Annotated in this window: 50 protein-coding genes and 1 other RNA gene (2 of these 51 cut by a window edge); 41 read left to right on the top strand and 10 right to left on the bottom strand. The window is 67.0% G+C overall.

What is annotated here, in order from left to right; all coding sequences use genetic code 11:
* The 3 genes from AC3WXD_RS14980 to AC3WXD_RS14970 form a co-directional block, all read left to right on the top strand.
* A protein-coding gene (locus AC3WXD_RS14980; RefSeq protein WP_020200958.1) for a glutamate/aspartate ABC transporter substrate-binding protein crosses the window boundary here: on the top strand, positions 1-753 show its 3' portion. The gene continues 177 nt to the left of window position 1, outside the view; 753 of the gene's 930 nt are visible here — the last part of the coding sequence; its start codon lies beyond the left edge, outside the window; its stop codon occupies positions 751-753.
* 121 nt (positions 754-874) lie between these two features.
* On the top strand, positions 875-1,690 hold the full coding sequence (locus tag AC3WXD_RS14975; protein ID WP_492324064.1) for a transporter substrate-binding domain-containing protein: 816 nt from the start codon (positions 875-877) through the stop codon (positions 1,688-1,690).
* A 22-nt stretch (positions 1,691-1,712) separates the two neighbouring features.
* Positions 1,713-2,372 (top strand): amino acid ABC transporter permease, encoded by a 660-nt coding sequence (locus AC3WXD_RS14970; RefSeq protein ID WP_020200960.1) that lies wholly within the window; start codon positions 1,713-1,715, stop codon positions 2,370-2,372.
* A gap of 152 nt (positions 2,373-2,524) precedes the next feature.
* Here AC3WXD_RS14970 and cphA (AC3WXD_RS14965) read toward each other — a convergent pair whose 3' ends face one another.
* A complete protein-coding gene (gene cphA / locus AC3WXD_RS14965; RefSeq protein ID WP_454731115.1) occupies positions 2,525-5,098 on the bottom strand; it encodes a cyanophycin synthetase in 2,574 nt (857 codons plus the stop codon).
* Positions 5,099-5,139: 41 nt separating this feature from the next.
* Complete coding sequence (gene cphA, locus AC3WXD_RS14960) at positions 5,140-7,776, bottom strand: cyanophycin synthetase (RefSeq protein WP_020200962.1); 2,637 nt, start codon at positions 7,774-7,776, stop codon at positions 5,140-5,142.
* A 242-nt stretch (positions 7,777-8,018) separates the two neighbouring features.
* Here cphA (AC3WXD_RS14960) and AC3WXD_RS14955 point away from each other — a divergent pair, with 242 nt between their 5' ends.
* Positions 8,019-10,304 (top strand): cyanophycin metabolism-associated ABC transporter, encoded by a 2,286-nt coding sequence (locus AC3WXD_RS14955; protein WP_029043177.1) that lies wholly within the window; start codon positions 8,019-8,021, stop codon positions 10,302-10,304.
* 13 nt (positions 10,305-10,317) lie between these two features.
* Positions 10,318-10,809: a cyanophycin metabolism-associated DUF1854 family protein gene (locus AC3WXD_RS14950; protein ID WP_020200964.1), complete on the top strand. Its 492-nt coding sequence runs from the start codon at positions 10,318-10,320 to the stop codon at positions 10,807-10,809.
* Between the two features lie 30 nt (positions 10,810-10,839).
* Here AC3WXD_RS14950 and AC3WXD_RS14945 read toward each other — a convergent pair whose 3' ends face one another.
* Positions 10,840-11,715 carry a hypothetical protein gene (locus AC3WXD_RS14945; protein WP_059410780.1) on the bottom strand — a complete coding sequence of 292 codons (876 nt, stop codon included), beginning with the start codon at positions 11,713-11,715 and terminating at the stop codon, positions 10,840-10,842.
* Positions 11,716-11,840: 125 nt separating this feature from the next.
* Entirely contained in the window at positions 11,841-12,821 is a 981-nt protein-coding gene (locus AC3WXD_RS14940) for a LysR family transcriptional regulator (RefSeq protein WP_492324063.1), read from the bottom strand.
* 161 nt (positions 12,822-12,982) lie between these two features.
* Between AC3WXD_RS14940 and AC3WXD_RS14935 the strand changes: the two genes are divergently transcribed.
* The 12 genes from AC3WXD_RS14935 (at position 12,983) to AC3WXD_RS14880 (ending at position 24,426) form a co-directional block, all read left to right on the top strand.
* Positions 12,983-14,287 (top strand): 3-isopropylmalate dehydratase large subunit, encoded by a 1,305-nt coding sequence (locus AC3WXD_RS14935; RefSeq protein WP_020200967.1) that lies wholly within the window; start codon positions 12,983-12,985, stop codon positions 14,285-14,287.
* Positions 14,284-14,871 carry a LeuD/DmdB family oxidoreductase small subunit gene (locus AC3WXD_RS14930; RefSeq protein WP_492324062.1) on the top strand — a complete coding sequence of 196 codons (588 nt, stop codon included), beginning with the start codon at positions 14,284-14,286 and terminating at the stop codon, positions 14,869-14,871. Before AC3WXD_RS14935 ends, AC3WXD_RS14930 begins: the two co-directional genes overlap by 4 nt.
* Positions 14,872-15,013: 142 nt before the next feature.
* Positions 15,014-17,107, top strand: coding sequence for a hydantoinase/oxoprolinase family protein (locus AC3WXD_RS14925; RefSeq protein ID WP_492324061.1), 2,094 nt, complete (start codon positions 15,014-15,016; stop codon positions 17,105-17,107).
* Between the two features lie 21 nt (positions 17,108-17,128).
* Positions 17,129-18,745: a hydantoinase B/oxoprolinase family protein gene (locus AC3WXD_RS14920; protein ID WP_059410785.1), complete on the top strand. Its 1,617-nt coding sequence runs from the start codon at positions 17,129-17,131 to the stop codon at positions 18,743-18,745.
* A 26-nt stretch (positions 18,746-18,771) separates the two neighbouring features.
* The gene (locus tag AC3WXD_RS14915) at positions 18,772-19,773 is read left to right on the top strand and encodes a tripartite tricarboxylate transporter substrate binding protein (protein ID WP_492324060.1); all 1,002 of its coding nucleotides are present in this window, start codon (positions 18,772-18,774) and stop codon (positions 19,771-19,773) included.
* Positions 19,774-20,774: 1,001 nt separating this feature from the next.
* Positions 20,775-22,103 carry a hypothetical protein gene (locus AC3WXD_RS14910; RefSeq protein ID WP_492324059.1) on the top strand — a complete coding sequence of 443 codons (1,329 nt, stop codon included), beginning with the start codon at positions 20,775-20,777 and terminating at the stop codon, positions 22,101-22,103.
* Positions 22,104-22,196: 93 nt separating this feature from the next.
* Positions 22,197-22,475 carry a helix-turn-helix transcriptional regulator gene (locus tag AC3WXD_RS14905; RefSeq protein ID WP_492324058.1) on the top strand — a complete coding sequence of 93 codons (279 nt, stop codon included), beginning with the start codon at positions 22,197-22,199 and terminating at the stop codon, positions 22,473-22,475.
* A 5-nt stretch (positions 22,476-22,480) separates the two neighbouring features.
* Positions 22,481-23,185 carry a KilA-N domain-containing protein gene (locus tag AC3WXD_RS14900; RefSeq protein ID WP_492324057.1) on the top strand — a complete coding sequence of 235 codons (705 nt, stop codon included), beginning with the start codon at positions 22,481-22,483 and terminating at the stop codon, positions 23,183-23,185.
* Positions 23,175-23,420: a helix-turn-helix domain-containing protein gene (locus tag AC3WXD_RS14895; RefSeq protein WP_492324056.1), complete on the top strand. Its 246-nt coding sequence runs from the start codon at positions 23,175-23,177 to the stop codon at positions 23,418-23,420. The genes AC3WXD_RS14900 and AC3WXD_RS14895 overlap by 11 nt, the downstream gene beginning before the upstream one ends.
* A complete protein-coding gene (locus AC3WXD_RS14890; protein ID WP_492324055.1) occupies positions 23,417-23,677 on the top strand; it encodes a helix-turn-helix domain-containing protein in 261 nt (86 codons plus the stop codon). The genes AC3WXD_RS14895 and AC3WXD_RS14890 overlap by 4 nt, the downstream gene beginning before the upstream one ends.
* Before the next feature lie 385 nt (positions 23,678-24,062).
* The gene (locus AC3WXD_RS14885) at positions 24,063-24,251 is read left to right on the top strand and encodes a hypothetical protein (protein ID WP_492324054.1); all 189 of its coding nucleotides are present in this window, start codon (positions 24,063-24,065) and stop codon (positions 24,249-24,251) included.
* Positions 24,244-24,426 (top strand): hypothetical protein, encoded by a 183-nt coding sequence (locus tag AC3WXD_RS14880; protein WP_492324053.1) that lies wholly within the window; start codon positions 24,244-24,246, stop codon positions 24,424-24,426. The genes AC3WXD_RS14885 and AC3WXD_RS14880 overlap by 8 nt, the downstream gene beginning before the upstream one ends.
* Positions 24,427-24,556: 130 nt before the next feature.
* Here the strand turns inward: AC3WXD_RS14880 and AC3WXD_RS14875 are convergent, their stop codons facing one another.
* Complete coding sequence (locus AC3WXD_RS14875) at positions 24,557-24,820, bottom strand: hypothetical protein (RefSeq protein ID WP_492324052.1); 264 nt, start codon at positions 24,818-24,820, stop codon at positions 24,557-24,559.
* Here AC3WXD_RS14875 and AC3WXD_RS14870 point away from each other — a divergent pair.
* From AC3WXD_RS14870 to AC3WXD_RS14840, 7 genes are all read left to right on the top strand, one after another.
* Entirely contained in the window at positions 24,819-25,115 is a 297-nt protein-coding gene (locus AC3WXD_RS14870) for a hypothetical protein (RefSeq protein ID WP_492324051.1), read from the top strand. The genes AC3WXD_RS14875 and AC3WXD_RS14870 overlap by 2 nt on opposite strands.
* Positions 25,116-25,121: 6 nt before the next feature.
* Positions 25,122-25,379 (top strand): hypothetical protein, encoded by a 258-nt coding sequence (locus tag AC3WXD_RS14865; RefSeq protein WP_492324050.1) that lies wholly within the window; start codon positions 25,122-25,124, stop codon positions 25,377-25,379.
* On the top strand, positions 25,376-25,672 hold the full coding sequence (locus tag AC3WXD_RS14860) for a hypothetical protein (RefSeq protein ID WP_492324049.1): 297 nt from the start codon (positions 25,376-25,378) through the stop codon (positions 25,670-25,672). Before AC3WXD_RS14865 ends, AC3WXD_RS14860 begins: the two co-directional genes overlap by 4 nt.
* A complete protein-coding gene (locus tag AC3WXD_RS14855) occupies positions 25,669-25,989 on the top strand; it encodes a hypothetical protein (RefSeq protein WP_492324048.1) in 321 nt (106 codons plus the stop codon). Before AC3WXD_RS14860 ends, AC3WXD_RS14855 begins: the two co-directional genes overlap by 4 nt.
* Entirely contained in the window at positions 25,986-26,351 is a 366-nt protein-coding gene (locus AC3WXD_RS14850; protein ID WP_492324047.1) for a hypothetical protein, read from the top strand. The genes AC3WXD_RS14855 and AC3WXD_RS14850 overlap by 4 nt, the downstream gene beginning before the upstream one ends.
* Before the next feature lie 89 nt (positions 26,352-26,440).
* Positions 26,441-29,377, top strand: coding sequence for a DUF927 domain-containing protein (locus AC3WXD_RS14845; protein WP_492324046.1), 2,937 nt, complete (start codon positions 26,441-26,443; stop codon positions 29,375-29,377).
* Positions 29,374-29,628 carry a hypothetical protein gene (locus AC3WXD_RS14840; protein WP_492324045.1) on the top strand — a complete coding sequence of 85 codons (255 nt, stop codon included), beginning with the start codon at positions 29,374-29,376 and terminating at the stop codon, positions 29,626-29,628. Before AC3WXD_RS14845 ends, AC3WXD_RS14840 begins: the two co-directional genes overlap by 4 nt.
* Positions 29,629-32,279: 2,651 nt before the next feature.
* Here the strand turns inward: AC3WXD_RS14840 and AC3WXD_RS14835 are convergent.
* The 5 genes from AC3WXD_RS14835 to ompA form a co-directional block, all read right to left on the bottom strand.
* On the bottom strand, positions 32,280-33,524 hold the full coding sequence (locus AC3WXD_RS14835; RefSeq protein ID WP_492324044.1) for a tyrosine-type recombinase/integrase: 1,245 nt from the start codon (positions 33,522-33,524) through the stop codon (positions 32,280-32,282).
* A gap of 184 nt (positions 33,525-33,708) precedes the next feature.
* Positions 33,709-34,067: a transfer-messenger RNA gene (ssrA, locus tag AC3WXD_RS14830) on the bottom strand.
* Between the two features lie 88 nt (positions 34,068-34,155).
* Positions 34,156-34,827, bottom strand: coding sequence for a phosphoglycolate phosphatase (gene gph / locus AC3WXD_RS14825; RefSeq protein ID WP_020200972.1), 672 nt, complete (start codon positions 34,825-34,827; stop codon positions 34,156-34,158).
* Positions 34,828-34,829: 2 nt separating this feature from the next.
* Positions 34,830-35,579: a bifunctional 2-polyprenyl-6-hydroxyphenol methylase/3-demethylubiquinol 3-O-methyltransferase UbiG gene (gene ubiG, locus AC3WXD_RS14820; protein WP_492324043.1), complete on the bottom strand. Its 750-nt coding sequence runs from the start codon at positions 35,577-35,579 to the stop codon at positions 34,830-34,832.
* 111 nt (positions 35,580-35,690) lie between these two features.
* Complete coding sequence (ompA, locus tag AC3WXD_RS14815; protein ID WP_029043179.1) at positions 35,691-36,350, bottom strand: outer membrane protein OmpA; 660 nt, start codon at positions 36,348-36,350, stop codon at positions 35,691-35,693.
* Positions 36,351-36,808: 458 nt separating this feature from the next.
* Between ompA and gyrA the strand changes: the two genes are divergently transcribed.
* The 17 genes from gyrA to AC3WXD_RS14730 form a co-directional block, all read left to right on the top strand.
* Positions 36,809-39,517 carry a DNA gyrase subunit A gene (gene gyrA, locus AC3WXD_RS14810; protein ID WP_492324042.1) on the top strand — a complete coding sequence of 903 codons (2,709 nt, stop codon included), beginning with the start codon at positions 36,809-36,811 and terminating at the stop codon, positions 39,515-39,517.
* 80 nt (positions 39,518-39,597) lie between these two features.
* Positions 39,598-40,167: a DUF2059 domain-containing protein gene (locus AC3WXD_RS14805; protein ID WP_029043181.1), complete on the top strand. Its 570-nt coding sequence runs from the start codon at positions 39,598-39,600 to the stop codon at positions 40,165-40,167.
* Positions 40,168-40,284: 117 nt separating this feature from the next.
* Positions 40,285-41,445 (top strand): 3-phosphoserine/phosphohydroxythreonine transaminase, encoded by a 1,161-nt coding sequence (gene serC / locus AC3WXD_RS14800; RefSeq protein ID WP_492324041.1) that lies wholly within the window; start codon positions 40,285-40,287, stop codon positions 41,443-41,445.
* 153 nt (positions 41,446-41,598) lie between these two features.
* Positions 41,599-42,738: a prephenate dehydratase gene (gene pheA / locus AC3WXD_RS14795; protein WP_020200978.1), complete on the top strand. Its 1,140-nt coding sequence runs from the start codon at positions 41,599-41,601 to the stop codon at positions 42,736-42,738.
* Positions 42,739-42,813: 75 nt separating this feature from the next.
* On the top strand, positions 42,814-43,929 hold the full coding sequence (gene hisC / locus AC3WXD_RS14790; RefSeq protein ID WP_492324040.1) for a histidinol-phosphate transaminase: 1,116 nt from the start codon (positions 42,814-42,816) through the stop codon (positions 43,927-43,929).
* Between the two features lie 122 nt (positions 43,930-44,051).
* Positions 44,052-44,960, top strand: a complete 909-nt coding sequence (locus tag AC3WXD_RS14785; RefSeq protein ID WP_454731139.1) for a prephenate dehydrogenase — start codon at positions 44,052-44,054, stop codon at positions 44,958-44,960.
* A 61-nt stretch (positions 44,961-45,021) separates the two neighbouring features.
* Positions 45,022-46,326 carry a 3-phosphoshikimate 1-carboxyvinyltransferase gene (aroA, locus tag AC3WXD_RS14780; RefSeq protein ID WP_059410790.1) on the top strand — a complete coding sequence of 435 codons (1,305 nt, stop codon included), beginning with the start codon at positions 45,022-45,024 and terminating at the stop codon, positions 46,324-46,326.
* Positions 46,327-46,469: 143 nt separating this feature from the next.
* Positions 46,470-47,132, top strand: coding sequence for a (d)CMP kinase (cmk, locus tag AC3WXD_RS14775; RefSeq protein WP_020200983.1), 663 nt, complete (start codon positions 46,470-46,472; stop codon positions 47,130-47,132).
* A gap of 148 nt (positions 47,133-47,280) precedes the next feature.
* A complete protein-coding gene (gene rpsA, locus AC3WXD_RS14770) occupies positions 47,281-48,975 on the top strand; it encodes a 30S ribosomal protein S1 (RefSeq protein WP_020200984.1) in 1,695 nt (564 codons plus the stop codon).
* A gap of 30 nt (positions 48,976-49,005) precedes the next feature.
* Complete coding sequence (locus AC3WXD_RS14765; RefSeq protein ID WP_043365284.1) at positions 49,006-49,494, top strand: integration host factor subunit beta; 489 nt, start codon at positions 49,006-49,008, stop codon at positions 49,492-49,494.
* Positions 49,495-49,735: 241 nt separating this feature from the next.
* On the top strand, positions 49,736-50,062 hold the full coding sequence (locus AC3WXD_RS14760; RefSeq protein ID WP_059410792.1) for a lipopolysaccharide assembly protein LapA domain-containing protein: 327 nt from the start codon (positions 49,736-49,738) through the stop codon (positions 50,060-50,062).
* Between the two features lie 3 nt (positions 50,063-50,065).
* Entirely contained in the window at positions 50,066-51,316 is a 1,251-nt protein-coding gene (gene lapB / locus AC3WXD_RS14755) for a lipopolysaccharide assembly protein LapB (RefSeq protein ID WP_059410793.1), read from the top strand.
* Positions 51,317-51,358: 42 nt separating this feature from the next.
* Positions 51,359-52,732: a UDP-glucose dehydrogenase family protein gene (locus tag AC3WXD_RS14750; RefSeq protein WP_020200988.1), complete on the top strand. Its 1,374-nt coding sequence runs from the start codon at positions 51,359-51,361 to the stop codon at positions 52,730-52,732.
* A gap of 69 nt (positions 52,733-52,801) precedes the next feature.
* Entirely contained in the window at positions 52,802-53,794 is a 993-nt protein-coding gene (gene rfaE1, locus AC3WXD_RS14745) for a D-glycero-beta-D-manno-heptose-7-phosphate kinase (RefSeq protein WP_020200989.1), read from the top strand.
* A complete protein-coding gene (rfaD, locus tag AC3WXD_RS14740; RefSeq protein ID WP_020200990.1) occupies positions 53,791-54,786 on the top strand; it encodes an ADP-glyceromanno-heptose 6-epimerase in 996 nt (331 codons plus the stop codon). The genes rfaE1 and rfaD overlap by 4 nt, the downstream gene beginning before the upstream one ends.
* 361 nt (positions 54,787-55,147) lie before the next feature.
* Positions 55,148-55,561, top strand: coding sequence for a ComEA family DNA-binding protein (locus AC3WXD_RS14735; RefSeq protein ID WP_231586373.1), 414 nt, complete (start codon positions 55,148-55,150; stop codon positions 55,559-55,561).
* A gap of 325 nt (positions 55,562-55,886) precedes the next feature.
* Positions 55,887-56,778, top strand: partial view of a solute carrier family 23 protein gene (locus tag AC3WXD_RS14730; RefSeq protein WP_454731144.1) — the 5' portion only. It continues 416 nt past the right edge of the window; the window shows 892 of its 1,308 coding nt (coding positions 1-892); its start codon is at positions 55,887-55,889; its stop codon lies off the right edge, out of view.

Here is a 56,778-nt window from a genome sequence, read left to right as displayed (position 1 = left end):
CCGTTCTCGTACACCAATGGCAAAGACGTGATGGGCTACTCGCACGAGATCCTGCTGCAGATCGTCGACAAGGTGAAGGCGCAGTTGCAGATGCCCAACCTGCAGGTCCGGCTGACCCCGATCACCTCGCAGAACCGCATCCCGCTGATGCAGAACGGCACCATCGACATCGAGTGCGGCACCACCACCAACAACCTCGAGCGGCAGAAGCAGGTGGCGTTCTCCAACAGCCTGTTCGTCTACGGCCTGCGCATGCTGACCAAGAAGGACTCGGGCGTGAAGGACTTCCCCGACCTGAAGGACCGCAACGTGGTGACGACCGCCGGCACCACCGACGAGCGCCTGCTGGTCAAGATGAACGGCGAGAAGGCCATGAACATGAACCTGATCAGCACCAAGGACCACGGCCAGTCCTTCCTGATCCTGGAAAGCGGCCGCGCGGTGGCCTTCGTCATGGACGAGCCGCTGCTGTACGGCGAGCTGACCAAGGCCAAGAACGCCGCCGACTGGGTGGTGGTGGGCACGCCGCTGCAGACCGAGAACTACGCCTGCATGTTCCGCAAGGACGATCCCTCGTTCAAGAAGCTGGCCGACGACGTGATCGCCGGGCTGATGACCAGCGGGCGCGCCGAGCAGCTCTACAAGAAGTGGTTCCAGTCGCCGATTCCGCCGCGCGGGCTCAACCTCAACTACCCGCTGTCGGCCGACATGAAGGACCTGTACGCGCATCCGAACGACAAGGCGTTCCAGTAGGGCGGGCGGGTTCCGGGCGGGCCGGGCGGCCCGGCGGGCGGGGCCGCGGAGTTGCGCAAGGCGGGAAGGCGGACTACGCTCCTAATGCGGATATTCGCCGCCCGTCCTGTCTGGAGACCCCATGCAATCACTTCGACTTCGCACCGGCTGCCGCAAGGCCGTGTCCGCCGTGCTGTTTGCCGCTGCGCTGCTGGCCGCCGGCGCCGCCGCCCACGCTGCCGACCTGCTCGACACCGTCAAGCAGGCCGGCGTGCTCAGGATCGGCGTGGAGGGCACGTATCCCCCGTTCAACTACCGCGGCGCCAACAACCAGCTCGACGGCTTCGACGTCGACGTGGCCAGGGGCGTGGCGTCCCGGCTGGGCGTCAAGCCCGAGTTCGTCACCACCGAGTGGAGCGGCATCATTGCCGGGCTGCAGGCCGGCAAGTTCGACGTCATCGTCAACCAGGTCGCGGTCACGCCGGCGCGCAGGCAGGTGCTGGACTTCTCCACGCCCTACGTCTACTCGGCCGCGCAACTGATTCAGCGCAAGGACGACAAGCGCCAGTTCAAGTCGCTGGAGGACCTCAAGGGCAAGAAGCTCGGCGTGAGCCTGGGCAGCAACTACAACGAGCTGGCCAAGTCGGTGGACGGCATCGACGTCAGGACCTATCCCGGCGCGCCCGAGTACCTGCGCGACCTCGCCGCGCAGCGCGTGGACGCGGCGCTCAACGACCGCCTGATGGTCGGCTACCTGATCAAGACCGCCAACCTGCCGCTGCGGCCCGGCGCGATCGTCGAGGGCGGCGGCTCCGAGGTGGCGATTCCGTTCCGCAAGGACAACCCGAAGTTCGCGCAGGCCATCGACCGCGCGCTGGAAGACATGCGCAAGGACGGCTCGCTCGCCAGGCTGTCGGCGAAGTGGTTCGGCGGCGACGTGACCAGGCCCGCCAGGTAGGCCGGCAGGCTCGCGCGCGCTCATGTCCGCCCTGCAACTGGTCGTCGCTTCCCTGCCCGTGCTGATGCAGGGCGTGCTGCTGACCATCAAGTTCGCGCTGCTGTCGATGGCGTTCGGGCTGGTGGCCGGCGTGGTGGTGGCGCTGATGGGCATCGGCCACCAGCCGGTGCTGCGCGCGCTCGCGCGCGCCTACGTCAGCATCATGCGCGGCACGCCGCTGCTGGTGCAGATCTTCGTGGTGTACTACGGGCTGCCCGGCATCGGCATCGCGCTGGAGCCGACCCCGGCCGGCGTGCTGACGCTGAGCCTCAACGTGGGCGCCTATCTCTCCGAGAGCATGCGCGGCGCCATCCTCGGCATTCCGCGCGGGCAGTGGCTGGCCGCCTACAGCCTGGGCCTGACGCCGGGCCAGACGCTGCGCTACGTGGTTGGGCCGCAGGCGCTGCGCCTGGCGGTGCCGAGCCTGTCCAACAGCCTCATCAGCCTGATCAAGGACACTTCGCTGGTGTCGGTGATCACCGTGACCGAGCTGCTGCGCACGGCGCAGGAGGTGATCGCGGCCACCTACCAGCCGCTGCCGCTCTACCTGGCGGTGGCGGCGATCTACTGGGTGCTGAGCACGGTCCTTTCGCAGGCGCAGCGGCTGCTGGAGCGGCGGCTGTCGCTGCCGGGCAGGCATTAGGCGCGGGGACGCGCTGCGGTAAAAAAAAGCCAGCCTGAAAGGCCGGCTTTTGTTTTTTCGATGAGGCTTCGCTCGACCCCGGGGTTTGCTCCGCTCGCCCATCGCATGGGAGCGCGGAGCAAACCGCCGCGTTGTGGCGGTGCCTTGCGCGCTTACGCCGCTTCCCTGATCCGCTGCGCGATGTGCGCGAGCGCTTCTTCCACCTGGTCCACCAGGATCAGGCACAGGTCGCCGGCCTGCAGGTGCGCCAGCGCGGTATCGATGGCGAGGAACTCGCCGCGGATCTCCTCCACCGTGCTGGCGCGCTGCGCGCCTTGCAGGCCTTCGCGCAGCAGCGCCAGCACCTCGCCGTCCTCGCGGCCGCGCTGGCACTGGTCCTGGTACAGCACCACTTCGTCGAACACGCCGCCGAGGATCTCGGTCTGGCGGCGGATGTCGACGTCGCGGCGGTCGCCGGCGCCGCTGATCACCACCGAGCGGCGCTTCGCGGGCATGCTTTCGATGGCGTCGCACAGCGCCTGGATCGCGTCCGGGTTGTGGCCGTAGTCGGCGATCAGCGTGGCGCCCTTGTAGTCGAACACGTTGAAGCGGCCCGGGGCGGTGGCGGCGTCGTTGACGAAGGTGGCCAGGCCGCGGCGGATCGCGTCCCAGTCGATGCCGAGCGCCCACGCCGCGGCGACGGAGGACATCGCGTTCTCGACCTGGAAGCCGATGGTGCCGCCGCGCGTGAGCGGGATGTCCGCCAGCGCGATGCGCACCTGGCTGTCGCCTTCGGTGGCCACGATGTGGCCATCCTCGACGAACACCACGCGCTTGCCCTGCGCGCGGTGCGTGGCCATCACCGGGTTGTTGGTGTCGGCGGCGAAGAAGGTCACGGCGCCGGGGCAGGCGTCGGCCATGCGCACCACCATCGGGTCGGCGGCGTTGAGCACGGCCATGCCGTGCGGCGCCACGTTCTGCACGATCACGCTCTTGAGCACGGCCAGGTCTTCCACCGTGCTGATGTAGGACAGGCCGAGGTGGTCGCCTTCGCCCACGTTGGTGACGACGGCCACGTCGCAGCGGTCGAAGGCCAGGCCTTCGCGCAGCAGGCCGCCGCGCGCGGTCTCGAACACCGCGGCGTCGACGTCGGGGTGCATCAGCACGTTGCGCGCGCTGCGCGGGCCGCTGCAGTCGCCGGTGTCGATGCGCTCGCCCTGGATGTAGACGCCGTCGGTGCCGGTCATGCCCATGCGCAGGCCGCTGCCGGCGAGCAGATGGGCGATCAGGCGCACCGTGGTGGTCTTGCCGTTGGTGCCGGACACCGCCACCACCGGGATGCGGCCGTCGTCGCCGTCGGCGAACATGGTGGAGACGATGGCCTCGCCGACCGCGCGGCCCTTGCCGTAGGACGGCTGCAGGTGCATGCGCAGGCCCGGCGCGGCGTTGACCTCGACGATGCCGCCGGCCTGTTCCTCGAACGGCTTGAGCACGGTCTCGCAGACCGCGTCCACGCCGCAGATGTCGAGCCCGACCATCTGCGCCGCGGCCACGGCGCGCGCGGCCATGTCGGGGTGCACGTCGTCGGTGACGTCGGTGGCGCTGCCGCCGGTGGAGAGGTTGGCGTTGTTGCGCAGGACCACGCGCGTGCCCTTGGGCGGCACCGTGTCGGCGGTCAGGTTCTGCTTGGCCAGCACGGCCAGCGCGATGTCGTCGAAGCGGATCTTGGTCAGCGAGGTGGCGTGGCCTTCGCCGCGGCGCGGGTCGCGGTTGACCTCGTCGACCAGCTCGCGCACGGTGTGCCTGCCGTCGCCGGTGACCTGGGGCGGGTCGCGGCGCGCCGCGGCCACCAGGTGCTTGCCCACCACCAGCAGGCGGAAATCGTGCCCCGGGATGTAGCGCTCGACGATCACGTCCGAGCTGATGTCGGAGGCGACCTCGAAGGCGGCGTCGATTTCCTCGCGGGTGCGGATGCGCACGGCCACGCCCTTGCCCTGGTTGCCGTCGCGCGGCTTGACCACCACCGGCGCGTTGATCTCCTGGGCGGCGGCCCAGGCCTGGTCGGCGTCGGTCACGGTGCGGCCCAGCGGCACCGGCACGCCGGCGGCGTGCAGCAGGGTCTTGGTGAGGTCCTTGTCCTGCGCGATCGATTCCGAGACCGCGCTGGTCATGTCGGTTTCGGCGGCCTGGATGCGGCGCTGCTTGCTGCCCCAGCCGAACTGCACCATGCTGCCCTGGGTCAGGCGGCGGTAGGGAATGCCGCGCGCCACGGCGGCGTAGACGATGGAGCCGGTGCTCGGCCCCAGGCGCACGTCCTCGTCGAGTTCGCGCAGGCGGTGCAGCGCGTCGGCGAGGTCGAACGGCATGTCGTCGCGCGCGGCGCGGCACAGCGTGGCGGCCAGTTCCAGCGCGAGCCGGCCGACTTCCTCCTCGCTGTACTGCACCACCACCTGGTAGGTGCCGGGCTCGACCGTGGGCGCGGTGCGGCTGAAGCTGACCGGGCAGCCGGCCTCGGCCTGCAGGCGCAGCGCGGCGCATTCGAGCGCGTGCGCGAGCGAGACCACGCCTTCGTTGTCGTCGGGCCGCAGCGGGCCGACTTCGGGGAAGCGCGCGCGCAGGCGCTCTTCGAAGCCGGGCAACTGGGCCAGCGTGTGGGCCTCGTCGGAGCACGAGACGATGGCCTCGATGGCGGTGTGGCGGCACCACAGGTTGGGGCCGCGCAGGGCCCGGATACGTGAGACTTCCATGAAATCAGTTTCCTCTGGGATCCGTTCTTCTGCGTTCCGGATCAGGCGCGGCGGCCCGGCTGGCCCATCCACTGGTGGACCTGGTCGATGGTGGGCAGGGTCGAGCCCTCGTCGCATTGCAGCACCAGCAGGTCGCCGGCCACCACTTGCGCGAGCGCTGCCTCGACCGCCTGGCGGCGCGAGCCTTCGTCGATGATCTTGGTCACGCGGCGGCCTTCGTACAGGCCCTGCTTGAGCAGCGCGCGGGCTTCGGCGTCGGGCAGCGCGCTCTCCACGGAGCGGTCCTCGCACAGGAACACGCGGTCGAAGGCGGCGCCCAGGATCTTGCCCTGCCGGACCATGTCCTCGTCGCGGCGCGGCAGGCCGGCGCCGTACACCACCACGCGGCGCTCGGTCGGGAAGCGCTCCAGCGCCGCCACCAGCGCTTCCAGCGCGGGGGCGTTGTGGGCGTCGTCGATCACCACGATGGCGCCGTTGCGCTCGAACAGCGTGAAGCGGCCCGGCACGTCCACCTGGCCCACGTCGAACGTCACCACGCCGGCGCGGATCAGGTCGTGCGAGATGCCCAGCGCCCAGCCGGTGGCCACGGCCGCCAGCACGTTCTCGACCTGGAAGGCCACGCGGCCGGCGTAGGTGAGGGGAATCGCGGCGACGTCGGCCAGCGGCGTCTCGCGGCTGCCGGTGGCCAGCACCACCTTGCCGTCGCGCACGAAGACCGCGCGTTTGCCGGCCGCGCGGTGCGCGGCGATGGCGGGCAGGTCGGCCGACAGGCCGAAGAAGATCACGTCGCCGTCGCACAGCTCGGCCATCTCGACCACCAGCGGGTCGCGCGCGTTGAGCACGGCCACGCCGCCGTCGAGCACCACGTCGACCTGGGTGCGCAGCACGTTGTACATCTTGCCGATTTCCTCGACGTAGTACTGGCCGAGGTGGTCGGGCACGTCGATGTTCGTGACCACGCCGACCTGGCAGCGGTCATAGGCGAGGCCCTGGGAGAGGATGGCGCCGCTGTCGTTCTCGAGCACGGCGGCATCGACCGCGCGGTTCATCAGGATGCGGTGCGCGGCGTCCCAGTTGGCGCGGTCGCCGGCTTCGACCTGGCGGCGGTCCAGGTAGAGGCCGTCGCTGCAGGCCAGGCCGGTGTGCTTGCCGGACAGTTGCAGCAGGCGCGCCACCAGCTTGGCCACCACGGTCTTGCCGTTGGTGCCGGTGATGCCGACCACCGGGATGCGGCCGTTGTCGTCGCCTTCGCCGGCGGGGAACAGGTGGTCCACCACGGCGCGTCCGACCGGGCGCGCCTCGCCGTTGGAGGGCTTGAGGTGCATCAGCAGGCCGGGGCCGGCGTTGACCTCGACGATGGCGCCGCGCTGCTCGGCGAGCGGGCGCGAGATGTCCTGCGCCACCAGGTCCACGCCGGCGATGTCCAGGCCCACCACGCGGGCGGCCAGCGAGGCATGCGCGGCCACGCTCGGGTGCACGCGGTCGGTCACGTCGAAGGCGACGTTGCCGTTGCGCTGGATCAGCACGTGCTTGCCTTCGGGCGGCACCGAGCTGGCGTCATAGCCCTGGCGCCTGAGTTCCAGGCGCGCGGCGGAATCGAGGCGCACCTTGTTGAGCGGATGGTCCTCGGTGCTGCCGCGGCGCGGGTCGGAATTGATCTGCAGCTCGATCAGCTCGTCGATAGTCGAGCGGCCGTCGCCGGTCACGCTGGCGGTCTCGCCCATCGCGGCGGCCACCAGGCGGCCGCCCACCACCAGCAGGCGGTGTTCGTTGCCGGGCACGAAGCGCTCGACGATGACGCCGCTGCCTTCGTCGATGGCCACCGCGTAGGCGGTCTCGACTTCCTCGCGCGTGGTCAGGTTGGTGAACACGCCGCGGCCGTGGTTGCCGTCGTAGGGCTTGACCACCACCGGCACGCCGATGTCCTCGGCGGCGTCCCAGGCGTCGGCGGCGCTGTCCACCAGGCGGCCTTCGGGCACGGGCACGCCGCACGATTCGAGCAGGCTCTTGGTCAGGTCCTTGTCGCGCGAGATGCTCTCGGCGATGGCGCTGGTGCGGTCGGTCTCGGCGGTCCAGATGCGGCGCTGGCGGCTGCCGTAGCCGAGCTGCACGAGGTTGCCCTCGGACAGGCGGATGGCGGGGATGTCGCGGTCGTCGGCGGCGTCGACGATGCACGCGGTGCTGGGCCCCAGGCAATGCTTGTCGACCAGGCGGCGCAGGTGGTCCACGGCCGCCTGCACGTCGTAGGGGCGGTCCTCGATGGCGGCCATCACCAGGTCGCGCGCGGAGAACAGGGCGGCGCGCGTGACTTCCTCGTGCCAGGCGCGCACCACCACCTTGTAGACGCCGCGGATCGGGGTCTCGCGCGCCTTGCCGAAGCCGCCGGGCATGCCGGCCAGGTTCTGCAGCTCGAGCGTGACGTGTTCGAGGATGTGGCCGGGCCAGGTGCCTTCCTTGAGGCGCTGCAGGAAGCCGCCGCGCTCGCCGATGCTGCAGCGGTGCTCGATCAGCGAGGGCAGCCAGGCCGACAGGCGCTCGTAGAATCCCGGGATGGTGTTGGAGGGAAAGTCCTCCAGTTCCCCGATGTCGACCCACGCCTCCAGCACAGGCCGATATGTCCACATATTCGGGCCGCGCAGCGACATGACATCGAAAATCTCAATGTCCTTCTTTTTCATTGATTTAGCTTGAGGCAGTGGGCGAGTGCCCGAGAAATAGAAGCCTAACCTTTCAGTAACGTTACAACGGTCAGCCGGTTGACTTTCTTGATTAAAAAGCGATTGTGCAGTGCATCAGGAGCGCCCGTGCGTTTGGCCTTATGTATATACTGCGGGCAAATTGGCGGGCCGCCAGGGCGCGCCCGCGCTAAATTGTTTCAAGTTATGTCCATGTCCAGGGGACGCAGCATGCTGTGCCAACGATGACCCAACCTTCCTTGCCCGCGATTGATACCGACGCCCCGAACGAACCGTGGCGTAACGAACTCGGCACCCGTCTGGTGCCCGGCGAGGCCGTCCTGGCCTGGCTGGCGGTGGATCTCGACGCGAGGCTGCATTTTACCCAAGGCTGGGTGCTTGTGACGGATCGTCGACTGCTGGCCCGCACGTCGGGCCAGGGCGACTGGCAGGAATGGGCGGTCCAGCCCGGATTATCGCTGCATCACGCCGATCATGCCGGCGTCGGCACGCTCGAGCTGCAGCAGGCCGGCCGCCTGCTGGCAAGCTGGCGCTACACGCTGGGCCACAACCCGGCCGCGCTGCGCCTGATCGACCAGTTCCATGCCCGGCGCGACCTGCCGCAGGCAGGCGCCCAGGGGCTGCCCGGCGCCGAGGCGGTGTGCCCGACCTGCAAGGCGCCGCTGTCGCCGGACGACGAGCAGTGCCCGCAGTGCAGCCGCGACCTGGAGACGCCGCCCTCGACCTGGGCGCTGCTGCGCCTGTGGCGTTTTGCCCGGCCGTACCGCTTCGAGCTGCTGGCCGGTTTCCTGCTGACGCTGCTGTCGACGGCCGCCACGCTGGTGCCGCCGTACCTGACCATGCCGCTGATGGACAACGTGCTGATTCCGTTCCAGAACGGCGTGCCCATCGACTACGGCCGGGTCAAGCTCTACCTCGCCGGCCTGCTGGGCGCGGCGCTGGTGGCGTGGAGCCTGGGCTGGGCGCGCACCTACCTGCTGGCGCGGGTGTCGGAGCGCATCGGCGCCGACCTGCGCACCACCACCTACGAACACCTGCTGCGCCTGTCGCTGGAGTATTTCGGCGGCAAGCGCACCGGCGACCTGATGGCGCGCATCGGCTCGGAAAGCGACCGCATCTGCGTGTTCCTGTCGCTGCATCTGCTGGATTTCGCCACCGACGTGCTGATGATCGTCATGACGGCGGCCATCCTGATCTCCATCAACCCGTGGCTGGCGCTGGTGACGCTGGTGCCGCTGCCGTTCATCGCGTGGATGATCCACCTGGTGCGCGACCGCCTGCGCCACGGCTTCGAGAAGATCGACCGGATCTGGTCCGAGATCACCAACGTGCTGGCCGACACCATCCCGGGCATCCGCGTGGTCAAGGCCTTCGCCCAGGAAAAGCGCGAGGTCGAGCGCTTCCGCGAGGCCAACCGCCACAACCTGGCCATCAACGACCGCGTCAACGCGGTGTGGTCGCTGTTCACGCCGACCGTCACGCTGCTCACCGAGATCGGCCTGCTGGTGGTGTGGATCTTCGGCATCTGGCAGGTCTCGCACAACGCCATCACGGTGGGCGTGCTGGTGGCCTTCCTGACCTATATCAGCCGCTTCTACACGCGCCTGGACTCGATGAGCCGCATCGTCTCGGTCACGCAGAAGGCGGCCGCCGGCGCCAAGCGCATCTTCGACATCCTCGACCACGTCTCGAGCGTGCCGGAGCCGACCCGGCCCGTGCACCTGGAGCGCGTGGAAGGCGCCATCGAGCTGCGCGACCTGGGTTTCCGCTATGGCAACCGCGCGGTGATCCGCGGGCTCAACCTGTCGATCGCGCCGGGCGAGATGATCGGCCTGGTGGGGCACAGCGGCTCGGGCAAGAGCACGCTGGTCAACCTGATCTGCCGCTTCTACGACGTCTCGGAAGGCGCGATCCGCGTCGACGGGGTGGACATCCGCTCGCTGCCGGTGTCGGAGTTCCGCCGCCACATCGGGCTGGTGCTGCAGGAGCCGTTCCTGTTCTTCGGCACCATCGCCGAGAACATCGCCTACGGCAAGCCCGGCGCGACCCGCGAGGAGATCGTCGCGGCCGCGCGCGCGGCCCACGCGCACGAGTTCATCCTGCGCCTGCCGCACGGCTACGACTCGCTGGTCGGCGAGCGCGGCCAGGCGCTGTCCGGCGGCGAGCGCCAGCGCATCTCGATCGCGCGCGCGCTGCTGATCAACCCGCGCATCCTCATCATGGACGAGGCCACCTCGTCGGTGGACACCGCCACCGAGAAGGAAATCCAGAAGGCGCTCGACAACCTGGTGCAGGGCCGCACCACGATCGCCATCGCGCACCGCCTGTCGACGCTGCGCAAGGCCGACCGGCTGGTGGTGATGGACCGCGGCCAGATCGTGGAAGTGGGCGGACACGAGGAGCTGCTGGCCCGCGAAGGCGCCTACTACAAGCTCTACCAGGCGCAGGCCCGCAACGTCGACACCGACGCGGACCCGAGCCTCGATACCGCCGCAGCGGCCAACGTGTAAGCAGGCAGCCTCCATGCAACGACACGAGCAACAACAGCAGCAAGCCGACTTCAAGCTTGCGCGCAACGCGCTGGGCCGCCTGGTGATGACCACGGCGGACGGCACCGTGCACGAAGGCGTGGTGCCGGTGCGCGCGTTTCCGATCGCCGCGCCCGACGACGGCGTCGGCATCATCAGCGCCGACGGCCGCGAGCTGGCCTGGCTGCCGCGCCTGGATACCCTGCCCGCGCCGCTGCGCGAGATGATCGAGGCCGAGCTGGCCAGCCGCGAGTTCATGCCGGAGATCCGCCGCATCCGCTCGGTGTCGACCTTCGCCACGCCCAGCACCTGGGAAGTGGAAACCGACCGCGGCGTCACCTCGCTGGTGCTGCGCGGCGAGGAAGACATCCGCCGCCTGGCCGGCGCCACGCTGCTGATCTCCGACAGCCACGGCATCCACTACCTGCTGCGCAACCTGGCCGGACTGGACAAGGCCAGCCGCAAGCTGCTCGACCGTTTCCTGTAAGCGCGCGGCCCGGGCGGCCGCCTCCGGCCGTCAGTGCTTGCCGGTGAAGATCATGCCGGCCTGGCGGTCGGCGCGCATCACGAACAGGTAGAGCTGGCCGAGCGTGGGCAGGCTGTGCGTGGTGGTGGGGTCGTAGTAGGCAATGCCCGTCATCGTCGTGTTCGGGTAGCGGCACGGCGCCGCGCCGAACTGCAGGCTGACGTTGTAGACCTTGCCCTGGCGCCGCGGCGTCGCGGTGCCCGTGAACGCGCATCCCGCGCCGGCGTCCACGGTGATGTTGCCGGTGGCGTCGACGTGCATGGTGATGCCGTCCGAGCGCATGCCGCTGGTGTCCAGCGCCACCGCGCTGCCCGAGTAATCCCCCCGCAGCCCGTCCACCGTGGCGATGTAGTTGTAGTCCGTGCTGTAGTTCGCGGTGAACGCCGTATTGCGCGCGTTGCGGTAGGTCAGTTGCGTCTGCATCAGCGTGCTGGGCACGAAGCTGCCGTTGAAGTTCGCGGCCGTGAGGTTGTAGCCGGCCGCTTCCAGGTTGAAGTCGAGCCCGTTGTTGTTGGTGGTGAGCGTGTCGTTGTTGCTGCTGTAGTTGCCGGTGATCACGCCCATCGGCACATCGGGCACGCCCGGCGCCGAATAGAAGATGTAGAAGGCGTTCTCGTCGAGCACCAGCACGTTGACGCGCTGCCCGTCCGGCGTGCTGCCGTTGAAGATGCCCGTGCCGATGGCATTGGTGTCGGGCGCCGGCGGCACCACCGGGGTGACGGGGGTGACGGGCGTGGTGGGGTCGGTCGGCGTGCTGCCGGCCGCTGGCGGCGTGCGCACGAGCGCCAGCCCGCTGTCGTTGTCGCCCGAGCCGCCGCATCCCGCGAGGACGAGCGAGATGGCCGCCGCGCCGATGATTCTCTTCATGTTGCCTCTTGCCGGTTCCGTTTTTTGCCCGGACGAAGCGTACGCCGTCCGGTCGTCGAAAAAAATATCGACTGTAACAGACGATTACAATTTCGCGGCGGCCTCGCGCGGAAGCGGGTGGAGCTTCAGGCCCGGGCCGCCCGCCTGCCCGGCTTGCCCGGCTCCGCGGAGGCGGGCGGCGCGCGTTTCACGCCCGGCGGCATCGGCTGCGACTGCAGCGTGTCCTGCAGCAGGTCCAGCAGCAACTGGGCGCTCGGCGCGAGCGCGCGCAGCGGGCGCGACATCACGCAGATCTCGCGCGTGAGGGTCGGTTCCTGCAATTCCTTCCAACGCAGTGCCTTGTTGCTGTTGCGCTGGAACGAGAGCGCCGGCAGTACCGCGTAATAGTCGCCGCTGGCCAGGACATCGAACAGGTAACTGGTGCTCTCGACTTCGTCGTGATCCTCGTTGAAGGGCGCGAACGAAGGCATGTGCAGGCGCAGGAAATGGCCGATCGCCGTGTCCGCGTTGAAGCCCACATAACGTCCCCAGGTGAGGTCGGACCACCTGACCGGCCGCTTGAGCGCGGCGATCGGCGTGTCGCAATGGCAGACGACGCCGTAGGTATCGGTCATCAGCGGCGTGTACGTCAGCTCGTCGTTGTCCTGGTAACGGCTGTCGATGGCGAAGTCGACCTCGCCTTCCGCCACCAGGCGCTCGGTCTCCTGCGCCGCGGGATTCCGCAGCGAAATGGTGATGTGAGGGTACTGGCGGCGAAACTGCTGCAGCACCGGCACCAGGAACTGGCTAATGACCGAGGCCGCCGCGCCGATCCGTATATGGCCGCGTTCGCCCTGGGCCAGGGCCAGCATGTCCGAGACGGCGCTGTCCAGTCCATTGACCAGCCGTTCGGCCTCCGCCAGGAACCCCGCGGCGTGCGCGGTGAGCGTGACGCGGCGGGTCGTCCGGTCGAACAAGCGCACGCGCAGGCCCGCTTCCAGTTGCTGGATCGTCGCGGTCAGCGCCGAAGGGGTGACGCAGAGACGATGCGCCGCGGCCACGAACGAGCCGGTCTGCGCCACGGTCAGCAGCGCGCGAAGCTGTTTGATGTTGACGTTATGCGCCAAGGCCCGCTCCCATCCCGAATCCGGCCCGCGCCGGCCCGTGGGTCGCCGCATATGATTATTCAATTTATTTTTATAATGATTATAAAAAATTCGTTTGTCAATAATTATGGGCATTCATAGACTGCGGAGCTACGAACTACTCGCCGCATCCAGGCAGTCTTATGCCAACGAAGTCATCGAATTCGGTCCAGCACGCACGCGGGCAGACGATTGCCGAGAAGCTGCTGTCGCGCGCGGCGAATCACGCCGTCCATGCCGGCGACCTCGTGATCTGCCAGCCCGATGCCGCCATGGGGACCGACGGCTCCATTCCCATGGCGCTGCAATATTTCCGGACCATGCAGGACGACGGCGGCCTGCCCCCGCCGGCGTTTCCCGAGCGGTTGGTTTTTGCGCTGGACCACTATGGCGCGTCCTCCGGCGAGCGGGCGCTTGTGCTGCAGGAGACGGCGCGCGACTTCGCGCGCAAGGCCGGCATCTGCGTCTTCGAGACCGGCGAGGGGATCGGGCATCAGCTGATGCTGGAGCGCGGCCGGGTGCTGCCGGGCCAGCTGGTGGTCGGGGCCGATTCACATGCCGTCTCCTACGGCGCGCTCAACGCATTCGGCAGCGGGATCGGCTCGTCCGACCTCGCCGGGATTTTCCAGTGCGGCCAGATCTGGCTCAAGGTGCCGGCGTCGATCCGGATCGTCCTGCATGGGCGGCTTCCGCACTACGCAAGCGCCAAGGATGTCGCGCTGACGCTGGCCCGGCGGCTGGGCGCGGGAGGCGCGAACTATTGCGCGCTGGAGTTCGCCGGCCCGGGCGTCGCCACGCTCGACATCGACGACAGGATCGTGCTGGCGAACATGTCCGTGGAAATGGGCGCGAAGGCGGGCATCTTTCCGCACGACCAGGCGACGGATGCCTGGCTGGCTTCGCGCACGAGCACCGCCTATGTTCCCGCCGTCGCGGACGCGGATGCCGAGTACGAGCAGATCATCGAGGTGAACCTGGACGACATCGTGCCCCAGGTCGCCCTGCCACATCGCGTGGACAACGTGACCGACGTGGCGGACAGCGCCGGCACGCGGATAGACATCGTCTATCTGGGGACATGCACCGGCGGGCGTCTCAAGGACTATCGGGAAGCCCTTGACGTGCTTTGCGCGGGGCGCGGCATCGCCGACGGCGTTCGCCTCATCGTGACGCCGGCCTCCAGAGAGATACAGCGGGAACTCGAACGCAGCGGCATGGCGGAGTCGTTCCGCCGCCTCGGCGCCGAATTTCAGGAACCGGGCTGCGGCTCGTGCTGCGGGACCTGCGGCGCGATTCCCGGCGACGGGCAGAAGGTGCTCTCGACCGCGAACCGCAATTTCAAGGGCCGCATGGGCAACCGCGAGGCGGAAATCTTCCTGGCGTCGCCGCGCATCTGCGCCCAGGCCGCGCTGACCGGCAGGCTGGAAGACATGGAGCGCACGCAATGATGGCGCTCGGGGAATCCGCCGGCGAGACGCTGCAGGGACGCGCCCGCGTGCTCGGGGACGACGTCAACACCGACTACATCATCTCGTCGAGCCGCAAGAAGAACAGCGTCGATCCCGACGTCCTGCGCCATTACCTGTTCGAGGATCTCGATCCGTCGTTCGCGGCGAGCGTGCGGGACGGCGACATTCTCGTCGCGGGACAGAACTTCGGGTGCGGCTCCGCGATGGAGGTCGCTGTCACGACCGTTCTCGGCGCCGGCATCAAGGCGGTGGTCGCCAGGAGTTTCGCCAGGACGTACTGGCGCAATGCAATCAACAACGGGCTGCTGCTGGTCACGGGCGACGCGCGGGACCTGCGGGAGGGCGAGTCCCTGCGGATCCGCATGACCCGCGACAGGGCATGGCTGGAAGCCGGAGACGGCCAGCGGCGTATCGAATGCGAAGCCGTTCCCGAAATCGTCCATCTGCTGCGGCGCGAGGGCGGCCTGATTCCCTACCTGAAGCGCCATCGCCGGCTCCCCGGGTTCGACGGCGATGCGCGACGCGCCGATGCCGCCGCGCGTGCGGGGGGCGCGCCGACCTGAGCGTGCCGGTCCCGGCCAGGACCCCACGCGCGCCCCGTTCGCCGGGCTTCCCGCCGCACTCCCGCATCCTGATGACGACCCTGTTCTCGGCCTGAACCGTCCTCGTTGACGACCGCCTCACCCCGCAAGGAAACACCAAGACATGAAACACATATCGATCGGCGTAGATATCGGCGGCACCTTCACCGACATCGTCGCGCTCGACTATCAGAGCGGCAGGATCCACGCCAAGAAGGTCCTTACCGCCTACGCCGATCCGACACAGCCCGTCATGGACGGCATCGAGGCCCTGCTGCGGGAGAACGGCTTTCGCGCCGCGCAGGTCGGCCGCTTCGTGCACGCGACCACGCTGTTTACGAATGCGCTGATCGAAGGGAAGGGCGCCAGGACGGGGCTTCTTACCACCGCCGGCTTCGGCGATGCCATAGAGATCGGGCGCGAGCGCCGCTACGATCTCTACGATGTGCACATCGACGGGCCGCAGAGCCTGGTGCCTCGCCATCTGCGCGCGGAGATCGCCGCGCGCATCGATGCGGCGGGCATCGAAGTCACGCCGCCCGACCGCGGCGAGACGCTGGCGGCGGTCGGCAAGCTGGTTGCGCAGGGGGTCGATTCGCTGGCCATCTGCCTGCTGCACGCCTACGTGAACCCGCGGCACGAGGCGCAGGTCGCGGCGTGGATTGCCGAGGCATTCGGGGAGATCAGCGTCTGCATCTCCAGCGCGATCGCCCCCGAGATCCGCGAATACGACCGGGTCTGCACCACCGTCGCCAACGCCTGCGTTCAACCCATCGCGCGCAGCTATCTCGACCGGCTGGAGCACAGGGTGAAGGCGATCGGCATCGATTGCGGCGTCCTGATGATGCTTTCCAACGGCGGGCTCTCCGCCGTGGCCGAGGCCAGGCGAAAGCCCATCGACCTGCTTGAGTCCGGGCCGGCGGCCGGTGCGATCTCGGCGGCCTGGTCCGGAAGCCGCAACGACCGCACGAGCCTGCTCGCGTTCGACATGGGCGGCACCACCGCCAAGCTCTGCCTGGTCCAGGACGCCAGGCCGGCGGTGGCATACGGCTTCGAGGCGGCGCGGCGCAAGCGCTTTTCCGAGGGCAGCGGCATCCCGATCAAGATCACCACGGTGGACCTGATCGAGATCGGCGCGGGCGGCGGCAGCATCGCGCGTTCCGACAGCATGAAGTTGCTGAAGGTCGGACCGGAGAGCGCCGCATCCGAGCCCGGCCCCGCGTGCTTCGGCCGCGGCGGAACGCAGCCGACGGTGACCGACGCCAATGTCGTCCTCGGTTATCTCGACCCGAAATCGTTCGCCGGCGGCGCCATCCCGATCGACGTCGCCAGGGCCGACGCGGCCCTGCAGGCGCTGGGCAGGACGATCGGCATGGACGGGGCGGTCATCGCGCAGGGCATCCACGACATCGTTGCCGAGAACATGGCGGGCGCGGCGCGCGTGCATATTGCCGAACGGGGCCATGACCCGCGCCGGTTCGACATGGTGTGCACCGGCGGCGGCGGTCCGCTGCACGGGTATGCCGTGGCGCGCAAGGTAGGCATCGGCACGCTGATCGTTCCGCCGGCCGCCGGCGTGGCTTCCGCGATCGGCCTGCTGGTTGCCCCGGCACGCGCCGACCGCTCCCGGACCGCGATTTTCCAGCCCGCTGACGGCGACCTGGCCGATCTGGAAGCGAGCTTCGACAAACTCGCCGGCGAGGCGCGCGGCTGTCTCGAAGAACTGAAGGACGGCTTCGGCGCGATCGCGGTGAAGCGCTACGCCGACGGCCGTTTCATCGGCCAGGGCTTCACGCTCACCTTGCAGCTTCCCGATGGGCCATACGCCGGCCCGGGCGTCGACGCGCAGCCGGTGCGGGCGGCGCTGCTCGCGGCCTTCAACAGCGCGTACAGCGAGAAATTCGGGCGCACGCCGCCCAACGTGCCGGTCGAGCTGGTCAGCCTGCGCGTTTCCGCGCTTGCCTACCCGAACGAGACCTTTGCCCCGGCCGCGCTGGCGCAGCGCAGCCAGTCGACGGCGCAGGGTTTCCGGCGGGTTTTCTTCGAGGAGGCCGGCGGCTTCATCGACACGGCAATCTATGCCCGCGGCGAGCTCGCCGTGAATGCGGTTCTGCAGGGGCCACTGCTGGTTGTCGATGCTGACTCGACGCTGGTCGTGGGGCCGGGAGGAACGCTGGTCCAGTCCGAGACCGGCAACCTGATCGTGAACATTCACTGAACTGCGGAGCATCTATCCATCATGCACGGCCAAACCTCCCCGGGACGTGAACTCACGCCCATCTTTCTCGAAGTCTTCTGGACCCGCGTCCGTTCCATCGTCGATGAAGCCGCCAAGCTCATCGTGAGGACCTCGTTCTCCACGCTGTCTTCGGAAGCCAACGACTTCGCGGTGGTCCTGACCGATGCGCGGGGACGCTCGCTGATCGAGAACAGCGGCAGCATCCCGTCGTTCATCGGCACGCTCCCGGCAACGGTGCGGCACGCGATCGAGGTCATCGGTATCGACGCGATGCGCGAAGGGGATGTCTACATCACCAACAATCCCTGGCACGGAACGGGCCACCTGAACGATTTCTGTTTCGTCAGGCCGGTCTTCCACCGCGGGGCGCTCGTCGCATTCGCGGCCACGGCCGCCCACATGCCCGACATCGGCGGGCGCATCCGTTCGGTGGATGCCAGGGAAATCTTCGAGGAAGGTTTCCAGATCCCGCTGATGTACCTGCTGCGCGAGGGACGGGCGGATGCTTCCCTGATCAGCCTGCTTCGCGCCAACGTGCGGACGCCCGACCAGACCGTGGGCGACCTCTGGTCGCAGGTGGGCGCTACCGAGCTGGTCGACCGCCGCGTCAACGAAGTCATGTCCGAATACGGCCTGTCGACCACGGAGGACATCGCCGAAGCCTTGTTCGCGCGCAGCGACCGAGCCATGCGCGACGCCCTGGCGGCGTTACCCGACGGTGAATACGTCTACGAAATGCAGACGGACGGATTCGAGTCGCCGTTCACCTACAAGGTGCGCGTGACGATCGCCGGCGAGACCATCGACATCGATTTCGACGGCACGAGCCCGCAGCAGGCCAAGGGCATCAATTGCGTTCTCGCCTACACCTATGCCATGTCCGTGTATGCGATCAAGAGCCTCCTGATTCCCGACCTGCCCAACAATGACGGCCTGTTCCGCGGGATCACGGTCCGGGCGCCGGCGGGTTCGCTGCTCAACCCCGTGTTTCCCGCCGCGGTGGGCGGCCGGGCCTGCACCGGGCACTACGTTCCCAGCCTGGTGTTCGGCGCATTGCAGGGCGTGCTGCCGGAGCGCGTGATGGCCGGCGTGGGCTCGCCCCTGTGGATTGTCAACATGAGCGGCGTGCGCAAGAACGGCCGGCCGTTTACTTCCGTGTTGTTCTTCAACGGGGGCATGGGGGCGACGGCGGAAAAAGATGGCGTGAGCGCCACGTCCTGGCCGAGCAACATCTCGTCCACCCCGGTGGAGGTCGCCGAGCGCGAAAGCCCGTTCTTCTTCAAGTACAAGCGCCTGATACCGGCATCGGGCGGTGCCGGCAGGCACCGCGGCGGCCTAGGGCAGGAAATTTGCTTTCAGAGCCTGCACGAAGGTCCGCTGAACGTCGTGTTCCTGACCGAGCGGATCCGGCACCCGGCCCAGGGGATCGCAGGCGGGGAGCCCGGCGCGTGCGGTGCCGTCCAGATCAACGGCGAGGATGTCGATTCCCGCCGTCCGCACATAGTCAAGCGAGGAGACGAAATCGTCCTGAGGACACCCGGTGGAGGTGGCTATGGCCCCCCGTCGGAGCGGACCGAAGCCGCCAGAGCAGCGGACGCCCGGCAGGGCTATCGATAGCCTTTCACACACATCAAGGGAAAAACATGAAACCCGCAAGATCCAGATCAGCAAACCGCGCCCGGCTCGTTGCGAAGGCGCTCGCTTGCATCGCCGTGGCTGCCACCACGACGATGGCACAGGCGCAGCCCGCGAATTATCCGCAGCAGCCGGTTCGCGTCGTGGTGCCGTTTCCGCCTGGTGGCGTCGCCGACATGATTGCCCGGCTGCTCATGACCGGTATTTCCCAGAACATCCGCCAGAGCATCGTCATCGACAACCGCGGGGGAGCCAGCGGCTCCATCGGCACCTCGGTGGTCGCGCACTCGAAACCGGATGGGTACACCTTGCTGATGGTGCTGGATACTTTCGCGATCAACCCCTTGATCTACGAAGACGCGAACTATGCCAACAAGGATTTCGCGCCGATCTCGATGATCACGCAGTCGCCGATGGTCCTGCTCGCCAACCAGAATCTCCCCGCCAAGTCCGTCGGCGATCTCACCAGACTGGCCAAGGCCAAGCCGGGCACGCTCAACTTCGCCTCGGTCGGCCCGGGAAGCGCGAGCCACCTGACCGCCGAGATGTTCGACGCCAGGCAGGGCGTCAAGATGACGCACGTCCCGTACAAGGGTGGTGCGCCGGCACAGACCGCCCTCATGTCCGGCGAAGTCGACATCATGTGGGGGTCGACGCCCTATGCGCTGAGTGTCGTCCGTGCCGGCAAGACGAAGGCGATCGCGCAGGCCAGCAAGACCCGCAGCGCTGTCTTCCCCGACCTGCCGACGACCGCGGAACAGGGCATGCCGGATTTCGAGGCCATCGGCTGGTCCGGGTTGCTCGCACCGGCCGGGACGCCGCCCGAGGTGATCAAGTTCTGGAATGAACAGTTGACGAAGGTCATCCAGGACCCCAAGGTCAAGAAGCAGATGCTGGAACAGGGCCTCGACATCAAGCTTTCGACCCCAGACGAGTTCGGCAAGTACATCGATGGTCAGACGAAGATGTGGAAGAAGCTGATCGAAGAGCAGCACATTCCGGTTTCATGATCCTCATGGCCTGATGCCGCGGGTTCCCGGCATCAGGCTCCGGCAAGGCGCCGTGCGAGCCTGCCCGGTTGTGCGGGCAGATTCATCCTGGCCGGGCGGCGCGGGCACCGGGGGGGGGGCAGTGTCGAGGGACGCGATTTCCTTGTCTTCGAACCGGCACCCGGGTCGCCACCATTTGCCGCCGCGGCTGGGAGTATCCGGGGCGGAACCATTTTGTGGCAATCGGTTGTCCCGGAAACCATCCCATATGCGCGGGCCGTAAAGAAACGCCCCGGCACCACGTGGAACGCCAAATCCCGTGAAACCAAAGAAAAAGCCCGGATATACCGGGCTTCTGGAACGTCCAGGATTAACCTGGAACGAGTAATTGGTGGGCCGGCGTCAATCACATTTCGCCCGCCAAGCCGCGCCCATGGCCGGTCTCGATTTCTGAGTCGGAAAAGTTACCCCCAAAGTTACCCCCAGACTGGGCGTGCTGCCCCCTTGCGGTTGGCCCGCCTGATGGCCGGCCGGCCCCGCCGCCGGGCCGGTTGGCGCCTGCCGGCCGGGTGTTGGGAAATCTGGCCGGCGCGAAAGACCTTGGTGACACTGGTGACAGTCAGTGAAATCGCCCGCAAAGCCTTGATGGGCAACGATTGCGCTGTCACCAACTGTCTATGTGTTTTTTGGTGACACACCTATATTTTGGTGACAAATCTGGTGACAAGCCAAAAGTCGCCACGGTGGCATAAGGCTTTGCGGGCCGTTTCTTCCCGCAAACCCGCACGGGGGCGTGGGATTTGCTTTTTTGTTTCATTTGTGCTTGAAAATCTCTCAGGTTGCTCCCCGCTTCTGGTGCTGGGTCTATTCGAGCGTTCTTGGGACGCGGCGCGAGAGAAATTGCCCGTGCCCCGGCTGCCTGGCCGGCATCATGTGCTTGCTACAATCGGCCGTGCGGGGCCTAGGGCGGCCACCGAACGCCGGATACCTTCGCCGGCTGGCCTCGCATCCCCTGAAGGCGCATGGAGGGTGCGATATTGGATGAGACAGCGAGCCAGCAATTGGCTTGTTTTGATAGTCAGGCTGAGCGGCAGCGGCGTGTAGATCAGGCTCGCGCGCGGATCGAGGAGATTGATAGTCATCCGGCCGCGCGTATGCAGGATTGGATAGCCGAGCACGGTCCTGATAGTTCATTCAATGACTATCTTGCCGATGCGCACGCTAGGCGAAGTCGGGCCGTTGCGGAGCTGCGTAGTGCTGCGGACCCATTGGGGATGGGCAGGCCTCCGTTCTTTTTCATGGAAATAAACAGACAGCTCGGTGGCTTCCCATGGCGCGAGTACCAGGCGCGCATTGAATTTGAATCGCTGAGTTTCAAGGCACAGATAGCCGCTATGGCGTCCTACTCAAACCAGTTGCGCAACCAATTGGCTGGCATGGTGGCCTTCCAAGACCAGGTGCGCAACCAATTGGCTGGCATGGCGGAATTGAGCAACCAATTTTCTGGTGTGGCGAACTGGGTCAACGAAAATCGCACGCTTGTTAGCTCAGCGTCACGCTTTCATAAGCAGCTATCCCTCCAAAGCTTGTATGCGGACCGGGCATTCAACGTCCTATCAAGTCGTGAGGTGATAGGGCAGGCATTCGACGCCCTATCAGGTCGTCAGGCGATGGCTCAGGCATTCGACGCCCTATCGGGTCGCGAGGCGATGGACTGGGCACTCAATACTCAATTGGGGTTCGACGGCCGCGCCCCAGCTATCGTTCGTCTTCGACATGTTTCCGAGCATCGCGATGCAATAGACGTAGATGAACAGCGGGCGCTCGAGCTGCGCCAGACCATTATCGACGTTGAATCCGCGTCGGTACGCGACGAACCATCGGGGGTCACGTTGTGGCGTCGCGTGGTGCGGGCCGCGCTGGTCCAGGTCGGCCGGTGTGGCGATCTGAGTCCTATCTTGGCACTCAAGGAACAAGGTGTGCTGACGGCGGATGAGCTGTGGAGAGTGTTGGGCTATGCGAACACGCTGCTCCAGCGGCAGCGCAGTGCGACATCGACGGCCGCTGCTGATGTCCTAACGCTGTTAGCAGATCGAGGTAATGCAGACGATGATAGGCTGCCGACTGCTCGGCCGAGCGGAACTGAAAAGCGTCAGCAAACCGCTGCTGCTCGGGCGAGGCGAGCCGAAAAGAAGCAAGGCTATCTGGATCGTATTGCAGAGGACAAGCGGAAGGGGGTCAGCATCATGGCCAGAAGCTATGCATCGAGCCTAGCTACTGAACTGGGGCTGACCGTCGGCTATGTCCGCGAGTTACGCACTAAATTCTTGAGTGGCGGAGCGTCATCGTAGCGTGGTTACTGTCTCTGTAACCGCGTTCTGCGGTCAACAAGCGTGGTTACTGTTGTGAGCGGCTTTCAGTAGCCGCGTTTCGCTTCCTAGCATGTGGCATATACCGAGACGCGCAGGGCTGGCCTGTGTCGTGGCGGTTCATCTCTCAATGAGGCCACATTGCAAAACAAACCTGCTTCTGCCGCCCCTGCCAGCGGCCCTCTCTGGCGACTCTCGACCGTTACCGCTAAAACCGGGCTCTCCCGCTCGGAAATCTATCGCCGTATCGCTCGCAAGGCCTTCCCGCCTGGTGTTCGCCTCGGGGTGCGCTCGCGTGCTTGGAGCGCCGCCGAGGTTGAAGCCTGGATTGCCGCGCTTCCGATTGCGGAGTAGGCGGCATGACGCGACTTGTACCCTTCGACTACCAGGGCCAGCCAGTACGCTTTACCGATGACGGCTGGATCAACGCCACCGAAGTGGCGGCCCGCTTCGGCAAGCGCCTCGATAACTGGCTGAGAAGCTCGGACACGCAGGACTACATCGCCGCCTTGGCCGACACGCTCAAATCCCTCAATTCCGGGGATTTGATCCGTACCCGTCGCGGCAACAGCGGCGGCACCTGGCTGCATCCGAAGTTGGCGGTGCCGCTGGCCCGCTGGTGCGACGCCCGCTTCGCCGTCTGGTGCGACGCCCGCATTGATGACCTGCTGCGCGGCCCCGGCCTGGACGACTGGCGCGCACGCCGCGCCGATGCGGCCGTCGCCTTCCGTGCGATGACCGAAGCTGTGCTGATGAGCCGCCAACTCGATGGCAAGGCGGTGGAGACGCACCACTACAGCAATGAGGCGCGCCTAGTCGCGTGGGCACTGACCGGCGAGTTTGCGACCATCGACCGCAACACGCTGTCTGACGCCCAGCTCGGCCACTTGGCCATGCTAGAGACGCGCAATGCATTCCTTCTGGCACGTGGTCTGGAATATGCCGAACGCAAGGCGCTGTTGGCCGTCTACGCTGTCGAAATCGGCGTGGCACAGCAGGTACCGGCTCTCGATGCGACACACCAGGTGCGCCACCTGCCGCAGGATGCCCACTATGCCGCGTAACGGAAATAACAAAAAAAGCCGAACGCAAGCCGAATGCGAGCGCCTGCTGGCAGACCTGCGCCACGGGCCGCTCAATAGCGTGACTGCTGCCCGCGTCCATGCAATTCGCAACGTCTCGCACTGTGTGACCGAGCTGCGCAGACAGGGCCACCACATCACCGCGCGCATGGTGTGGCACGTCACGCCAAACGGCAAGCGCAGCAAGGTAGCGCGCTATTCGTTGGAGGTGGCATGACGGCTCGCGACAACACCTCATATGCCCAGCGTGTGCGCCTGCTCGATGCACTGCGTGTCGGCCCGGTGGATACCGTCTACGCGAGTCGGCAGCTCGACATCCTGCACCCGCCGCGCCGCGTCTTCGAATTGCGGGAGGAAGGCCACCACATTGTGATGACCTGGGAGGATCGTTTCACCGAGCAGGGCAAGCGGCATCGCGTCGGTGTGTACTCATTGGTCAAGGCCATGCCGCCGGTGCAAGGGGAACTGCTGTGATGGCCCTCTCGATCCGCGCCCGCCTGGTGGCCACGTTCGCCGCCTTGACGCTCGCCCGCTGTGCGCCCGAGCCCATCGCTCTGGTGCTGGCCACACAGGCCGGCCCGGCACTGGCGTTCGCCGTGGCCGCCAGCTCGCGCTATACTGTGCGCGTCGCTGCAACCACAGCGGCCGGGATTGGCGTCCCGTGTACAGGCGGACAACCGCCGCTCGGCGGTATTTTTTCGTCCGTCATGCCTTTGCGCGTCCTTTACGGGCGGGCCTGGGCAGGGGAGCCTTCGGGCTCGCCGGACCTGTACCCGGTACGCCAACCCTGCCTTGCGCCCGCCCACCCCGATTGGCGTCGGGGAGCGGGGTTGAAACCGCTCGTACAGGAGGCCGCACCATGGCCCAGTCTTCGCTCGCCCATACCGGGCAATCCCCCCTTCCCGAAATCCTCGCCATCGTCCGCACCGCCTTGCGCGATGCCGTGTCCGCTCGCACCGATCGCGAATCGCTCGATGTCGCCGGCGCCGCTCTTGTGGCGGTCGCTGAGCGCGTGCGTGCCCTGCAAACGGAGGTGCGCCATGCGTGAGCAAACCCCCGTGGTGCTGCGTCAGATGACTGCCCTGGCGGCATTCATGTACGACCCGGACGGCGGCGCATACGATGCACTCTCCGAACCATGCAGGGCCGAGCTACGCCAGGCATTTGAGCGGCTGTCGGCTGAGTCGCAGCAAATGGCGGTGGTGGGGGTGAATCATGGCTGACGTGTTGCAGTTTCCCCAGCTCATTTCCGCACCGGTTGTGCAAACCCGTGGCCCAGGCCGGTACCCGAAGTCGATCACGAACCTTCGCGCCATTATTTGGGACCGCCATTTGGCACGGGAGCGTGCACGTTCAGCATCGACGGAAAGCGATGCGCAGCACGAGATAACTCTCGATGGCCTGCTCCAGGAGTTCCACGAGGATCGAATGCTTATCGAGCGGCAAAGTGATGGCACATGGCGTTTCAGGGCATATGGGGTCTATACCGATCCGGCGTGCGCCATCAATGTCTTGTGGGGGTGCGCTCATCAGTTTGCGATTGCAGCGTGCGAAAGCGAGGTGCCAGCGTCCTGCGCCGTGCTCCCGTTCATCAGCAATCGCTCGGGGGCGCATCATGGATAACGCATCCGCCGTGGTCCTTACGCATCCGGCCTTTCATCGCTCTGCTGTGGACAACGAAGTCCGGCGTGGCCGACCGGCCGGCACTGTGAGCCTCGCGCTCGCCCGCCGGCGCCAGCTAGATCGCCGTGCCGAAGAGCGGCGCGTAGCTGAGTCCTTGCCCGGCGACGCCATCACGATCAACTTTAGCGCAAATGGCGACCTCGAATACAAGTTCAGTGGTCGTTTTCGGGAGTCGCTCCGAGAGATTGCCGCGGCCCTCGCGCAGGTATTGACCGCGGTGCTGGAGTAGGACGTCATGCTCAAATCTAGCACTTGCGAAGCCGCAAAAACTGAGTCGGTGAGGGGCGCGGTGCAACGCGCTGTGTATGCGCTTCACGGTTTGCGCTGGGCGGCCGGCTGCGCCCAGTCCAATGGCGATATTGATGCCTTCCTCTGCCTGGTGGACACCTTGCTGCCGCAGCTCGGGGTGGATCTGGAAACCGTGCACAGCGCCTTGGGCGGCAAGCCCATCGGATATTTCCCGGGCAGCGACACACAAGGGGAAGTGAGATGACGGCACCGGGGCCGAATCGCAATCAACATGAGCATGAGCGCGGGGCCATCGCTGCGCTGCGCTTCCTGCGCGCCTGGCGAGCGCAAACCCGGCAGGCATCCGATATGGCCTCGCCACCCCTGCGGCATGAGTTGGCCAGGCTGGGTGATCGCTCGCCGGCATTTCAGTGCGGCTGGATAGATGGTATCGGCGCCTTCGTCGTGAGCGCGCTGGAAGGCTCCGTGCTCGATGTGGAGCGCTGGCGCGTACTGCGAGACTTGGCGGACGTGAAAGACCGTGGGGAGGGCGTATGAAAGCATCTCGTGATAGCGGTGCGGCACGGCGCCGCTGGGAGGATGGCCGCTACATGGCTCGCCGTCGTCAGCCACACCAGGCCGGCGAGGCCGCACGCCTGGCGCAGCTCGATGCGTTGCGCGAAGCCCTGGAAGAGGCTGGTGATGACCTGATGCATCTGATGCAGTTATGCGCAGCGTTGCGGTTGCTGGTGCAGGACAACGCGGCCGGCCACGTTGTCGATGTGGTGCATTCGATGGTGTGCCACCTGCTTGATGACGTGGGCCAGTGTCTCAATACGCAGTTTCAGCCGCTCGACAAGGGAGAGCAGCTATGAATCAGACCAGTCGAACCAAAACGGCCGTGATCCCGGCCATTGCGCACGCCCCTGCGCGGGATGCCCATGTGTCGCTTGTCCACCAGTGGGCCGTCGATGTGGGCATTGCCACGGCAGATGACGCACTGTCGCAGCTCGGCACTATCCCGCTGCACGTGTTCGTGCCGGGTTGTGCAGCCCGCTTTCAGGACGTTGTGCAACAGGCGGCGGCTGACGTGGGGCGGGTGGTGTCGGCCGCCGATTTGCGGGCCTCTGTCGATGCCTACGTGGCGGGCCTGCTGGGTCGCCTGCAGCAATACCTGCTCGCCGGCCTGGCCGATCCTACGCACGCCGCTGGGCGCGTCGCCGCGCGCCTGCACTAGGAAATCAACGCTATGAATGAACGATACATGCTGGCCCCTAACGGGGCCGGCGGGGTGCCCTCGTTCCTACGAATGGAGGGCGCGACCTGATGCAATACGAACACACGACGGATAAGATTCGTGCGGCCCTGGCCTGCATCCCCGCCGAAGAGCGGGACCTGTGGGTACGCATGGGCATGGCGCTCAAGCACGAGTTTGGGGACGATGGTTGGCAGCTCTTCAGCGATTGGAGCGAGACGGCCTCCAACTACGATGGGACCGCCGCTGCCGCGACTTGGAAGAGCTGCAAGGCCTCGGGTGGGGTCACGATCGCCACGTTGCTACACGAGGCCATGTCACGCGGCTTCGACCCGAAGCGTTATGGACCGGCGCCAGTCCGGTCGGCCGAAGAAGCGGCGCGTCGCGATGCTGAGCGCAAACAGCGTGAGGCGGATGCACAGGCCGAGCAGGCCGGGCAGCAGCGCCAGGCCGCGGCGACGGCGGTTGATCTGTGGGCGGCGGCGGCCGAGTCGGGCCGTTCCCCTTATCTCCAGCGCAAGGGCGTGGAGGCCTACGGCGTGCGCTTCGGCAAGGGCTGTGTCCTGGTGCCGGCGCGCGATGCGGGCGGCGAGCTGTGGAACGTGCAACGCATCTACGGCAAGCCGCTGCGAGACGGTAACGACAAGGTTTTCCTGAAAGGTGGAAGAGTCTCGGGCTGCTATCACCTGATCGGCACGCCCGCGCCGCAAGGCTGGATTCTGGTGGCGGAGGGCTATGCCACCGGGGCAACACTGCACCAGGTGAGCGGTTTGCCCGTTGCAGTGGCGTTCAATGCGACCAATTTGCGGCACGTGGCGCAGACGATGCGGCAGCTCTTCCCCGATGCTCCGCTGCTGGTCTGCGCCGATGATGACCGCGATACGGAAGCGGAGACCGGCAAGAATCCGGGCCTCGTCGCGGCCAAGGATGCCGCGCGATGTGCACGGGCGGCGATGGTGAAGCCCGAGGGTTTGCCGGAGGGTGGCAGTGACTTCAATGATCTGGCTTGCGCTCTTGGGGCTGAACAGGTGCGGCAGCAGCTCGACGCGGCCATGCGGCCAGTGTCCCCGCCTGTCAGCGGATCGACAGGCGCACCGGAAGGCGCGGCAAGCCAGCCGGCGCGGCCCACAGGCGCGAAACGCGGCGCCGAAGAGGGTAAGGGCGCCGTGAGGGATGAAAATGCCACCACGGGCCGCAAATCGAAGCGGCCGGCGCGCGGCGCGGGCAAGGCCTGGTTCGATGTGAATGATGGAGGGGTTTGGCATCATGGGTATTCCGACCAGGGCGACCCATTGCCACCGTACTGGGTGTGCTCCCGCCTCGATGTCACGGCCGGCACGCGGGACGACTCGGACGGCGAATGGGGGTGGCTGCTGGAGCTGAGCGACCCGGATGGCAATCACAAGCAATGGGTGATGCCCAAGCGCATGGTGTCGGGGGACGGCAACGAGTACCGGGCCGCGTTGCTGTCGATGGGGCTCGACGTGGCTCCCAGCTCGAAGGCCAAGACGCTACTCACGACCTACATTCAGACACAGGGGCGAGAGGTGGAGGCTCGGGCTAGATGTGTGGATCGCATTGGTTGGCATGGTGGTGCCTTCGTGCTGCCGGATCGCACGATAGGCCAGGTGGACGGCGAAAGGGTGCTGTTCCAATCTGCTGCCGGCATTGTGTCGCAGTTCAAGCGGCGCGGGTCGCTCGCGGAATGGAAAGAACAGGTCGCAGCCCTATGCATCGGCAATACCCGGCTGACCTTCTGCACCTCGGCCGCTTTCGCTGCGCCGCTGCTGCACCATGCGGGTTTGCAGTCGGGTGGCTTTCACCTGGTGGGTGACAGCTCCAGCGGCAAAACCACGGGTTTGCGTGTGGCAGCATCGGTGTTCGGCGGCCGTGACTATGCGCGGAGCTGGCGTGCCACGGATAACGCCCTGGAGTTGACCGCGGCCCAGCATTCGGATGCGCTGCTGATCCTGGATGAAATCGCGCAGGTCGATCCGAAGATCATCGGTGACACGGTGTACATGTTGGCCAATGAGGCGGGCAAGGGGCGCGCGACGCGCACCGCCACTGCACGTCCGGCGCTGACCTGGCGGGTGCTGTTCCTGTCCGATGGCGAAATCAAACTATCCGACCACATGGCCGAGGCGGGCAAGGCGACGAAATCGGGGCAGGAAATCCGGCTTGCCAACATCCCGGCCGATGCGGGCAAGGGTCTTGGCGTATTCGATGACCTGTGTAGCTTCGCCTCGGGTAAGGCCTTGTCGGATCACTTGCAGGAAGCCACGCGGAGCTACCACGGCATCGCCGGTATGGCGTTCATTGAATGGGCGGTGGACAATCAGGCCACGCTAGCGGAGGACCTGCGCAGCGGTGTGGGCGACCTGGTGAACGATTGGGTGAATGGAGACGCGCATGGCCAAGTGTACCGTGTCGCATCCCGCTTTGCACTGGTGGGTGTGGCCGGCGAGCTGGCCACCGATGCCGGTCTGACGGGCTGGCCCGTGGGTTGGGCCACGTCCGCCGCGCGGACCTGCTTTGATGCGTGGCTGGAAGAGCGGGGCGGCGCCGGCAGCGGTGAGCACAAGTCGATGGTTCGGCAGGTACGCAGCTTCCTGGAGCTGCACGGCGATGCGCGCTTCGTGTGGATGAACCGGGCGGCCGATGACCACAAGCCCAACACCATGCACCGTGCGGGCTTCAAGCGCCTGGTGACTGGCGACGGCAAACCGATCAACACGAATGCCGACTACCTGCGTTCCTTTGGCGACAAGATGGGCCATGAGGAAGCGGAGGCCGCTGCGTGCGAGTACTTCGTGCTGCCGGAGGTGTGGCGCAAGGAAGTGTGCAAGGGGTACGACCACAAGGCGGTGGCATCCCTGTTGATCGCGATGGGCGTGCTACAGCACGAAGAAAAGAGCGGGCGGCCAGACAAGCTGATGCGTGTTCCTGGTATGGGCCGAGCGCGGGTGTACAGCATTGGCTCGGCAATTTTCGAGCTGGATCTATGAGCGCCATCCGCACCAGGGCTGACTATCGACGGATGCGAGCTCGCTGGCGCCGGCTGCTGCATCGTGCCAGGGTCTGCGCGTCGCTCGATCTGATGGAAGCTGGTGCCGCCTATCTGGCGTGTGCGGAGTGGATCGAGCAAAGCTATCCCTTTCTCCAGCTCGCCCGCTTGGCTGCCCGGCACGATCCACTGCTCCTACCTGTGCGGTGCCGCCTGGATGCATGGCGCACCGACCTCGATATTCTGTTCTGAGGGCATCGGGAGCCGGTGCGACGCCGTGCGCCCTTCGCCTTTGGAACTCTCCCGCGGCGGCAGTGATCCGGCGTGCTTGCCAGCGGGCCACAGGCCTGCCGCCCGATGCATATCTAATGATGACGGTGGCCAGCGCTTCGACGTGGCCGTGCGGGCCGCACAGCGGCCGCTACCGGGGCAGCGGTGGCGGCGTGGCAGAGCTGCCTTTCGCGCCGTGGCTGGCGGGCTGCTGGCCAGCACCAGGACCATGCGGCCCGGTGGCGTAGCTAGGGCCAGCGGCAGCAGCTCGCCACCCGGCGCCAGCGGCGCCGTTCGTCCTTCACGATAGATTGGTGGTGATGCACTTGAGCGCCCGCCAGCGGGCCGCAGGCGCGCCGGCCGACACGTACCAGGTGGTGACGGTGGCCAGCGCCTCGACGTGGCCGTGCGGGCCGCACAGCGGCCACCACCGGGGCAGCGGTGGTGGCGTGGCAGAATTGCTTTTCGCGCCGTGGCTGGCAGGCTGCTGGCCAGCACCAGCACCAGCACCAGCACCAGCACTGTGCGGCCCGGTGGCGTGGCTAGTGCCGGCGGCAGCAGCTCGCTACCCGGCGCCAGCGGCGCCGCTCGTCCCTCACGATAGATCGGCGGTGATGCACCTGGGCGCCCGCCAGCGGGCCGCAGGCGCGCCCCTCGATGCGCACCAGGTGGTGACGGTGGAGGGCATCGGGAGCCGGTGCGACGCCGTTCGCCCCTCGCCTTTGGATGCACACCAGGTGGTGACGGTGGCCAGCGCCTCGACGTGACCGTGCGGGCCGCACAGCGGCCGCTACCGGGGCGGCGGTGGCGGCGTGGTAGAGCTGCCTTTCGCGCCGTGGCTGGCGGGCTGCTGGCCAGCACCAGGACCATGCGGCCCGGTGGCGTAGCTAGGGCCAGCGGCAGCAGCTCGCCACCCGGCGCCAGCGGCGCCGTTCGTCCTTCACGATAGATTGGCGGTGATGCACCTGAGCGCCCGCCAGCGGGCCGCAGGCGCGCCGGCCGGCACGCACCAGGTGGGTGCCGGTGGCCAGCGTCTCAGCGTGGCCGTGTGGGCCGCACAGCGGCCGCTACCGGGGCAGCGGCGGCGGCGTGGCAGAGCTTCTTTTCGCGCGCTCAAGGCGGGTGCGCTGGTGTCAGCACTAAGCACCAAAGCGAGGGCGAAGCATCGGATTTCCTTGTTTTTGGCGAGATTATTTGAATGATTCAAAGCGCTGGGTTTGAGGCGCCATTGGCGGCGTTCATCGGCTGCAATCCCTTGTTTCTTCGTCAGCGCTGGTGCCAGGTGTCACCAATGTCACCAGATCGAAACCGCCGTCACCACGGATTTTTGGTGACGCGCTATCCCTTGATTTAGAGCGGCTGGCGGTGCTTATCCACAGGCTGTCACCAGTGTCACCAGATTTTTAAAACGACTCCCGTGACGAAGTGAGAAAAATATGGTCGGATACGGGAAGACAATCAGGATATTTGAATGCACTGATCCACCCTGCTCAGGGCCTTCCTGGTGCTACAGCCGGGGGTAACTCGCACCCCGTTCAAAAACTACTCACGGGTCTTTCCCCCGGCGGCTATGCCGTGGCGGAGGATCGTTGTCCGGCGGTGCGGTCGGCAGGGCGCGGCCCACCCTGGTGCCGTCATCCCGGGCGCCTCCGGGGCGGCGGGTCCTTCCAGGGTGGGATGCACGGGGGTCATTCACGCCCCGATTCATTTCTAGACAAAAGGGCTCCTAGGGTTAGTTAATTACCGACTGGTAGGTAGAGCGTGGGGCTATCTTGTCGTGGGGTGTCTGCGTTCTGCTCGAGGGCCGATATCGGCAATGGGGGCCTCGCCCGCTCAAGGCAGTGGATGAGGCCTTTTGTCAGCCTATGCGAGCCCACGGGCGGTCCGAGTAGATGAACGTGGCCCCGGCGAAGCCAGCGGGCGGCTTGGGCGCCAAAGACAGCATCATGATGCTGCCGTTCGCTATATGCCGTCTGGCATTCTCGGCTTCGTTCTCGCGTACACGCGGGTCGGCAAGGCGGATTCGGTCCCGCGCCTGGCTAGTCATCTCTGAAGGGGCGCAGGATGGGTTGACGCATCCATAAGAATGGATGTCGTGGCCTCGTTGAAAGTCAACGGCGGGCTGATCGCAGAGTGGGCAAGAGGACGGGATTTGTTGCATGGCTGCTTGCACTGGAGTTGAGGGAGCCCCATCGTAAGGGGCTCGCTGGCAATTCGAGTTCATCGGGCCATGTCCGAGCCCCCCCGTCTGATCTCTGGGGCGTTCGGTCACCTGACCGTTCGTCCCGTGGATTTTTCGTGTGCGCAGGTTTTGGGGGGGAGGGGGGTCATGCCGGGCGGCCACGGCAGGGAGGGGGCATCGAAAGTCTGGAGGCCTGCCGGCCCGGGACCGTTCGTTCAGGCTCGCTTTATAGAGCCGCCATTTTCAGAGAGGGGGGGGTGAAAATTGCGGCCCCTTGGCTGGCCAAAAGTGAGTCCGGATGACATTGGGCGCCCCCTGCTCGCCGTTCGGCGCGCCTGGTGCGTGCCAAAGGCTTGGCCCGGTACCGTTCGCAGCCGGGATCGGTTTTTGGCGTGTGAGCGCGATGGAAAGCCCCCCTCGCAGCAGGGCGCTTCGTGGCTTGGCCAAACCCTCACGCTGCCTGGCCGTTGTCGAATGGCAGGACCTTGGCTCCGCGTTTCAGCTCGTCCAGGTAGTCGGCCCAGCGCTGCATCATCTCGCGGCGCTGCGGCAGGTGGGCAGTGCGGTTGTAGGCGCGGCCGAGCGGATCCTTGACCGCGTGCGCGAGCTGGGCCTCGATGATGGCCGGCGGGAAGCCCAGTACCTCGTCCAGGATGGTGCGGGCCATGGCGCGGAAGCCGTGACCGGTCATGGTCTCGTTGTCGTAACCGAGTCGGCGAAGGCCGGCGTTGATGGTGTTGTCGCTCATGGGCCGGGTTGGGGTGCGCACGCCGGGGAACAGATACCGGCCGGTGCCGGTGAGCGCCAGCAGCTCGCGCAGGATGGTCACCGCCTGGCTCGGCAGCGGCACGAGGTGCGCCGGCCCCGCGGCCTTACCTTCCTTGGTGCGCTTCATGCGGCCGCCCGGGATCTCCCACGTGGCGCCGTCCAGGTCGAACTCTGGCCACTCGGCCAGGCGCAATTCGCCCGGGCGCTGGAACAGCAGCGGCGCCAACTGGAGGGCGCAGGTGACAGGGAAGGTGCCGGTGTAACCGTCGATGGCGCGTAGCAGCTCGCCCACCTTGGCTGGCTCAGTGATCGCCGCGAAGTGCCGCTTCTGTACCGGTGGCAGGGCACCGCGCAAGTCGGCGGTGATGTCCCGCTCTGCGCGGCCGGTGGCCACCGCATAGCGCATCGCCTGGCCGATGTTGTCGCGCAAGCGGTGTGCCGTTTCCAGCGTGCCGCGGCGCTCGACCCGGCGCAGCACCTCCAGCACCTCGGCCGGCTTCAGGTCGGCGGTGGGCTTGCCACCGATCCAAGGGAAGGCGTTTGCTTCCAGGCGGCGCAGGATGCGCTCGCCGTGGCTGGGCGACCAGGTGCCGGCGTACTTCGCGTGCCATTCGCGTGCCACCAGTTCGAAGCTGTTCGCCTCGCGCTGCGCCCTGGTGCTCTTGGCGGCCTGGCGGTGAGCGCTCGGGTCAATGCCATCGGCCAGCAGCCGGCGGGCCTCGTCGCGGCGCTCGCGGGCTTCGCGCAAGCCGACCTCGGGGTAGGTGCCCAGGGACAGCATCTTTTCCTTGCCGCCGAGGCGGTACTTCAGGCGCCACCACTTGCCGCCGCTGGGGGCGACCCACAGCAGCAGGCCGTCGGCGTCATACAGCTTGACGGGCTTCTCGCCTGGCCTGGCGTTCTTGATGGCGGTGTCGGTGAGCGGCATTTTGGGGCTATCTGGGGGTAACTATTTCGAGGCCGGAAAGTTACCCCGAAAGTTACCCCCAAAATGTTTGGGCTGTAAAGAAACACCCCGGAACGCCGTGGGACGTTAAATCCCGTGAAACCAAAGAAAAAGCCCGGATATACCGGGCTTCTGGAACGTCCAGGATTAACCTGGAACGAGTAATTGGTGGAGCCGGCGGGAATCGAACCCGCGTCCGCAAGCCCTCCACAGAGAGTTCTACATACTTAGTTCTGTCATTTGATTTAACCGGTGCATCGCGGACGAACACGCTCTACAACGGCGAGTCACTAGGTTTTCGTCCCCTGGTTCGTGACTCACCCGGGGCTTATCTGACGTAAATGACCTCGCGTAGTCTTGCGACTCTAGCCCGTCAGCGAGCCAGTGCGAGGACGGCCGCAATTAAGCGGCCAGTGCGTAACGTTCGTCGTTAGCAGTTATTGCATTCCCATTGATTAACGAGGTGACGGGTCCTCGGTATGCCCTCCACTGCTTTGTAACCCACGTCGAAACCAGGTCGGCCCCGTGTGAACTGCTTGAACAGTGTCAAGAGATGGAATTGTACTCCGTTGGCGCCCCGAAGGGTAGGCCGCGTCCCGGCGCCGCCCGCAGGCTAGCGCCGCGCGGCCGGCGTCAGCAGGGCGATCAGCTCGCTCGGATGGCGCACGAGGTAGTCGGCGCCCCATTCCTCGGGCGGCTCGCCGTCGCCGCAGTAGCCGTAGGCGGCGGTGATGGTGGCCATGCCGGCCGCCTTGCCGGCCTGGATGTCGCGCAGGTCGTCGCCCACGTACACGCAGCGCGCGGGAGCCACGCCGCTGACTTCGGCGGCGTGCAGCAGCGGGGCGGGGTGGGGCTTGGCGTGCGCCGTGGTGTCACCGCTGACCACCGCCGAGGCGCGCGGCGCCAGGCCGATGGCGGCCACCAGCGGCGCGGTGAAGCGGGTGACCTTGTTGGTGACGATGCCCCAGCGGATGCCGGCGGCCTCGAGCGCGTCCAGCACTTCGCCCATGCCGTCGAACAGGTGCGTGTGCACGGCGATGTCGGCCTCGTAGTAGTCGAGGAAGGTGTCGCGCAGGGCGGGGAACTCGGGGTCGGCCGGGCTCTTGCCGAAGGCCGCGCCGATCAGGCCGCGCGCGCCGTGCGAGGCCACCGGGCGGAGCTTTTCATAGGCTACCGGCGGGTGGCCGTGCTCGACGACGAGGCGGTTGGCGGCCGCGGCGAGATCCGGGGCGGTGTCGGCCAGGGTGCCGTCGAGATCGAAGAAGACTGCGTCGAAGGTCTGCATGGTCAGGCGGGCCGGCGCAATGCCATCAGGTAGTTCACGTCGGTGTCGGAGCCCAGCGCGTAGACGCGGGTCAGCGGGTTGTAGGTCATGCCGCGCATCTCGATCAGTTCGAGCCCGGCGTTGCGGGCGTAGCGGGCCAGTTCCGACGGCGTGATGAACTTGTCGTAGTCGTGCGTGCCGCGCGGCAGCATCTTGAGCACGTACTCGGCGCCGACCACGGCCAGCAGGTAGGCCTTGAGGTTGCGGTTGATGGTGGAGAAGAACACGGTGCCGCCGGGCCGCACCAGCGTGGCGCAGGCGCGCACGACCGATTGCGGATCGGGCACGTGCTCGAGCATTTCCATGCAGGTCACTACGTCGAAGCCGGCGGGCATGCGCGCGGCCAGCGCTTCGGCGGCGATCTCCTCGTAAGTCACGGCTACGCCGGACTCCAGGCTGTGCAGGTCGGCCACGCGCAGCGCCTTGGTGGACAGGTCGATGCCGCGCACGGTGGCGCCGCTGCGCGCCATGCTCTCGGCCAGGATGCCGCCGCCGCAGCCGACGTCGACCACCTGCTTGCCGCTCAGGCCGGCAATGCCGTCGATCCAGCCCAGGCGCAGCGGGTTGAGCTCGTGCAGCGGCTTGAACTCGCTTTCCGGGTCCCACCAGCGGTGGGCCAGTTCGCTGAACTTGTCGATTTCGCGGGCGTCGGCGTTCTTGCCGAGCAGGGTGGTTTCCAGGGTGGGGTGGTGCGGCGTGGAGATCTGCGTCATGGAGTTTGGCGCGCGGCCGGTGCGGCGGCGTGAAAGCGGAGGGTATTGCGGCACTGTATCAAAAAAAAAGCCCAGCTTGCGCTGGGCTTTTCTTCATCGGAAGGAATCCGATTAACGTGCGCTGCGGGTGCCGACCACTTCGACTTCCACGCGGCGGTTCGGCTGCTGGCAGGCGATCTGGGCCTTGCGGGTACCCTTGCACGACTTCGGATCGACCTTCAGTTGGCGCTTGCCCTTGCCTTCCGTGTAGACACGGTTGGCTTCCACGCCCTTGCTCACCAGATAGGCCTTGACGGCTTCGGCACGACGGATCGACAGGCGATCGTTGTACTTGTCCGAACCGAACGAGTCGGTGTGGCCAACGGCGATGATGACTTCCAGGGTGATGCCGGACAGCTTGGAGGACAGGTCGTCCAGCTTGGCCTTGCCTTCGGGCTTCAGCACGGCCTTGTCGAAATCGAACAGGGTGTCGGCAGCGAAAGTGACCTTTTCGCTGGAGACGACCGGCGGAGCAACCGGAGCTTGCGGTTGAGCAACCGGAGCGGACGCCGGAGCCAGGGCGCCGTCGCACAGGGCGTTGGCGGTGGCCGGGGTCCACGAGCTATCGCGCCAGCAGAGCTCGTTCGTGCCGTTCTTCCACACGTACTCGCTCGTACCGTTGCCCCAGTTATCGTTCACAGCCTTCTTTTCGTAGGGGACGGACTGGGCTTGAGCGGATGCAGCCATTACTGCGGTAGCTGCAACGAGCGCGAGCTTGGCAAATTTTTTCATATTTCTCCTCTCAGGATGAGATCACCGCAGGGTTACTGCGAGCAAATGGACGGAAACAAGTCATACATTCTTCGGAGTATAACATTCTCGATGCGGTGTATGCTCCACTTCGAACAATGTCTGGCTCTTCGCTGGGGAATTGTGCCACAAGCCTCGTTTCCTAAGAAGTAAATATATTCGATTCAATCAATGGGTTTTGGGCCTGTGGTGTTTGTGCAACATGACCCTTGCGATGCCCGCAAACCCTTGCCTGGCCGGGCTTGCAGGTTTTCGGCGCGGGCTCCGCGCGGCCGTTCCGGGCCTCGCGCGAGGGCTGCCGCGCGGGGCCCCCGCGGCCGCGGGGGCGGGGTGCCGGGCATGTTAGAATGCCACGTTGCCCTGCTGTCAGACGCTCTCGCGGCGAATGGCGATTCACCGGGGCGCCTTCTGTTTAAATTCGCCGCATAACCCACGCCGCAATGGATCAATTCGCCAAAGAAACCCTTCCGGTCTCCCTCGAAGAGGAAATGCGCCGCTCCTATCTCGATTACGCGATGAGCGTGATTGTCGGGCGCGCGCTTCCCGACGTCCGGGATGGCCTGAAGCCGGTGCACCGGCGTGTGCTCTATGCGATGCATGAGCTGAACAACGACTGGAACCGGCCGTACAAGAAATCGGCGCGTATCGTGGGGGATGTGATCGGTAAGTACCACCCCCACGGCGACACTGCTGTATACGATACGATCGTCCGCATGGCGCAGAATTTTTCGCTGCGCTACATGCTCGTCGATGGCCAGGGGAATTTCGGCTCGGTGGACGGTGATAACGCGGCCGCCATGCGTTATACCGAAATCCGCCAGTCCAAGATCGCCCACGAGATGCTGCTGGACATCGACAAGGAAACTGTCGATTTCGGGCCGAATTATGACGGTTCCGAAAATGAGCCGCTGATTCTGCCGGCCCGCATCCCCAATCTGCTGATTAATGGTTCGTCGGGTATCGCGGTCGGCATGGCCACCAATATCCCGCCGCACAACCTCAACGAAGTGGTCGACGGCTGCCTGCACCTGCTGCGCAATCCGCAGGCCACGGTGGACGAGCTGATCGAGCTGATCCCGGCGCCGGACTTCCCGACCGCCGGCATCATCTACGGCATCCAGGGCGTGCGCGAGGGCTACCGCACCGGCCGCGGCCGCGTGGTGATGCGCGCCAAGACGCACTTCGAGGACATCGACCGCGGCCAGCGCCAGGCGATCATCGTCGACGAGCTGCCGTACCAGGTCAACAAGCGCACGCTGCTCGAGCGCATCGCCGAACTCGTCACCGACAAGAAGGTCGAGGGCATCTCGGACATCCGCGACGAGTCCGACAAGTCCGGCATGCGCGTGGTGGTCGAACTCAAGCGCAACGAAGTGCCGGAGGTGGTGCTCAACAACCTCTACAAGCACACCCAGCTGCAGGACACCTTCGGCATGAACATGGTGGCGCTGGTCGACGGCCAGCCGCGCCTGCTGAACCTGCGCCAGATGCTGGACTGCTTCCTGTCGCACCGGCGCGAGGTGGTCACCCGCCGCACCGTGTTCGAGCTGCGCAAGGCGCGCGAGCGCGGCCACGTGCTCGAAGGCCTGGCGGTGGCGCTGGCGAACATCGACGAATTCATCGCCATCATCAAGGCCGCGCCGACCCCGCCGATCGCCAAGCAGGGCCTGATGGCCAAGGCCTGGGATTCGAGCCTGGTGCGCGAGATGCTGTCGCGCGCCGAGAGCGAGACCCCGGGCGGCCGCGCGTCCTACCGCCCGGACGGCCTGCCGGCCATCTTCGGCATGCAGGGCGACGGCCTGTACCGCCTGTCCGACTCGCAGGCGCAGGAAATCCTGCAGATGCGCCTGCAGCGCCTGACCGGCCTGGAACAGGACAAGATCGTCCAGGAATACCGCGACATCATGGCGGAAATCGCCGACCTGCTCGACATCCTGTCGCGGCCCGAGCGCATCAGCACCATCATCGTCGACGAACTGACCGCGATCCGCGCCGAATTCGGCGACGCGCGTCGCTCGCACATCGAGCTCAACGCGACCGAGCTCGACACCGAGGACCTGATCACGCCGCAGGACATGGTGGTGACGCTGTCGCACAGCGGCTACATGAAGAGCCAGCCGATCTCCGAGTACCGCGCGCAGAAGCGCGGCGGGCGCGGCAAGCAGGCCACCGCCACCAAGGAAGACGACTGGATCGACACGCTGTTCGTGGCCAACACCCACGACTACATCCTGTGCTTCTCGAACCGCGGCCGCCTGTACTGGCTCAAGGTGTACGAGGTGCCGCAGGGCTCGCGCAATTCGCGCGGCCGGCCGATCGTCAACATGTTCCCGCTGTCCGACGGCGAGAAGATCAACGTCATCCTGCCGGTGCGCCAGTTTGACGCAGAGCATTTCATCTTCATGAGCACCGCGCGCGGCACCGTGAAGAAGACCGCGCTGACCGAGTTCTCCAACCCGCGCAAGGCCGGCATCATCGCGGTGGACCTCGACGAGGGCGACTACCTCGTGGGCGCCGCCGTCACCGACGGCCAGCACGACGTGATGCTGTTCTCGGACGCCGGCAAGGCCGTGCGCTTCGACGAGAACGACGTGCGCCCGATGGGCCGCCAGGCGCGCGGCGTGCGCGGCATGAACCTGGAAGACAGCCAGAGCGTGATCGCCATGCTGGTGGCGCCGGCCGAGACCAGCGAGCAGGCCGGCTCGGTCGGCAGCGTGCTGACCGCCACCGAGAACGGCTACGGCAAACGCACGCCGATCTCCGAATACACTCGACACGGCCGTGGCACCAAGGGCATGATTGCGATCCAGACGAGCGAGCGCAACGGCCGCGTGGTGGCCGCGGCGCTGGTATCGCCGGACGACGAGATCATGCTGATCACGACCGGTGGCGTGCTGATCCGTACTCGCGTGGCGGAGATTCGCGAAATGGGCCGCGCCACGCAGGGTGTGACGCTGATCAACGTGGATGAAGGCACCAAGCTGTCGGGGCTGCAGCGGATCGTCGAGAGCGATGCCGACAATGGCGTCGCGGGTGACGAATCCGACGCGGCCGGGACGGACGGCGCCGAAGGTGCCGCGCAGGGCGAGCAGGCCGGTGCGCCGGGCGGCACCGAAGCGGGCACGCCGGACACGGGATCGGATTCGTAAATTGTTGCAACATTGGACCGCGGCGCCGGAACTCGATTGCCGGCTGCGGGACTAAAACGGACATATTCAAGGGAGTCACAATGCTCAAGACCTATCGACGTATCGCTGTTCTGGCTGCCTTCGTGCCGGCCATGATGCTGGCTGGCGCGGCGCATGCCCAGGCTCAGGACGCGGACAAGACCGCTGCCATCAAGGAACTGCTGACGGTGATGCAGGCCGACCAGGCCGTGAAGGGCCAGGCCGACAACTGGCAGCAGGGCGCCAAGCAGGAAGCGCCGATGGTCCTGGAACAGGTGCTCGTCGAGAACAAGACGCTCAACGACAAGCAGAAGCAGGCCGCCGTCGACAAGCTCAAGAAGAACGGCGCGGTGCAGCGCATGGTGGACGGCGCGGGCCAGGCCTTCACCACCGATGGCTTCAAGAGCGACGCCATCAAGGCGCACTACGACGCCTTCGCCAAGTACTACAGCGCGCAGGAAATCCGCGACCTGACCACCTTCCTGAAGTCGCCCACCGGCCAGAAGTTCATGGCCAACCAGGGCAAGGCGACCCAGGAGATCTGGGGCTCGATGATGCAGAAGTACGGCCCGCAGGTCGGCAAGTCGATGCGCGACGCCGCCGAGAAGGAAATCGCCGCCGCTTCGAAGTAAGCCGGCAAGCCGCGCCGCGGGGAGCGGGGCGCCGCCCCGGTCTCCCCATCGCGGTGCGGGTTTGAGGGATAATGGCTGCTTGGTTTACACCGGCAGCCATTTTTCATTTCTACTTCCATGAACGAACCCCAGAATCCAGCACTTGCCGCCATGATGCAGCGCGCCGTGGCCGAGCGTGTCTATAACTTCTCGCCCGGTCCGGCGGCGCTGCCGACCGAGGTGCTGCTGCAGGCGGCCGAGGAGATGCTGTCGTGGCACGGCACGGGGGTGTCGGTCATGGAGATGAGCCACCGCAGCCGCGAGTTCGAGAGCATCCACGCCGAGGCGCTGGCCGGCCTGCGCGAGCTGCTGCGCGTGCCGAAGAACTTCCGCATCCTGTTCCTGCAGGGCGGCGCCATCGGCGAGAACGCGATCGTGCCGCTGAACCTGATGCGCCGCGTGCATGCCGAGCGCCCCAAGGCCGATTTCGTCGTCACCGGCAGCTGGTCGGTGAAGTCCGAGCAGGAAGCGCGCCGCTATGGCGAGGTCAACATCGCCGCCACCAGCGCCGCGCAGAAGTTCACGCGCATCCCCGACGTGTCCGAGTGGAAGCTGTCCGACGACGCGGCCTACGTGCACCTGTGCACCAACGAGACCATCGGCGGCGTCGAGTTCCACACCGTGCCCGACATCGGTCAGAGCCGCGACGGCGGCCCGGTGGTGGTGGCCGACGTCTCCAGCCACATCCTGTCGCGCGCGGTGGACTGGTCGCGCATCCAGGTGGCCTACGGCGGCGCGCAGAAGAACATCGGCCCGGCCGGCGTGACCATCGTGATCGTGCGCGAGGACCTGCTCGGCCACGCGCATCCGCTGTGCCCGTCCGCGTTCGACTGGCGCCTGGTGGCCGAGCACAATTCGATGTACAACACGCCGCCGACCTACGCCATCTACATCGCCGGGCTGGTCTTCAAGTGGCTCAAGGCCCAGGGCGGCGTGGACGCGATCGAGCAGCGCAACATCGCCAAGGCGGACGCCCTGTACCGCTTCCTCGACCAGAGCGCGTTCTACCGCAACGAGATCGACCCGGCCTGCCGCTCGCGCATGAACGTGCCGTTCTTCCTCGCCGACGAGTCGCGCAACGACGCCTTCCTGGCGGGCGCGCGCGCCAACGGCCTGGTGCAGCTCAAGGGCCACAAGTCGGTCGGCGGCATGCGCGCCAGCCTCTACAACGCCATGCCGCTCGACGGCGTGCTGGCGCTGATCGAGTACATGCGCGAGTTCGAGCGCAGCGCGGCCTGAGCGTTGTCCCCGGCCTGGCGCGGCGCAGCCCGCGCCGTGCCGCGCGCCCGCGCCCAGGCGTGAGCCGGGAGGGCGCCAGGATGGTGCCGAACGGGCGCAAACCGGTCTTTTTCAGAGCCGCCTTGCAAGGAGGCGGCGCAGCGGATCCATACGATGACAAACCAAGACAAGCACAGTGCGCGGGCGGCGGCGCCGCAGGACAACGCCGCGGCCGAGAAGGCGCTCGGCGTCGAGCTGACGCCGCTGCGCGAGCAGATCGACGCGCTCGACCGCGAACTGCTCTCGATGCTCAACCGCCGCGCGCAGCTCGCCCTCGACGTGGGCGAGGTCAAGAAGAAGTACGGCGCGCCGGTGTTCCGCCCGGAGCGCGAGCTGCAGGTGATCCGCAAGGTGCAGGGCGCCAATCCGGGCCCGCTGCTCGACGACAGCGTGGCCTCGATCTGGCGCGAGGTGATGTCGGCCTGCCGCGGGCTGGAGAAGCCGCTCGAAGTGGCCTTCCTGGGGCCGGCCGGCACCTTCTCCGAGCAGGCGCTGTATGCGCATTTCGGCCATGAGGTGAGCGGCGTGCCGTGCCCGAGCATCGACGAGGTGTTCCGCGCGGTGGAAGCCGGCACCGTCGAGTACGGCGTGGTGCCGGTGGAAAACTCCACCGAGGGCGCGGTGTCGCGCACGCTCGACCTGTTCCTGCAGACCTCGCTCAAGATCAGCGGCGAGATCGCGCTCAAGGTGCACCACAACCTGATGGCGTCGTCGCCCGACATGCAGGGCGTGACCGTGGTGCGCGCCCACGCGCAGGCGCTGGCGCAGTGCCAGCACTGGCTCACGGCCAACTATCCGCACCTCGAGCGCCAGGCGGTGTCGAGCAACGCGGAGGCCGCGCGCATGGCCAGCGAGGACCCGACCTCCGCGGCCATCGCCGGCGAGTCGGCGGCCAACCGCTATCACCTGCACATGGTGCGCACGCATATCCAGGACGACCCGCACAACCGCACCCGCTTCGCGGTGATCGGGCGCTACGAGACCGAGCCCTCGGGCAGCGACCAGACCTCGATGATCCTGTCGGTGCCGAACAAGGCCGGCGCGGTCTACCAGCTGCTCGCGCCGCTGGCCGACAACGGCGTGTCGATGTGCCGCTTCGAGTCGCGCCCGGCGCGCAGCGGCGCGTGGGAGTACTACTTCTACGTCGACGTGGAAGGCCACCAGAACGATGCCGCGGTGGCGCGCGCGCTGGAGGAACTGCGCCGCAACGCGGCCTATTTCAAGGTGCTGGGCTCGTACCCGTCCAGCAAGTAAGGCCGGGACGGCAGGCAGGCAGACGGCAGGCAGATGGCAGCATAGCGGCCGGGCAGCGACCGGCAAGGAGTCGACATGGCAGAGCAGGGCAGGCAGTTCGGTCCCGAGTACGTGCGGGCGATTTCACCCTACGTGGCGGGCAAGCCGATTTCCGAGGTGGCGCGCGAGTTCGGCCTGGACGAAGCCGCCATCGTCAAGCTGGCCTCGAACGAGAACCCGCTCGGCATGCCCGAGTCCGCCCGCACCGCCATCGCCGCCGCGGTGGCCGAGTTGGGCCGCTACCCCGACGCCAACGGCTTCGGACTGAAGGCCGCGCTGTCGGCCCGCTTCGGCGTGCCGGCCGACTGGCTCACGCTGGGCAACGGCAGCAACGACATCCTCGAGATCGCCGCGCACGCGCTGGTCAGGCCGGGCGAGTCGATCGTCTATGCCGAGCACTCGTTCGCGGTGTACGCGCTCGCCACGCAGGAAGTCGGCGCGCGCGCGATCGAGGTCAAGGCGCGCGACTACGGCCACGACCTGGACGCGATGGCCGCCGCGATCGCGCCGGACACGCGCCTGGTCTTCATCGCCAATCCCAACAACCCGACCGGCACCTTCCTGCCAGCGGCCGCCATCGAGGCCTTCCTGGCCAGGGTGCCGGCCAATGTGGTGGTGGTGCTGGACGAGGCCTACAACGAATACCTGGACGACGCCCAGCAGTACGACTCGGTGGCGTGGGTGCGCCGATACCCGAACCTGCTGGTCTCGCGCACCTTCTCCAAGGCCTACGGGCTGGCCGGGCTGCGCGTCGGCTACGCGGTGGCGCAGCCGGCGCTGACCGACCTGCTCAACCGCATCCGCCAGCCGTTCAACGTCAACAGCCTGGCCCAGGCGGCGGCCATCGCGGCGCTCGGCGACACCGCCTTCCTCAAGCGCAGCGCCGAGCTGAACCGCGCCGGCAAGGCGCAGCTGGTGGCCGCATTCGACCGGCTCGGCCTGCAATACGTGCCGTCCTCGGGCAATTTCGTGCTGGTGCGCGTGGGCCGCGACGACGGCGCCGGCGCGCGCGTCAACCTGGCGCTGCTCCGGCAGGGCGTGATCGTGCGGCCGGTCGGCAACTACAACCTGCCGCAATGGCTGCGCGTGACCATCGGCCTGCCGGAAGAGAACGCGGCCTTCATCACGGCGCTCGAGAAAGCGCTCGGATAGCCGGTCCCGCCCTCGTTTTTCTCCGCTTCGCGGCCGGTGCCCGCCCGATCGGCGCCGCCGCGGCCGGGCGGAGCGGATACAATGCCGGATTCCCGAACTTTCGTGCCTGGCAGCGTATTCCCGTGACCGATCCTGCGTCCGCTCCCTATTTTTCCCGTGTCGTCATCGTCGGCGTCGGCCTGATCGGCGGCTCGCTGGCGCTGGCGCTCAAGCGTGCCGGCGTGGTCGGCACGGTGGTCGGCGTGGGCCGCTCGCAGGCTTCGCTCGAGCGCGCGCTCAAGCTCGGCGTGATCGACGAGGCCGCCACGCTGGAAGAGGCCGCCAGGGGCGCCAGCGTGATCGTGCTGTGCGCGCCGGTGGCGCAGACCTTTGCGTTGCTCCATGCACTCGAGCCGCATATCGAGCCCGCCACCATCGTCACCGACGCGGGCAGCACCAAGTCCGACGTGATCGTGGCCGCCAAGACGGCGCTGGGCGACAAGGCCGCGCAGTTCGTGCCGGCGCATCCCATCGCGGGACGCGAGCTGAACGGCGTCGAGGCCGCGCTGGCCGATCTCTACGACGGCAAGCGCGCCGTGCTGTGCCCGCTGCAGGAAAACAGCCGCCTCGACGTGGCCGCCGTGCGCGCCATGTGGGAAACCGCGGGCGCGCACTGCGACGTGATGTCGGCCGTGCAGCACGATGCCGTGTTCGCCGCGGTCAGCCACCTGCCGCACCTGCTGTCCTACGCGCTGGTGGCGCAGGTGGCCAATGCCGAGGATGCCGCGCTCAAGCTCGATTTCGCCGGCGGCGGCTTCCGCGATTTCACGCGCATCGCCGCGTCCTCGCCCGAAATGTGGCGCGACATCTGCATCGGCAACCGCGAGGCCATGCTGAGCGAGCTGTCGACCTACCAGGCCATGCTCGCCCACCTGAAGACCCTGATCGAGAAAAGCGACGGCGCGGGCCTGGAGCGCATCTTCCAGCGCGCCAGCCGGGCGCGCCTGCAATGGGGCGCGCAGCGCGCGCCCGCCGTCAACGCCGAACCCTGACCGCCACCCACACCGCGGCGGCCCGCCACCGGCGGGGCGCCGCACAACCCGCTCGCAGATCATGGAACACCTCACGCTCGGTCCCCTCACCCGCGCCTCCGGCACGGTCCGCCTGCCCGGCTCCAAGAGCATCTCCAACCGCGTGCTGCTGCTGGCGGCGCTCGCCGAAGGCGAAACGCGCGTACGCGACCTGCTCGATTCCGACGACACCCGCGTGATGCTGCAGGCGCTGCGCACGCTCGGCGTGGAGTGGCGGCAGGAAGACGGCGCGTGCGTGGTGCGCGGCGCCGGTGGCAACTTCCCCAACAAGTCGGCCGACCTGTTCATGGGCAACGCCGGCACCGCGATCCGCCCGCTCACCGCGGCGCTGGCGCTGCAGGGCGGCAGCTACAAGCTGTCCGGCGTGCCGCGCATGCACGAGCGGCCGATCGGCGACCTCGTCGACGGCCTGCGCCAGATCGGCGCGAAGATCGACTACCTCGGCACCGAGGGCTATCCGCCGCTGCAGATCTCGCCGGCGCCGATCCGCATCGACGCGCCGATCCGCGTGCGCGGCGACGTCTCCAGCCAGTTTCTGACGGCGCTGCTGATGACGCTGCCGCTGGCCGACGCCGCCGCCGGCACCATCGAGATCGAGGTGATCGGCGAGCTGATTTCCAAGCCCTACATCGAGATCACGCTCAACCTGCTGGCGCGCTTCGGCATCGAGGTCCGGCGCGAAGGCTGGTCGCGCTTCATCGTGCCGGCGCGCGCGGCCTACCGCTCGCCCGGCGAGATCTTCGTCGAGGGCGATGCCTCGTCGGCCTCGTATTTCCTGGCGGCCGGCGCCATCGGCGGCGGCCCGCTGCGCGTGGAAGGCGTGGGCATGTCGAGCATCCAGGGCGACGTGAAGTTCGCCGAGGCGCTCAACCGCATGGGCGTCAACGTCATGGCCGGCGCCAACTGGATCGAGGTGCGCGGCACCGAGCGCGACGACGGCCGCCTGCGCGGCATCGAGCTCGACTGCAACCACATCCCGGACGCCGCCATGACGCTGGCGGTGGCGGCGCTGTTCGCCGACGGCCCGACCACGCTGACCAACATCGCGAGCTGGCGGGTCAAGGAAACCGACCGCATCGCCGCGATGGCCACCGAGCTGCGCAAGCTCGGCGTGGAAGTGGAGGAGGGCGCGGACTACCTGAAGGTGACGCCGCCGTCGCAATGGCAGACGCCGGCCGCCGGCATCGACACCTACGACGACCACCGCATGGCGATGTGCTTCTCGCTGGCCGCGTTCGGCCCGCTGCCGGTGCGCATCAACGAGCCGGGCTGCGTGGCCAAGACCTTCCCCGATTATTTCGAGGTATTCGCCTCTGTGACGCGCTGATCACCGCGCGCGCCCGTGCGCGCCTGCCCCAGTAGCGGCCGGCGGCGTAATGCGCCACAGTAAGAGGATGCGCCGCGCGGCGCCGGCCGGCACTCTTGGCACTCTTGTTAGGAAGATTGATTTTTGTCCTGTTTCAATAAGCAATGACTATCGTCGACGTCATCACAATCGACGGGCCCACCGCCTCCGGCAAGGGCACCGTAGCGCACAAGGTGGCCGATGCGCTCAGCTTCCACTTGCTGGACAGCGGGGCCCTGTACCGCCTGGTGGCGCTCGCCAGCGAGCGGGCGGGCATCGACGCGCAGGATGTCGAGGGGCTTGCAAAACTGGCCACCCGCCTCGATGTCAAGTTCGGCCCGGACCGGGTCTGGCTCGGCGGCGAGGAGGTCAGCCTGGCCATCCGCGCCGAGGCCACCGGCAACCGCGCCTCCGCCATCGCCGTGCACCAGCCGGTGCGCGACGCGCTGACGGCGCTGCAGCGCGGTTTCCGCAAGCTGCCCGGGCTGGTTGCCGACGGGCGCGACATGGGCACCGTGATTTTCCCGGACGCCCGCCTGAAGGTGTTCCTGACCGCAAGTGTCGAGGCGCGCGCTCGCAGGCGCTATAAACAATTGATTGATAAGGGAATTTCTGCTAATATCGAAGACCTTTTGCGTGACCTCGAGTCGCGCGACCTGCGGGATCGCACCCGCACGGCCGCGCCGCTGCGTCCCGCAACGGATGCGCGGCTGCTCGACACCTCCGAGATGACGGTGGATCAGGCAGTGGCGCAGGTGCTGGAGTGGTACGCCGCGCAGGGTTGCTGACCCGCGCGCCCGGACCGCACCGCGCCGAAGTGCCGGTGGCGCCCGCATGCGCGGAACCGCCGGTGTTGTTCAACCTGACCCCGCTGCCCAGGCAGACTGAGCGCGATCCTCGCGCCGGCCCGAGTACTGCGGATTGCTAAACAAGTTTATGTCCGACCTGCAAACTAACGAATCCTTTGCCGCACTGTTCGAGGAATCGATCGCCCGCTCCAATATGAAGGCTGGCGAAGTGATTTCCGCTGAAGTCGTGCGCATCGACCACAACTTCGTGGTCGTCAACGCCGGCCTCAAGTCCGAAGCCTTTGTGCCGGTGGAGGAGTTCCTGAACGACCAGGGCGAACTCGAAGTGCAGGCCGGCGACTACGTCTCCGTGGCCATCGACGCGCTCGAGAACGGCTATGGCGACACCATCCTGTCCCGCGACAAGGCCAAGCGCCTGGCATCGTGGCTGAACCTCGAGAAGGCGCTGGAAGACGGCGAGATCATCTCGGGCACGGTCACGGGCAAGGTCAAGGGCGGCCTGACCGTCATGGTCAACGGCATCCGCGCGTTCCTGCCGGGCTCGCTGGTCGACGTGCGTCCGATCAAGGACACCACGCCGTACGAAGGCAAGACCCTGGAATTCAAGGTCATCAAGCTGGATCGCAAGCGCAACAACGTGGTGCTGTCGCGCCGCGCCGTGGTCGAAGCGACCCTGGGCGAAGAGCGCCAGAAGCTGATGGAAACCCTGAAGGAAGGCGCCATCGTCAACGGTATCGTCAAGAACATCACCGACTACGGCGCGTTCGTGGACCTCGGCGGCATCGACGGCCTGCTGCACATCACCGACCTGGCATGGCGCCGTGTCCGCCACCCCAGCGAAGTGCTGTCGGTCGGCCAGGAAATCACCGCCAAGATCCTCAAGTTCGACCAGGAAAAGAACCGCGTCTCGCTGGGCGTGAAGCAGCTGGGCGAAGATCCGTGGGTCGGCATCTCGCGCCGCTACCCGCAAAGCACCCGCCTGTTCGGCAAGGTGACCAACCTGACCGACTACGGCGCGTTCGTCGAGATCGAAGCCGGCATCGAAGGCCTGGTGCACGTGTCGGAAATGGACTGGACCAACAAGAACGTGGCCCCGTCCAAGGTTGTCCAGCTCGGCGACGAAGTCGAAGTCATGGTGCTCGACATCGACGAAGACAAGCGTCGTATCAGCCTGGGCATGAAGCAGTGCAAGGCCAATCCGTGGGACGACTTCAGCCGCAACCACAAGAAGGGCGACAAGCTGGCCGGCCAGATCAAGTCGATCACCGACTTCGGCGTGTTCATCGGCCTGCCCGGCGGCATCGACGGCCTGGTGCACCTGTCGGACCTGTCCTGGCAGGAAACCGGCGAAGAAGCCGTGCGCAAGTACAAGAAGGGCGACGACGTGGAAGCCGTGGTCCTGGGCATCGACGTCGACAAGGAACGCATCTCGCTGGGCATCAAGCAGCTGTCGGGCGATCCGTTCAACAACTTCATCTCGGCCAACGACAAGGGTTCCCTGGTCAACGGCACCATCAAGACGGTGGATGCCAAGGGCGCCGTGGTGCAGCTGGCTGACGACGTGGAAGGCTACCTGCGCGCGTCCGAAATCTCGGCCGACCGCGTGGAAGATGCCCGCAACGTGCTGAAGGAAGGCGAGCAGATCACCGCCCTGGTGGTGAACGTCGACCGCAAGTCGCGCAACATCAACCTGTCGATCAAGGCCAAGGACAGCGCAGAGCAGCAGGAAGCGATGCAGAAGTTCCAGGCCGATACCGGCACCGCCGGCACGACCAACCTGGGCGCGCTGCTGAAGGCCAAGCTCGGCCAGGACAACCAGTAAGCATCGGTTCACTCCTGCCAGCGGATGCCCATGACCAAGTCCGAGCTTGTCGAAAAACTGGCTGCCCGGTTCCCGCAGTTGTTGCTGCGGGACGCGGACATCTCGGTCAAGACGATCCTCGATGCCATGTCCGAAGCGTTGGCCGATGGCCACCGCATCGAGATTCGCGGATTCGGCAGTTTTGGTCTGAACCGGCGTCCGCCGCGCGTGGGGCGCAACCCCAAGTCCGGCGAGAGGGTGCTGGTGCCCGAGAAACGGGTGCCGCACTTCAAGGCGGGCAAGGAGTTGCGCGAGCGGGTCGACCGCAGCCTGGTGACACAGGCCGCCGGTAACGGCGGCGGTGGCGCTGGTGCCATCGCCGGCGGCAACCATGTCGGCAATGGCAATGGCAGCAATGCCAGTGCCAATGGCAACGGCCACGGCGCGGTCCATGCGGCAACGGCGCACGGACAGCCCAAGCCGGCGGTCGCCGGCGGCGTGCTGCACGACGATGCCGGGCTGAAGCTGGCCCGTTCCTGAGTTGCTGCGATTCGCTCGCAATATGCCTGGATAGTCGAGAAAGCGCCCCGCATCGGGGCGCTTTTTCATTATGCGGGCATACAAGAGGTTACCGTTGGCGCGAGACGATTCCGCTACAATGCCGGAAATCCACAGAGGGGCGTCGCCGCCCGCTGGCCCGATGTCCGCATCGGCCTGCATTGCCGGAGCCCGATGCCTTACCTGCCGCCTGAAGTCCGCATGAAATCCTCCTGACGTCCGCATGAAACTTGTCGCCTGGATCATCCGCATTGTCCTGTTCGCGCTGCTGTTCGTGCTGGCGTTGCGCAATACCGCCGACGCCTCGCTGCGGCTGTTCTTCGACGCCGTCTGGCGCGCGCCGCTGATCCTGATCCTGCTGGCCGCCTTCGGGCTCGGCATCGTCGCCGCGCTGGCCGCGGTGGCGCCGGCGCTGATGCGCCAGCGCATCGAGATGGGCCGGCTGCGGCGCGCGCTCGGCGAGGCGCGCAGCCAGCCGCCGGAAGCCCCGCGCGATCCGCAGGCCGCCGCGTCCGGCGTTCCCTACAACGTAGTCGGCCCGAAAGTCTGAGCCATGATTTTTGAAACCTGGTGGCTGCTTGCGCTGCCGCTCATCTTCGGCCTCGGCTGGATGGCCGCGCGCTTCGACGCGCGCCAGCTCCTGAGCGAGCAGGGCGCCTTGCCCCGCTCCTATTTCAAGGGGCTGAACTTCCTGCTCAACGAGCAGCCCGACCAGGCCATCGATGCCTTCATCGAAGTGGTGCGCCTGGACCCCGAGACCACCGAGCTCCACTTCGCGCTCGGCGCGCTGTTCCGCCGCCGCGGCGAGACCGAGCGCGCCATCCGCGTGCACCAGAACCTGGCCAGCCGCCAGGACCTGCCCGACGCCGAGCGCGAGCACGCGCTCTACGAGCTCGGCCAGGACTACCTGCGCGCCGGCCTGCTGGACCGCGCCGAGGAATCGCTGCGGCGGCTGATGTCCGGCCCCTACGCGGCGCCAGCCAAGCACGTGCTGCTCGAGCTCTACGAAGTCGAGAAGGAATGGAAGAAGGCCATCGACGCCGCGCGCGAGCTGCAGCCGCTCGAGCAGAAGGACTACAAGGTGCAGATCGCCCAGTTCTGCTGCGAGCTGGCGCAGGACGCGCTGCAGCGCAAGCAGCCCGACGAGGCGACCGGCTGGCTGCGCCAGGCCATCGAGGAAAATCCCGCCAACGTGCGCGCGCCGATGCTGCTCGGCGATGTGGCGATGGCCGCCGGCGACGTGGCCGGGGCGCTCGGCCACTGGTTCGGCATCGAGCAGCAGGATGCGTCCTACCTGCCGCTGGTGGCCGACCGTGTGGTCAAGGCCTACCGCCAGCTCGGCGACGAGGGCAAGGCCCTGGCATGGCTGCGCGGCCTGCTCAAGACCAGCCTGGCGCCCGAGCTGCTCGACAGCGCCTACCGCGCCGAGCTCGAGCTGCACGGCGCGCCGGCCGCCGCCACGCTGATGCGCGAGCAGTTGCGCCGCCAGCCTTCGCTGCTGGCGCTGACCAAGTATTTCGAGGCCCAGGCCGCCGAAGCGGCGCAGGCGCAGGAAGCGCCCGCCAATATGCCCGCCGATGTGCCCGCCGGTGTTGCGGCGGTAGCGTCGCCGGCGGCCGGCCAGGACATCGCGCAGGCGCAGGAAGTCGCGGCGATCCGCGACCTGCTGCAGCATCGCACGCGCAACCTGGCCCGCTATACCTGCCGTGAATGCGGTTTCCGCGCGCGGTTGTTCTATTGGCAGTGCCCCGGCTGCAACCGTTGGGAAACCTACGCGCCGCGCCGTTCGGAGGCACTCGGCTGACGCCCCGGCGTCGCACGCCAATCCCTATCTGGAGTACAAGCTATGAAAGTCACCGTTATCGGCAGCGGCTACGTCGGTCTAGTGACCGGGGCCTGCCTGGCCGAACTGGGCAACGACGTGTTCTGCCTGGATGTGGACGAGCGCAAGATCGCGCTGCTCAACGCCGGCGGCGTGCCGATCTACGAGCCGGGCCTCAAGGAACTGATCCTGCGCAATCGCGAGGCCGGCCGGCTGACCTTTTCCACCGACGTGGCGGCGAGCGTCGAGCACGCCGACGTGCAGTTCATCGCGGTCGGCACGCCGCCCGACGAGGACGGCTCGGCCGACCTGCAGTATGTGCTGGCGGCGGCGCGCAACATCGGCCGCCACATGACCGGCTTCAAGGTGGTGGTGGACAAGTCGACCGTGCCGGTCGGCACCGGCGACCGCGTCGCCCAGGCGATCCGCGCCGAGCTGGCCGCGCGCAGCCTGGAAGACCTGCAGTTCTCGGTGGTGTCGAACCCCGAGTTCCTCAAGGAAGGCGCCGCGGTGGAGGACTTCATGCGTCCCGACCGCATCGTGCTGGGCTGCGACGCCGACGTCGCGGGCCGCCACGCCAAGGCCATCATGCGCCAGCTCTACGCGCCGTTCAACCGCAACCACGAGCGCACCTTCTACATGGACGTGCGCTCGGCCGAGTTCACCAAGTACGCCGCCAACTCGATGCTGGCCACGCGCATCTCGTTCATGAACGAGCTGGCCAACCTGGCCGACGAGGTCGGCGCCGACATCGAGCTGGTGCGCATGGGCATCGGCTCCGATCCGCGCATCGGCTATAGTTTCCTCTATGCCGGCGCCGGCTACGGCGGCTCGTGCTTTCCCAAGGACGTGCAGGCGCTGATGCGCACCGCGAGCGCGCACGGCAAGCCCATGCGCGTGCTGGAGGCGGTCGAGGCCGTCAACGACGCGCAGAAGCAGGTGCTGGCCGACAAGATCGTGCGCCGCTTCGGCGAGGATCTCGCGGGGCGCACCTTCGCGGTGTGGGGCCTGGCGTTCAAGCCCAACACCGACGACATGCGCGAGGCGCCGTCGCGGGTGCTGGCGCGCGCGCTGGTGTCGCGCGGCGCCGCGCTGCGCGTGCACGACCCGATCTCGATGGCCGAGGCGCGCCGCGTGCTGGAGGAGGACCTCGCCGACATCGAGGGCGGCTTCGCGCGCGTGCATTTCAGCGACGCGCAGATGGACACGCTGGACGGCGCCGACGCGCTGGTCATCGTCACGGAATGGAAGGTCTTCCGCAGCCCCGACTTCAACCAGATCAAGCGCCGCCTGACGGCGCCCGTCATCTTCGACGGACGCAATCTGTACGAGCCCGAGGCCATGCAGGAAGCAGGCATCGAATATCATGCGATCGGGCGGCCGACCACGACGCGCTAACCGAGAAACCAACGGGAAGAACAAGCCGACGCGCTGGCTGACGGACCGGGCCGCGTTGCCAAGGATTCCATGAGCAAGAACCACATTCCGCTGCAACAGATCAATCAAGCCCGCATCCTGGTGACGGGCGACATGATGCTGGACCGCTACTGGTTCGGCGACGTGGAGCGCATCTCGCCGGAAGCGCCGGTGCCGGTCGTGCAGATCAAGCGCAGCGACGAGCGCCTCGGCGGCGCGGCCAACGTGGCGCGCAACGCGGCCGCGCTCGGCGCCAGCGTCGGCATGCTCGGCGTGGTCGGCGACGACGAGCCCGGCCGCACGCTCGAGACCCTGCTGGCGGCCAGCCACGTGCAGCCCTACCTGCATCGCGACGCGAGCGTCAACACCACCATCAAGCTGCGCGTGGTGGCGCACCAGCAGCAACTGCTGCGCGTGGACTTCGAGAACCCGCCCGCGCACGAGGTGCTGCTTTCCGTGCAGGAGCGCTTCCAGACCCTGGTCAAGGAATACAAGGTGCTGGTGCTGTCCGACTACGGCAAGGGCGGGCTGGCGCACGTGGGCCGCATGGTGGAAGCGGGCCGCGCGGCCGGCTGCCTGGTGCTGGTCGATCCCAAGGGCGACGACTACTCGCGCTATCGCGGCGCCACGCTGATCACGCCCAACCGCGCCGAGATGCGCCACGTGGTGGGGGCCTGGAAGACCGAGTCCGACCTCACCATCCGCGCCCAGAACCTGCGCCGCGAGCTGCACCTGGAAGCGCTGCTGCTGACGCGCTCGGAAGAGGGCATGACGCTCTACACCGAGGCCGAAGTGCTGCACGTGTCGGCGCAGGCGCGCGAGGTCTACGACGTCTCGGGCGCCGGCGACACCGTGATCGCCACGCTCGCCACCATGCTCGGCGCGGGCGTGCCGCTCAAGGAGGCCGTGCAGCACGCCAACCGCGCCGGCGGCATCGTGGTGGGCAAGCTCGGCACCGCCGTGGTCACCTATCCTGAACTGTTCGGTACGCCGGCGCAGGGCGCGGCACCGTCTTCCGGCTCGCACGAGTCCTCACGCACATGACCATCATCGTTACCGGCGCGGCCGGCTTCATCGGCAGCAACCTCGTCAAGGGCCTGAACGACCGCGGCGAGGACAATGTCGTCGCCGTCGACAACCTGACGCGCGCGGAGAAATTCCACAACCTGGTCGACTGCGACATCCGCGACTACGTCGACAAGACCGAATTCCTGGCCCGTTTCGCGCGCGGCGACTTCGGCAAGGTGCGCGCGGTGTTCCACGAGGGCGCCTGCTCCGACACGATGGAGCACGACGGCCGCTACATGATGGAGAACAACTACCGCTACACGCGCGCGCTGATGGAAGCCTGCCTGGAGCAGGGCGCGCAGTTCCTCTACGCCTCGTCGGCGGCCACCTACGGCGCCTCGCAGGTGTTCCGGGAAGACCGCGAGCACGAGCAGCCGCTCAACGTCTACGGCTACTCCAAGTTCCTGTTCGACCAGGTGGTGCGGCGCACGCTGCCGTCGGCGCTGTCGCAGATCGTGGGCTTCCGCTACTTCAACGTCTACGGCCCGCGCGAGGCGCACAAGGGGCGCATGGCCTCGGTGGCGTTCCACAACTTCAACCAGTTCCGCGCCGACGGCACGGTCAAGCTGTTCGGCGAATACGGCGGCTACGGCCCCGGCGGCCACACGCGCGATTTCGTCTCGGTCGAGGACGTGGTGAAGGTCAACCTGTTCTTCCTCGAGCATCCGGACAAGTCGGGCATCTTCAACCTCGGCACCGGCCACGCGCAGCCGTTCAACGACATCGCCAGCGCCGTGGTCAACACGCTGCGCGAAGCCGAGGACAAGCCGCGCCTGAGCCTGGACGAGCTGGTGCAGGAAGGGCTGGTGGAATACATCAAGTTCCCCGACGCGCTGCGCGGCAAGTACCAGTGCTACACGCAGTCCGACATGTCGCGCCTGCGCGCGGCCGGCTACAAGGATGCGTTCTACACGGTCGAGGAAGGCGTGTCGCGCTACTGCCGCTGGCTGCTGCAGCGCCGGGGCTGAGGCCGCGCACCGCGGCCCGTGGCCGGATCGACGCGGAACCTTCGATTGCTTCCGGTCTGCTCCCCGCTCCCGCACGCGGGAGCGGGGAGAACGCAAGCGGCAAGCTGATCTTCCTGACAGCCTGGACGCGCGCTTCGGCGCGCGTTTTTCTTTTGGAGCCGCGCGCGGACACATCCTGGTAGCCGACGTGAACTTTGGTTGCAGGATGCGCCAGGCGCGCCGCGCGCTTCTATCCTCGGTCTTGCGGCGTCCGGCCAGGACGCGGCAACCTTCACAACGGACAGGAGAATCTCCAATGCGCAATCAGGCAATCAGGCAGTCGCTCATGCAACCGCTCGTGCAGTCACGCACGCGGTCGCTCATGCAATCGCTCAAGCAGTCGATTCCGCACTCGATCAGGCACTCGCTCGCGCAGTCGGTCAGGCTGGTGTCCAGGCATGCGGTGCTGGCGCTTGCGCTCTGCTTTTCGCTGGCGGGCGCGGCCCATGCCGCCGTCGACGTGAACACCGCCGACGAGGCCACGCTGGTGACGCTCAAGGGCATCGGCCCGGCCACGGCCAGCACCATCGTGGCCGAGCGCGCCAAGGGCGGGCCCTTCAGGGATGCGGCCGATCTCGCCGACCGCGTCAAGGGCCTGGGCCAGAAGTCGGTGGCGCGGCTGCGGGAAGCCGGCATGACCATCGGCGCGGGCGCCGCGCCGAAGCCCGCGGCCGCGGCCGTGGCGAAGAAGGAGGCCAGGCCCGCGGAGAAGGCGCCGGCCAAGGCCCTCAAGTAATCCGCGCTCCCCGGAGCGCCGCGCTGCGTGTCATCGCGCAAGCCGTCGCGCATGCCATCGTGTATGCCATCGCGCGCGGCGCGCGGCGCACCGTCGAAGCCCCGGCCGCGTCCGGGGCTTCCCGCCTGCATGCACCACGATCGTGGCAAGGCCGCATGCCCGCGCCGGCATGCGCTGGTACGGCTTGTGCTAGTCCCGGTGGCTTCGCATGAATGCGGCCGCGCGGTATCATGCGCACGCCCGCGCGGACCGAGCCGGCCGCGCGGCCACGACAAACCAACCCAGGCCGGATCTCCAGGCCAAGGACAAGAAAGGGAGCTCGACGATGGCAAATGGTGAGGACGCGGGATTCCTGCCCAGGTGGCGGCTGAAGACACATGGCGTGATCGCGCCCGACGAGCGGCTGCCTGCCGGCCAGACCGTGCTGGCGGGCATCCAGCACGTGGTGGCGATGTTCGGCTCGACCGCCATCGCGCCGATCCTGATGGGCTTCAATCCCAATATCGCGATCCTGTTCTCCGGCATCGGCACGCTGATCTTCTTCCTGTGCGTGCGCGGCCGGGTGCCGAGCTACCTCGGCTCGAGCTTCGCCTTCATCGCGGTGGTGATCGCTGCCACCGGCTATGCCGGCAGCGGCCCGAACCCGAACATCCCGGTCGCGCTCGGCGGCATCATCGCCGCGGGCGCGCTCTACCTCGTCATCGGGCTGGTGGTGCAGGCGGTGGGCTACCGCTGGGTGGAGCGGCTGATGCCGCCGGTGGTCACGGGCGCCATCGTCGCGGCCATCGGCCTGAATCTCGCGCCGGTGGCGGTCAAGGCCGTGAGCGGCGCGGCGCTCGACACCTGGGTCGGCCTGGCCACGGTGCTGGCGGTGGGCCTGGTGGCGGTGCACGCGCCGGGCATGCTGCGCCGCCTGCCGGTGCTGGTCGGCGGGCTGTTCGGCTACCTGCTGTACTACGTCTGCACCAACCTCATGGGGCTGGGCAAGACCATCGACTTCTCCGGCGTGGCCGCGGCGAGCTGGTTCGGCCTGCCGGTGTTCACTTCGCCGGTGTTCCAGGCCAGCGCCATGCTGCTGATCGCGCCGGTGGCGATCGTGCTGGTGGCCGAGAACCTCGGGCACATCAAGGCCATCAGCGTGATGACCGGGCGCAATCTCGACCCGTACATCGGCCGCGCGTTCATCGGCGACGGCATCGCCACCATCATTTCGGCGG

The organism is Cupriavidus sp. FW216-B1 (genome assembly GCF_058789195.1).
Note: the sequence above shows the minus strand (reverse complement) of the source record. Positions and strands in the feature narration are given on the sequence as shown.

What these genes read in the sequence shown, in the direction of transcription:
- AC3WXD_RS14925 (WP_492324061.1), top strand. Translation starts at nt 15,014, where the DNA reads ATGAAACACATATCGATCGGCGTAGATATCGGCGGCACCTTCACCGAC.
- AC3WXD_RS14765 (WP_043365284.1), top strand. Translation starts at nt 49,006, where the DNA reads ATGACCAAGTCCGAGCTTGTCGAAAAACTGGCTGCCCGGTTCCCGCAG.
- AC3WXD_RS14875 (WP_492324052.1), bottom strand. Translation starts at nt 24,820, where the DNA reads ATGATGCGCCCCCGAGCGATTGCTGATGAACGGGAGCACGGCGCAGGA.
- AC3WXD_RS14970 (WP_020200960.1), top strand. Translation starts at nt 1,713, where the DNA reads ATGTCCGCCCTGCAACTGGTCGTCGCTTCCCTGCCCGTGCTGATGCAG.
- AC3WXD_RS14865 (WP_492324050.1), top strand. Translation starts at nt 25,122, where the DNA reads ATGCTCAAATCTAGCACTTGCGAAGCCGCAAAAACTGAGTCGGTGAGG.
- pheA (WP_020200978.1), top strand. Translation starts at nt 41,599, where the DNA reads ATGACAAACCAAGACAAGCACAGTGCGCGGGCGGCGGCGCCGCAGGAC.
- AC3WXD_RS14930 (WP_492324062.1), top strand. Translation starts at nt 14,284, where the DNA reads ATGATGGCGCTCGGGGAATCCGCCGGCGAGACGCTGCAGGGACGCGCC.
- AC3WXD_RS14895 (WP_492324056.1), top strand. Translation starts at nt 23,175, where the DNA reads ATGCCGCGTAACGGAAATAACAAAAAAAGCCGAACGCAAGCCGAATGC.
- AC3WXD_RS14845 (WP_492324046.1), top strand. Translation starts at nt 26,441, where the DNA reads ATGCAATACGAACACACGACGGATAAGATTCGTGCGGCCCTGGCCTGC.
- AC3WXD_RS14860 (WP_492324049.1), top strand. Translation starts at nt 25,376, where the DNA reads ATGACGGCACCGGGGCCGAATCGCAATCAACATGAGCATGAGCGCGGG.
- AC3WXD_RS14735 (WP_231586373.1), top strand. Translation starts at nt 55,148, where the DNA reads ATGCAATCGCTCAAGCAGTCGATTCCGCACTCGATCAGGCACTCGCTC.
- ompA (WP_029043179.1), bottom strand. Translation starts at nt 36,350, where the DNA reads ATGAAAAAATTTGCCAAGCTCGCGCTCGTTGCAGCTACCGCAGTAATG.
- AC3WXD_RS14835 (WP_492324044.1), bottom strand. Translation starts at nt 33,524, where the DNA reads ATGCCGCTCACCGACACCGCCATCAAGAACGCCAGGCCAGGCGAGAAG.
- AC3WXD_RS14935 (WP_020200967.1), top strand. Translation starts at nt 12,983, where the DNA reads ATGCCAACGAAGTCATCGAATTCGGTCCAGCACGCACGCGGGCAGACG.
- AC3WXD_RS14890 (WP_492324055.1), top strand. Translation starts at nt 23,417, where the DNA reads ATGACGGCTCGCGACAACACCTCATATGCCCAGCGTGTGCGCCTGCTC.
- AC3WXD_RS14955 (WP_029043177.1), top strand. Translation starts at nt 8,019, where the DNA reads ATGACCCAACCTTCCTTGCCCGCGATTGATACCGACGCCCCGAACGAA.
- AC3WXD_RS14885 (WP_492324054.1), top strand. Translation starts at nt 24,063, where the DNA reads ATGGCCCAGTCTTCGCTCGCCCATACCGGGCAATCCCCCCTTCCCGAA.
- AC3WXD_RS14975 (WP_492324064.1), top strand. Translation starts at nt 875, where the DNA reads ATGCAATCACTTCGACTTCGCACCGGCTGCCGCAAGGCCGTGTCCGCC.
- gph (WP_020200972.1), bottom strand. Translation starts at nt 34,827, where the DNA reads ATGCAGACCTTCGACGCAGTCTTCTTCGATCTCGACGGCACCCTGGCC.
- lapB (WP_059410793.1), top strand. Translation starts at nt 50,066, where the DNA reads ATGATTTTTGAAACCTGGTGGCTGCTTGCGCTGCCGCTCATCTTCGGC.
- aroA (WP_059410790.1), top strand. Translation starts at nt 45,022, where the DNA reads ATGGAACACCTCACGCTCGGTCCCCTCACCCGCGCCTCCGGCACGGTC.
- cphA (WP_020200962.1), bottom strand. Translation starts at nt 7,776, where the DNA reads ATGAAAAAGAAGGACATTGAGATTTTCGATGTCATGTCGCTGCGCGGC.
- rfaE1 (WP_020200989.1), top strand. Translation starts at nt 52,802, where the DNA reads ATGAGCAAGAACCACATTCCGCTGCAACAGATCAATCAAGCCCGCATC.
- rpsA (WP_020200984.1), top strand. Translation starts at nt 47,281, where the DNA reads ATGTCCGACCTGCAAACTAACGAATCCTTTGCCGCACTGTTCGAGGAA.
- rfaD (WP_020200990.1), top strand. Translation starts at nt 53,791, where the DNA reads ATGACCATCATCGTTACCGGCGCGGCCGGCTTCATCGGCAGCAACCTC.
- serC (WP_492324041.1), top strand. Translation starts at nt 40,285, where the DNA reads ATGAACGAACCCCAGAATCCAGCACTTGCCGCCATGATGCAGCGCGCC.
- AC3WXD_RS14945 (WP_059410780.1), bottom strand. Translation starts at nt 11,715, where the DNA reads ATGAAGAGAATCATCGGCGCGGCGGCCATCTCGCTCGTCCTCGCGGGA.
- AC3WXD_RS14900 (WP_492324057.1), top strand. Translation starts at nt 22,481, where the DNA reads ATGACGCGACTTGTACCCTTCGACTACCAGGGCCAGCCAGTACGCTTT.
- AC3WXD_RS14880 (WP_492324053.1), top strand. Translation starts at nt 24,244, where the DNA reads ATGCGTGAGCAAACCCCCGTGGTGCTGCGTCAGATGACTGCCCTGGCG.
- hisC (WP_492324040.1), top strand. Translation starts at nt 42,814, where the DNA reads ATGGCAGAGCAGGGCAGGCAGTTCGGTCCCGAGTACGTGCGGGCGATT.
- AC3WXD_RS14870 (WP_492324051.1), top strand. Translation starts at nt 24,819, where the DNA reads ATGGATAACGCATCCGCCGTGGTCCTTACGCATCCGGCCTTTCATCGC.
- AC3WXD_RS14915 (WP_492324060.1), top strand. Translation starts at nt 18,772, where the DNA reads ATGAAACCCGCAAGATCCAGATCAGCAAACCGCGCCCGGCTCGTTGCG.
- AC3WXD_RS14920 (WP_059410785.1), top strand. Translation starts at nt 17,129, where the DNA reads ATGCACGGCCAAACCTCCCCGGGACGTGAACTCACGCCCATCTTTCTC.
- AC3WXD_RS14840 (WP_492324045.1), top strand. Translation starts at nt 29,374, where the DNA reads ATGAGCGCCATCCGCACCAGGGCTGACTATCGACGGATGCGAGCTCGC.
- AC3WXD_RS14760 (WP_059410792.1), top strand. Translation starts at nt 49,736, where the DNA reads ATGAAACTTGTCGCCTGGATCATCCGCATTGTCCTGTTCGCGCTGCTG.
- gyrA (WP_492324042.1), top strand. Translation starts at nt 36,809, where the DNA reads ATGGATCAATTCGCCAAAGAAACCCTTCCGGTCTCCCTCGAAGAGGAA.
- cmk (WP_020200983.1), top strand. Translation starts at nt 46,470, where the DNA reads ATGACTATCGTCGACGTCATCACAATCGACGGGCCCACCGCCTCCGGC.
- AC3WXD_RS14805 (WP_029043181.1), top strand. Translation starts at nt 39,598, where the DNA reads ATGCTCAAGACCTATCGACGTATCGCTGTTCTGGCTGCCTTCGTGCCG.
- AC3WXD_RS14850 (WP_492324047.1), top strand. Translation starts at nt 25,986, where the DNA reads ATGAATCAGACCAGTCGAACCAAAACGGCCGTGATCCCGGCCATTGCG.
- ubiG (WP_492324043.1), bottom strand. Translation starts at nt 35,579, where the DNA reads ATGACGCAGATCTCCACGCCGCACCACCCCACCCTGGAAACCACCCTG.
- AC3WXD_RS14950 (WP_020200964.1), top strand. Translation starts at nt 10,318, where the DNA reads ATGCAACGACACGAGCAACAACAGCAGCAAGCCGACTTCAAGCTTGCG.
- AC3WXD_RS14910 (WP_492324059.1), top strand. Translation starts at nt 20,775, where the DNA reads ATGGAGGGTGCGATATTGGATGAGACAGCGAGCCAGCAATTGGCTTGT.
- AC3WXD_RS14750 (WP_020200988.1), top strand. Translation starts at nt 51,359, where the DNA reads ATGAAAGTCACCGTTATCGGCAGCGGCTACGTCGGTCTAGTGACCGGG.
- AC3WXD_RS14855 (WP_492324048.1), top strand. Translation starts at nt 25,669, where the DNA reads ATGAAAGCATCTCGTGATAGCGGTGCGGCACGGCGCCGCTGGGAGGAT.
- cphA (WP_454731115.1), bottom strand. Translation starts at nt 5,098, where the DNA reads ATGGAAGTCTCACGTATCCGGGCCCTGCGCGGCCCCAACCTGTGGTGC.